This is a genomic window from Stenotrophomonas sp. SbOxS2, assembly GCF_013416715.1.
GTDB lineage: Bacteria > Pseudomonadota > Gammaproteobacteria > Xanthomonadales > Xanthomonadaceae > Stenotrophomonas > Stenotrophomonas lactitubi.
The window spans coordinates 56084-113754 of record NZ_JAAVXD010000007.1; the positions used below are offsets into that span (position 1 = coordinate 56084).

General features: G+C 64.1%; 46 protein-coding genes, 1 tRNA gene and 1 pseudogene (2 of these 48 running past the window's edge). 17 read left to right on the forward strand and 31 right to left on the reverse strand.

Annotation, left to right across the window (positions count from 1 at the left end):
- The 3 genes in view from HFK18_RS15070 to HFK18_RS15080 are tightly spaced (at most 18 nt apart) and all read left to right on the forward strand, a layout consistent with a single transcriptional unit that may run on beyond the window.
- Positions 1 to 212: the 3' end of a GNAT family N-acetyltransferase gene (locus HFK18_RS15070; protein WP_180166875.1), read on the forward strand. Its footprint begins 349 nt before the window's first position; 212 of the gene's 561 nt are visible here — the last part of the coding sequence; the start codon falls outside the window, past its left edge; it ends in the stop codon at positions 210 to 212.
- Positions 209 to 1951, forward strand: coding sequence for an amino acid ABC transporter permease/ATP-binding protein (locus HFK18_RS22045; RefSeq protein WP_108266028.1), 1743 nt, complete (start codon positions 209 to 211; stop codon positions 1949 to 1951). The genes HFK18_RS15070 and HFK18_RS22045 overlap by 4 nt, the downstream gene beginning before the upstream one ends.
- Positions 1952 to 1969: 18 nt before the next feature.
- Complete coding sequence (locus HFK18_RS15080; RefSeq protein WP_180166876.1) at positions 1970 to 2944, forward strand: ABC transporter substrate-binding protein; 975 nt, start codon at positions 1970 to 1972, stop codon at positions 2942 to 2944.
- 70 nt (positions 2945 to 3014) lie between these two features.
- Here HFK18_RS15080 and HFK18_RS15085 read toward each other — a convergent pair whose 3' ends face one another.
- The 3 genes from HFK18_RS15085 to HFK18_RS15095 all read right to left on the reverse strand — a co-directional run bounded on the left by HFK18_RS15085 (position 3015) and on the right by HFK18_RS15095 (position 7539).
- On the reverse strand, positions 3015 to 3386 hold the full coding sequence (locus HFK18_RS15085) for a hypothetical protein (protein ID WP_180166877.1): 372 nt from the start codon (positions 3384 to 3386) through the stop codon (positions 3015 to 3017).
- Between the two features lie 22 nt (positions 3387 to 3408).
- Positions 3409 to 6528 carry a discoidin domain-containing protein gene (locus HFK18_RS15090; protein ID WP_180166878.1) on the reverse strand — a complete coding sequence of 1040 codons (3120 nt, stop codon included), beginning with the start codon at positions 6526 to 6528 and terminating at the stop codon, positions 3409 to 3411.
- Positions 6529 to 6642: 114 nt separating this feature from the next.
- Positions 6643 to 7539 (reverse strand): LysR family transcriptional regulator, encoded by an 897-nt coding sequence (locus tag HFK18_RS15095; protein ID WP_180166879.1) that lies wholly within the window; start codon positions 7537 to 7539, stop codon positions 6643 to 6645.
- An 84-nt stretch (positions 7540 to 7623) separates the two neighbouring features.
- Between HFK18_RS15095 and HFK18_RS15100 the strand changes: the two genes are divergently transcribed.
- The gene (locus tag HFK18_RS15100; RefSeq protein ID WP_180166880.1) at positions 7624 to 8403 is read left to right on the forward strand and encodes an NAD(P)H-dependent oxidoreductase; all 780 of its coding nucleotides are present in this window, start codon (positions 7624 to 7626) and stop codon (positions 8401 to 8403) included.
- A 104-nt stretch (positions 8404 to 8507) separates the two neighbouring features.
- Positions 8508 to 9014, forward strand: a complete 507-nt coding sequence (locus HFK18_RS15105) for a DNA-binding protein (protein ID WP_180166881.1) — start codon at positions 8508 to 8510, stop codon at positions 9012 to 9014.
- A gap of 21 nt (positions 9015 to 9035) precedes the next feature.
- On the opposite strand, the gene HFK18_RS15110 is transcribed toward HFK18_RS15105, so the two are convergent.
- The gene (locus HFK18_RS15110; RefSeq protein WP_108266033.1) at positions 9036 to 10112 is read right to left on the reverse strand and encodes an MBL fold metallo-hydrolase; all 1077 of its coding nucleotides are present in this window, start codon (positions 10110 to 10112) and stop codon (positions 9036 to 9038) included.
- Between the two features lie 103 nt (positions 10113 to 10215).
- Here HFK18_RS15110 and HFK18_RS15115 point away from each other — a divergent pair, with 103 nt between their 5' ends.
- Positions 10216 to 10827: a TetR/AcrR family transcriptional regulator gene (locus HFK18_RS15115; protein WP_180166882.1), complete on the forward strand. Its 612-nt coding sequence runs from the start codon at positions 10216 to 10218 to the stop codon at positions 10825 to 10827.
- 16 nt (positions 10828 to 10843) lie between these two features.
- Here the strand turns inward: HFK18_RS15115 and HFK18_RS15120 are convergent, their stop codons facing one another.
- Positions 10844 to 11476: a TetR family transcriptional regulator gene (locus tag HFK18_RS15120; RefSeq protein ID WP_180166883.1), complete on the reverse strand. Its 633-nt coding sequence runs from the start codon at positions 11474 to 11476 to the stop codon at positions 10844 to 10846.
- A 103-nt stretch (positions 11477 to 11579) separates the two neighbouring features.
- Here HFK18_RS15120 and HFK18_RS15125 point away from each other — a divergent pair, with 103 nt between their 5' ends.
- Positions 11580 to 12239 (forward strand): O-methyltransferase, encoded by a 660-nt coding sequence (locus tag HFK18_RS15125; RefSeq protein ID WP_180166884.1) that lies wholly within the window; start codon positions 11580 to 11582, stop codon positions 12237 to 12239.
- Between the two features lie 7 nt (positions 12240 to 12246).
- Here the strand turns inward: HFK18_RS15125 and HFK18_RS15130 are convergent, their stop codons facing one another.
- On the reverse strand, positions 12247 to 14187 hold the full coding sequence (locus HFK18_RS15130) for a bifunctional diguanylate cyclase/phosphodiesterase (RefSeq protein WP_180167438.1): 1941 nt from the start codon (positions 14185 to 14187) through the stop codon (positions 12247 to 12249).
- Between the two features lie 99 nt (positions 14188 to 14286).
- Complete coding sequence (locus HFK18_RS15135; protein WP_180166885.1) at positions 14287 to 15003, reverse strand: SDR family NAD(P)-dependent oxidoreductase; 717 nt, start codon at positions 15001 to 15003, stop codon at positions 14287 to 14289.
- Positions 15004 to 15074: 71 nt separating this feature from the next.
- On the opposite strand from HFK18_RS15135, the gene HFK18_RS15140 reads away from it, so the two are divergent.
- The 4 genes from HFK18_RS15140 (at position 15075) to HFK18_RS15155 (ending at position 18754) form a co-directional block, all read left to right on the forward strand.
- Positions 15075 to 15878, forward strand: a complete 804-nt coding sequence (locus HFK18_RS15140; RefSeq protein WP_180166886.1) for an APH(3')-II family aminoglycoside O-phosphotransferase — start codon at positions 15075 to 15077, stop codon at positions 15876 to 15878.
- A 147-nt stretch (positions 15879 to 16025) separates the two neighbouring features.
- Complete coding sequence (locus HFK18_RS15145) at positions 16026 to 16616, forward strand: TetR/AcrR family transcriptional regulator (protein WP_180166887.1); 591 nt, start codon at positions 16026 to 16028, stop codon at positions 16614 to 16616.
- Positions 16613 to 17647: a DUF418 domain-containing protein gene (locus HFK18_RS15150; RefSeq protein WP_180166888.1), complete on the forward strand. Its 1035-nt coding sequence runs from the start codon at positions 16613 to 16615 to the stop codon at positions 17645 to 17647. The genes HFK18_RS15145 and HFK18_RS15150 overlap by 4 nt, the downstream gene beginning before the upstream one ends.
- A gap of 99 nt (positions 17648 to 17746) precedes the next feature.
- On the forward strand, positions 17747 to 18754 hold the full coding sequence (locus HFK18_RS15155; RefSeq protein WP_180166889.1) for an aminoglycoside phosphotransferase family protein: 1008 nt from the start codon (positions 17747 to 17749) through the stop codon (positions 18752 to 18754).
- Positions 18755 to 19300: 546 nt separating this feature from the next.
- Here HFK18_RS15155 and HFK18_RS15160 read toward each other — a convergent pair.
- The 16 genes from HFK18_RS15160 to HFK18_RS15235 all read right to left on the reverse strand — a co-directional run bounded on the left by HFK18_RS15160 (position 19301) and on the right by HFK18_RS15235 (position 36245).
- Positions 19301 to 20188 carry a DMT family transporter gene (locus tag HFK18_RS15160; protein ID WP_100465731.1) on the reverse strand — a complete coding sequence of 296 codons (888 nt, stop codon included), beginning with the start codon at positions 20186 to 20188 and terminating at the stop codon, positions 19301 to 19303.
- A 32-nt stretch (positions 20189 to 20220) separates the two neighbouring features.
- Positions 20221 to 21285, reverse strand: coding sequence for a UDP-N-acetylmuramate dehydrogenase (murB, locus tag HFK18_RS15165; protein WP_180166890.1), 1065 nt, complete (start codon positions 21283 to 21285; stop codon positions 20221 to 20223).
- A gap of 8 nt (positions 21286 to 21293) precedes the next feature.
- Positions 21294 to 22349 carry a quinone-dependent dihydroorotate dehydrogenase gene (locus tag HFK18_RS15170; RefSeq protein ID WP_180166891.1) on the reverse strand — a complete coding sequence of 352 codons (1056 nt, stop codon included), beginning with the start codon at positions 22347 to 22349 and terminating at the stop codon, positions 21294 to 21296.
- 9 nt (positions 22350 to 22358) lie between these two features.
- The gene (locus HFK18_RS15175; protein ID WP_180166892.1) at positions 22359 to 23129 is read right to left on the reverse strand and encodes a class I SAM-dependent methyltransferase; all 771 of its coding nucleotides are present in this window, start codon (positions 23127 to 23129) and stop codon (positions 22359 to 22361) included.
- A gap of 7 nt (positions 23130 to 23136) precedes the next feature.
- Positions 23137 to 23427 (reverse strand): DUF4190 domain-containing protein, encoded by a 291-nt coding sequence (locus HFK18_RS15180; RefSeq protein ID WP_180166893.1) that lies wholly within the window; start codon positions 23425 to 23427, stop codon positions 23137 to 23139.
- Positions 23428 to 23614: 187 nt separating this feature from the next.
- Positions 23615 to 24403 (reverse strand): SDR family NAD(P)-dependent oxidoreductase, encoded by a 789-nt coding sequence (locus HFK18_RS15185; protein WP_180166894.1) that lies wholly within the window; start codon positions 24401 to 24403, stop codon positions 23615 to 23617.
- Positions 24403 to 25935 carry an aldehyde dehydrogenase family protein gene (locus HFK18_RS15190; protein ID WP_025874884.1) on the reverse strand — a complete coding sequence of 511 codons (1533 nt, stop codon included), beginning with the start codon at positions 25933 to 25935 and terminating at the stop codon, positions 24403 to 24405. The genes HFK18_RS15185 and HFK18_RS15190 overlap by 1 nt, the downstream gene beginning before the upstream one ends.
- A 159-nt stretch (positions 25936 to 26094) precedes the next feature.
- Positions 26095 to 27129, reverse strand: coding sequence for a UDP-glucose 4-epimerase GalE (gene galE / locus HFK18_RS15195; protein WP_180166895.1), 1035 nt, complete (start codon positions 27127 to 27129; stop codon positions 26095 to 26097).
- Positions 27130 to 27153: 24 nt separating this feature from the next.
- Positions 27154 to 28263 (reverse strand): glycosyltransferase, encoded by a 1110-nt coding sequence (locus HFK18_RS15200; RefSeq protein WP_180166896.1) that lies wholly within the window; start codon positions 28261 to 28263, stop codon positions 27154 to 27156.
- Positions 28264 to 28309: 46 nt separating this feature from the next.
- Positions 28310 to 29326 carry a glycosyltransferase family 2 protein gene (locus tag HFK18_RS15205; protein ID WP_180166897.1) on the reverse strand — a complete coding sequence of 339 codons (1017 nt, stop codon included), beginning with the start codon at positions 29324 to 29326 and terminating at the stop codon, positions 28310 to 28312.
- Positions 29323 to 29766 carry a DapH/DapD/GlmU-related protein gene (locus HFK18_RS15210; RefSeq protein WP_218946780.1) on the reverse strand — a complete coding sequence of 148 codons (444 nt, stop codon included), beginning with the start codon at positions 29764 to 29766 and terminating at the stop codon, positions 29323 to 29325. The genes HFK18_RS15205 and HFK18_RS15210 overlap by 4 nt, the downstream gene beginning before the upstream one ends.
- A 122-nt stretch (positions 29767 to 29888) precedes the next feature.
- Positions 29889 to 31067, reverse strand: coding sequence for a glycosyltransferase family 4 protein (locus HFK18_RS15215; protein ID WP_180166899.1), 1179 nt, complete (start codon positions 31065 to 31067; stop codon positions 29889 to 29891).
- A complete protein-coding gene (locus tag HFK18_RS15220) occupies positions 31064 to 32320 on the reverse strand; it encodes an O-antigen ligase family protein (RefSeq protein ID WP_180166900.1) in 1257 nt (418 codons plus the stop codon). The genes HFK18_RS15215 and HFK18_RS15220 overlap by 4 nt, the downstream gene beginning before the upstream one ends.
- Before the next feature lie 66 nt (positions 32321 to 32386).
- Positions 32387 to 33691 carry an oligosaccharide flippase family protein gene (locus HFK18_RS15225; protein WP_180166901.1) on the reverse strand — a complete coding sequence of 435 codons (1305 nt, stop codon included), beginning with the start codon at positions 33689 to 33691 and terminating at the stop codon, positions 32387 to 32389.
- Positions 33692 to 33698: 7 nt separating this feature from the next.
- On the reverse strand, positions 33699 to 34805 hold the full coding sequence (locus tag HFK18_RS15230; RefSeq protein ID WP_180166902.1) for a glycosyltransferase: 1107 nt from the start codon (positions 34803 to 34805) through the stop codon (positions 33699 to 33701).
- A gap of 18 nt (positions 34806 to 34823) precedes the next feature.
- Positions 34824 to 36245 (reverse strand): undecaprenyl-phosphate glucose phosphotransferase, encoded by a 1422-nt coding sequence (locus tag HFK18_RS15235; protein WP_180166903.1) that lies wholly within the window; start codon positions 36243 to 36245, stop codon positions 34824 to 34826.
- Positions 36246 to 36545: 300 nt separating this feature from the next.
- On the opposite strand from HFK18_RS15235, the gene HFK18_RS15240 reads away from it, so the two are divergent.
- Positions 36546 to 36986, forward strand: a complete 441-nt coding sequence (locus tag HFK18_RS15240) for a low molecular weight protein-tyrosine-phosphatase (protein WP_100552378.1) — start codon at positions 36546 to 36548, stop codon at positions 36984 to 36986.
- A 38-nt stretch (positions 36987 to 37024) separates the two neighbouring features.
- Positions 37025 to 39253 (forward strand): polysaccharide biosynthesis tyrosine autokinase, encoded by a 2229-nt coding sequence (locus HFK18_RS15245; protein ID WP_180166904.1) that lies wholly within the window; start codon positions 37025 to 37027, stop codon positions 39251 to 39253.
- 181 nt (positions 39254 to 39434) lie between these two features.
- On the opposite strand, the gene HFK18_RS15250 is transcribed toward HFK18_RS15245, so the two are convergent.
- The 6 genes from HFK18_RS15250 to HFK18_RS15275 all read right to left on the reverse strand — a co-directional run bounded on the left by HFK18_RS15250 (position 39435) and on the right by HFK18_RS15275 (position 45233).
- On the reverse strand, positions 39435 to 41555 hold the full coding sequence (locus HFK18_RS15250) for a YjbH domain-containing protein (RefSeq protein WP_180166905.1): 2121 nt from the start codon (positions 41553 to 41555) through the stop codon (positions 39435 to 39437).
- Entirely contained in the window at positions 41555 to 42328 is a 774-nt protein-coding gene (locus tag HFK18_RS15255; RefSeq protein ID WP_180166906.1) for a capsule biosynthesis GfcC family protein, read from the reverse strand. Before HFK18_RS15255 ends, HFK18_RS15250 begins: the two co-directional genes overlap by 1 nt.
- Positions 42325 to 43017, reverse strand: coding sequence for a YjbF family lipoprotein (locus tag HFK18_RS15260; RefSeq protein ID WP_180166907.1), 693 nt, complete (start codon positions 43015 to 43017; stop codon positions 42325 to 42327). The genes HFK18_RS15255 and HFK18_RS15260 overlap by 4 nt, the downstream gene beginning before the upstream one ends.
- A 13-nt stretch (positions 43018 to 43030) precedes the next feature.
- Complete coding sequence (locus HFK18_RS15265; protein WP_100552382.1) at positions 43031 to 44137, reverse strand: polysaccharide biosynthesis/export family protein; 1107 nt, start codon at positions 44135 to 44137, stop codon at positions 43031 to 43033.
- Positions 44138 to 44224: 87 nt separating this feature from the next.
- The gene (locus tag HFK18_RS15270; RefSeq protein ID WP_165780977.1) at positions 44225 to 44533 is read right to left on the reverse strand and encodes a hypothetical protein; all 309 of its coding nucleotides are present in this window, start codon (positions 44531 to 44533) and stop codon (positions 44225 to 44227) included.
- A 109-nt stretch (positions 44534 to 44642) separates the two neighbouring features.
- Positions 44643 to 45233 (reverse strand): phosphatase PAP2 family protein, encoded by a 591-nt coding sequence (locus HFK18_RS15275; protein WP_180166908.1) that lies wholly within the window; start codon positions 45231 to 45233, stop codon positions 44643 to 44645.
- Between the two features lie 109 nt (positions 45234 to 45342).
- Here HFK18_RS15275 and HFK18_RS15280 point away from each other — a divergent pair.
- The 4 genes and pseudogenes from HFK18_RS15280 to HFK18_RS15300 all read left to right on the forward strand — a co-directional run bounded on the left by HFK18_RS15280 (position 45343) and on the right by HFK18_RS15300 (position 56398).
- Positions 45343 to 45419: transfer RNA gene (locus HFK18_RS15280), tRNA-Arg, on the forward strand.
- Between the two features lie 132 nt (positions 45420 to 45551).
- Positions 45552 to 46016: pseudogene (locus HFK18_RS21715) on the forward strand (GNAT family N-acetyltransferase).
- 507 nt (positions 46017 to 46523) lie between these two features.
- The gene (locus tag HFK18_RS15295; protein WP_257216267.1) at positions 46524 to 52700 is read left to right on the forward strand and encodes a CshA/CshB family fibrillar adhesin-related protein; all 6177 of its coding nucleotides are present in this window, start codon (positions 46524 to 46526) and stop codon (positions 52698 to 52700) included.
- Positions 52697 to 56398, forward strand: coding sequence for a TonB-dependent receptor (locus HFK18_RS15300; RefSeq protein ID WP_180166910.1), 3702 nt, complete (start codon positions 52697 to 52699; stop codon positions 56396 to 56398). The genes HFK18_RS15295 and HFK18_RS15300 overlap by 4 nt, the downstream gene beginning before the upstream one ends.
- Positions 56399 to 56485: 87 nt before the next feature.
- Here the strand turns inward: HFK18_RS15300 and HFK18_RS15305 are convergent, their stop codons facing one another.
- Complete coding sequence (locus tag HFK18_RS15305; RefSeq protein WP_089240789.1) at positions 56486 to 56845, reverse strand: response regulator; 360 nt, start codon at positions 56843 to 56845, stop codon at positions 56486 to 56488.
- On the reverse strand, positions 56835 to 57671 hold the 3' portion of the coding sequence (locus HFK18_RS15310; protein WP_100465734.1) for a PAS domain-containing sensor histidine kinase. It continues 297 nt past the right edge of the window; only the last 837 of its 1134 coding nucleotides appear in the window; its start codon lies beyond the right edge, outside the window — the gene reads right to left on this strand; it ends in the stop codon at positions 56835 to 56837. Before HFK18_RS15310 ends, HFK18_RS15305 begins: the two co-directional genes overlap by 11 nt.

The window sequence follows — 57671 nt, forward strand, 5'->3', positions numbered from 1 at the left end:
CTGCGCGGCAGGGCTATCGACGCGTGTTCCTGACCACCGGCTTCCGCCAGCCGGAGGCAGTCGGCCTGTACCTCAGCCACGGCTACACCGCGCTGTTCGACCTGGATGCAGACCCGGAAACCATCGCGCATCTGCCGTTCGAAAAACAGCTGGTGCCGCAGCCGCAGGTGGGTGTCGCGCCCGCCATCGCACTGCACGGAGCAGTGGCATGAGCACACCGTCCACCGCTATCGAGGGCATTCCCCGCCAGCCGGCCACGGCGCTGAAGATCGTGCCGGCGCGGCACCCGCTGCAGGTGATCGGTACGGTGCTGGCACTGGCGCTGATCCTGATCGGGTTGCAGTCGGTGCTGGGCAACCCGCGCTGGGGCTGGGGCACGTTCGCCGAATGGTTCTTCGCCCGCCCGGTACTGGAAGGGCTGGGGCGCACGTTGCTGCTGACCGCGCTCGGTACCGGCCTCGGCTTCGCGCTGGGCACACTGTTGGCCTTGGCCCGCGTCTCCGGCTCACCGCTGCTGTCGGCGGTGTCGTGGGGCTACGTGTGGCTGTTCCGTTCGATTCCGCTGCTGGTGCTGTTGCTGCTGCTGAACAACCTGGGCTACCTGTACAGCACCATCGAACTGGGCGTGCCGTTCACCGGCATCAGTCTGTTCTCGTACCCGACCACGCAGTTGATCGGCGTGTTCACTGCGGCGGTACTCGGCCTCACCTTGAACCAGGCGGCGTTCTCGGCGGAGGTGATCCGTGGCGGCATCCTGTCGGTCGACCACGGCCAGTACGAAGCGGCCGCAGCGTTGGGCCTGCCGCGCGGCCGACAGGTGCGCCGCATCATCCTGCCGCAGGCGATGCGTTCGATCCTGCCGGCGGCGTTCAACGATGTGATCGGGCTGGCCAAGAGCACCTCGGTGGTCTATGTGCTGGCGCTGCCGGAGCTGTTCTACACCGTCCAGGTGATCTACCGCCGCAACCTGGAGGTGGTGCCGCTGCTGATGGTGGCCACGGTCTGGTACCTGGTGATCCTGACGGTGCTGTCGCTGCTGCAACGGCGGGTGGAGCAGCGTTTCGCCCGCGGCCAGCTACAGCATGAGCGCAACGTGTCGCGGGTACCGTCGACGCCGCCGCGCCCGGTGGTGCCGGCCATTGCACGCGTACCCAGCCGAGCGGCTTTTGCAGTGCCGATCGAGGCGGGCACGGGCGCCGCCGTTTCACTGCAGGGTGTGGGCAAGGCCTTCGGCGAGCAGACGGTGCTGGATGACGTGCACCTGGAACTGAAGGCGGGCAGCGTGACCGTGCTGATCGGTCCGTCCGGTGCCGGCAAGTCCACGCTGCTGCGGCTGATCAATCATCTTGAACGCGCTGACAGTGGCTTCGTAACGGTGGGCGGCCAGCTGATCGGTTACCGCCGCGACGGCGACACCCTGTACGAGCTGCCGGAAAGCGAGATACGCCGTCGCCGCGCCGAAGTCGGCATGGTGTTCCAGGGCTTCAACCTGTTCCCGCACATGACCGCACTGGAGAACATCATCGAAGCGCCCATCGCCGTGCGTGGCATATCGCGCGCCCAGGCCGAGCAGCAGGCGCGCACGCTGCTGGAGCGGGTCGGGTTGGCCGACAAGGCCGATGCCTTCCCGCGGCAGCTGTCCGGTGGCCAACAGCAGCGCGTGGCCATTGCCCGCGCGCTGGCGCTGCAGCCGAAGGTGCTGCTGTTCGACGAGCCGACCTCCGCGCTGGACCCGGAGCTGGTGTCCGAGGTGCTGAGCGTGATCGAGGAGCTGGCCAGTTCCGGCACCACGCTGGTGATCGTCACCCACGAACTGGGCTTCGCCCGCCGCGTGGCCGACCACGTGGTGATGATGGACCAGGGCCGGGTGATCGAACAGGGCACGCCGGACGCGCTGTTTGAGCACCCGCGCCAGCAACGCACCGCCGATTTCCTGGCCAAGACCCTGTAACCCCTTTCGAGAAACCCCATGAGCCCAGCATCGCAGCGACGTCCCGCACGCAGCACCCTGTTGATCGTCGGTGTGCTGGTCATCGGCATCGCCGGCATCGTCTACTCACGCGTACGCCAGGGCCCCGATGGCGTACCGGTTGCGGCGACATCACTTGCAGCCAGCAACGCGGAGATACTGAAGGGCACGCCCGATCCGAAGGCGCAGGCGCTGATTCCGGCCGGCTACCGTTTCGTCACCCCGGGTGCCTTCACCATCGCCACCCATCCCGGCCAGCTGCCGTTGGCCGACTACGGTGCCGACAGCAAGGAAGTGGTGGGCGTGGAGCCTGATATCGCACGATTGATCGCCGATGGCCTCGGCCTGAAGCTGGTGGTGGTGCCGGTGGCCTGGGCCGACTGGCCGCTGGGGCTGGAATCGGGCAAGTACGATGCGGTGCTGTCGAACGTGACGGTCACCGAAGAGCGCAAGAAGAAGTTCGATTTCTCCAGCTACCGTTTTGACCTGCTGGGCATCTACACCCGCACCGATGGACCGATCCAGAAGATCGCCACGCCCGCCGACGTGGCCGGGCTGAAAGTGGTGGTGGGCGCCAGCACCAACCAGGACCAGATCCTGCGCCAATGGGACAAGCAGAACATCGCCGCTGGCCTGAAACCGGTGGAGTACCAGTACTTCGATGACGCAGTGATCGGGCGGCTGGCAGTGATCACCGGTCGCGCCGATGTGTCGTTCGAGCCGAATGCCACCGGCGCCTATTCGGCACGCGATGGCAAGGTGCGCCGGGTTGGCCTGTTCCCGGGCGGCTGGCCGGATGCGGCGGCGATCTCGGTGACCACCCGCAAGGGCAGCGGCCTGGCCGATGCGGTGACCCAGGCGCTGAACACGCAGATCGGCAGCGGTACCTATGCGAAGGTGCTGGCGCGCTGGAACGTGGCCGAAGAAGCGGTGCCGCAATCGCAGACCAATCCACCGGGGTTGCCGGGGTTCTAGCGATGCCGCCTGGTAGGCGTCGAGCTTGCTCGACGGACGGCGTGCCGACCAAGGTCGGCTTCAACCGGGGTCAGGACTGCCAATCGACGTGTTCCGGGCAGGCGCCTGCATTGCCGTGAAAGAAACTGATCGCAGCAAAGCATGCTTCGACGTCGATGCACCATGCCAGCGGATAGCCATCCACCTGGCCGTTGTCGAGCCGGAAATAGGCATTGCCGGCGCGATGTTCGTTTCCGCAGGAATGGAAGCCGCCGTCGCCCGGCTCGTGCAGGTACATCAGCCACGCGTGTTCCGCATTGCGCAGCATGCACAGCGTTGGCCCATCGGGCACCGATGCCCACAGCTCGAACTGGGGCATCGATGCGGCCAGCGCCAGTGCGCTGGCCAGCTGTTCGTCGGTAGTGGCGGCGACCTGGCCGCCATTGAGTAGAAGTTCGATCACTTCGGTTCCTGCAGGGGCGTCATTACCAGCGTGCCTCAAGCATACGGAACGGGCCATCGAGCAGCACCCCGTCCTTGTCGAAGTTCTGTACCGATCGCCCGTCGACACGCACATCCTTCGGCAGGGTGCGGCTCGGCCACCACACACGTACCGGCGTGCCCTTGCGCAGTCCCTTGCCGAGCGAGACCTGCAGCGTTCCATCGCGTTGGTGCGCCTGCATCTGCAGGGTGCCATAGGCAGTGGGCAGGCGGTCCACGGCCAGGCCTTCACCGGCCACCCAGGAAGGCGGCGTACCTGGCAGCAGCGACAGCGCATCATCGTCCTCGCGCATCAGCATGCCGAACAGGGTGCGGCCGTATTCGGCGCCGATCCAGGTGTGCGGCATGTCGCCCAGATAGCGTGGGAAACGCAACCGCGAATGCACGACCTCGGCCAGCACCTGCCACTCCAGCGGCCTGCGATCGTGCAGCAGGCCCTGCAGCAGTTCGTCGGCCGCTTCAGGCTGGCCCAGGTGCACGTAGCTCAGCACGTTGCGGATTTCATACGGTGTGTAGGCATACAGCGCCCCGGGCTGGTTGCGCCTGCGCACATCGTCCAGGTAACGGGCGAAGGTGGTGCGCAGTGCCTCGGCGGGCAGCACGCTCTGTGCGCCGGTCGGGTCCAGTGCGATCGACACACCGGTAGGGTCGCCGTCGCCGAGGTCGGCCGACGAGGGAATGAAATCGATGCCCTTCCATGCCATGGTCGCGCGGATCGAGGCATGCAGGGCGTCATACAACGCCTTGTACTGTTCGCGCGCCCACTTCGCGGTTTCGTGGTCGCCCAGTGATTCGGCCAGCCACGCGCCGTCATGCCAGCCCTTCAGGCCCCAGTAGTCGTCCCAGTAGCTGTGGGTGGGCGAGGGGTAGCCCTCGTGGCTGATCGACGGCGCAAGAATGCCGGCGAAGCGTTCCGGTGCGGGCTGGTCGGCCATGTAACCCGGCACCAGCGTGCGTTCGCGCAGTTCCTGCAGGAAGCGCAGCGCGGCCTTCACCTTGGGCAGATAGATGCGCACGCTTTCGGGCCCGCCATCCAGCCGTGCAACGTCGGCCACCAGGGTGACGTACTGGCCTTGGCTGTCGTACTCGATGTCCGAGCCGAAGCCGGTATTGACGCTGCCATCGTCGTTGAGGATGGGCGACACCAGGCCGTTGCCGTGCACGCCGTGTTCGCTGTACCAGGCCAGGTAGTCGCGCGCGACCTTGGCTTCGCCCATGCGCAGCAGCACGGCCGAGGTGGCCATGCCGTCGCGGATGAAGGAACGGTTGTAGTTGCGTGGGCCGGGCTGCATCGCCGGGCCGGTCTGGTTGATCAGCATGTACGCGGCCTGCGCGCGCAGCATGTCCACCAGCGAAGGATCGGGCAGGCGCAGGCCGACCTGGCCCAGGCGTGCTTGCCAATCGGCGGAGGCACGGCTGGCCAGCGTGTCGAAGGCCTTGTCGCCATCGCGCGGCAGCGATGCGAGGTCGAGGGTCGGTGCTTGCGGCAGCACGCCATTGGCATCGGCGGTGGCGGTGCCAAGTGGGAAGGCCACCACCACCGCATCGCTGGCACCGGGGGCCAGGCTGACGCGATAGCTCAACGCCGCCGCTGCCAGGCCTGCGCCGTCGCTTGCCTGCTGTGCGGCAGGCAGTTGCCCGCTGGCGATGGCCGACGTGATCTCGGTGTCGCCTTCGTTGCCGAAGGGCGCGGCGCCGGCGGCATCCACCGCAGTGACTGACTGCAGCAGCGTGCGGCCATTGACGCGCACGGCATTACCCTCGACGGCCACTTCGTGGATCGGCGACAGCCCGCCGTTCTGCCACGGCGGGTTCATCTGCATCGGTCGCACCGCCAGGGTCAGCGTGCCTTCGATCGCCGTGCTGCCGGTGTTGCGCAGGCGATGGCGCACGAAGGTGACCGGTTGCCCGTCGCGCTCGATGGCGAAGGCCTCGCTGCGCAGCTCCAGCCCCGGTTGCGGTGACCAAGTGGCCGATGGCATCGGCTTCCAGCCATCGCGAAGGGCGTGCTGCACCGGTTGTTCGGCGGCACCCGCCGCGCGGCCATCGGCACTGCGCCAGATCGGCTGCACCAGCGGTGCGCCCTTGTAGGCCTCGATGTTGCCGTATTCGTCGAAGATCGATTTCTGCCGGCCGGCATGCACACCCACCGCGGTCCAGTAGGTCTGCTGCATATGCAGCGACGCGGGGAACAAAGCGCGCTGCGCGCCGCTGGCGGCGATCTGGTAGCGCTTCATCGGCGTCATCACCGCCTTCGGGCCGAGCAGGCGGAGGCGCTTGATCTGCGGTGCATCGCCTTCCACGGTCAGCCGCAGTGCCTGCAGGTCGAGCGGTGCATCGGCCGCCAGCCAGCTCTGCTGCCGGCTCGCTGCCTGCGCATCGCGCGCCAGTTCGTGCCAGTGGCCCTTCGCATCCTGTGCCTGCAGGCGTGCAGCGCCGTGCACGTTGGCCCAGTCCACCGCCAGCCCGGTGCTCGGCTGCGCGCGGGGCAGGGTGATGTCGAGCGTATGCACGCCGGCTTTGCCCGCGGGGATGGCAACCGAGCCGCCACCCTGCCACAGCGCAGCGGACTGGGCGGCATCCAGACCGGTCACCCGTGCAGTGAGCGCGGTGTCGAGCGGTTCCATTTCGAAGATGGAGACGCCCCAGTCGGAGGTGCGCTGCGGGCTGGCCAGGCGCAGGTAGCGGGCCTGGCGCGGTGCGAAGTACAGGGTCTCGATGCCGCCCAGCGAATCGGCCATGACATAGGCCGTCTGCCACTGCTTGCCATCGAGCGAGGTCTGCAGCGAATAGCCTTCGGGGTTGGAGACATCCCAGGTGAGGCGGGTACCGGCCAGCATTGCCGGCTTGCCGAGATCGATCTGGAACCAGTGTCCCGGGCTGAACGCACCGCCGGTCACCGTCTTCGGATCGTTGTCGATCAGGTGGCTGATCGCCATCGCCGGAACCTGCTGCGATGACGCGCTGGCCTGCCATTGCGCACGAGGCGGCAGGTTCTGTGCGCTTACGGCTGCAGCCAGTGCGAGGGTCGGCAGCAGCAGGGCCAGGGCAAGGCGCCGGTTCGGCGGGCAGGGGGCGATCCAGCGGTCGGCGCACAACGTCATTGCGAAGGCCTCACATCAGCAGGGCCCGGGAACGGGCGGGCCTACGCTAGCAAGGGATGTAACCGGTTACATGACGCGTCGCAATATTTCCCGGACATGCTCCAGCCCGACGTTTCATGAATGCGCACAGATCCGCTCGCGTAACCATCGATGCGCCGGATCGCGATGCACGCGCTCATGCCAGAGCATCACCATCTCGAACCCCGGCACATCGAGGGGCGCTTCAACGGCCTTCAAGGCCGGGTCCTGTGCGACCAGGCGCGACGGCATCATCGCCACCAGATCCGTGCGCAGCAGCACGCTGCGCAGGAACAGGAAGTGCGGCACCGACAGCACCACGTTGCGACGCGCGCCGGCATGCGCCAACGCGCTGTCGGTGCCGCCATGGAAGCCGCCGCCATCCGGTGACACGATCACATGGTCCAGTGCGCAGAACTGCTTCAGCGTCGGCCGCCGCTTGAGTCGTGGATGATCGCGGCGCCCGGCCAGTACGTAGCGCTCCTGGAACAGCGGGCGATGATGCAGCGAGGGAGGCGCGTCGGAGGTGATGTGGAGCGCGAGATCGATCTCGCCGCGTTCGCTCTGCGCCACCATCTGCGCTGGTGCCAGGCTGACGACCGCAATGCGGGTGCCGGGTGCACGCTGGCGCAGGTCGGCCAACGCCGGCAGGACGATCGTGGTTTCGCCGAAGTCTGACGCCATGATCCGCCAGGTCTGCGTGGCCTGGGCAGGATCGAACGCCTGTACCGGCGCGACCGCGCGCTGCACTGCGGCCAGTGCCTCGGCCAGCGGCTCTCGCAGTGCATCGGCCCGCGCGGTGGCACGCATGCCGCGTGGCCCAGGCAGCAGCAGTGGATCATCGAACAGGTCGCGCAGGCGCGCCAGCTGCACGCTGACGGTGGGCTGGGCCAGATGCAGGCGCTCGGCCGCGCGGGTGACGTTCTGCTCTTCCAGCAAGGCCTGCAGGGTCACCAACAGGTTGAGGTCGATACGGCGCAGGGTATTGTCCATGGCAATGCCGGGGATTGCAGGAGTTCATTTCAACTATAGCGCGGCGACGCCTAACGTGGCCGGCAACCCCTCCCTGGTACCACCATGAACGTCCTGCTTGTCTACGCCCACCCCGAACCCACTTCGCTCAACGGCACCCTGAAGGCCTTCACGGTCGAGCGCCTGCAACGTGCCGGCCACACCGTGCAGGTGTCCGATCTGCATGCCATGCAATGGAAGGCGCAGATCGATGCCGACGATCACATCGGGCGGGATCCTTCGCTGCCGTTCCACGCTTCACTGGATTCTCGCGAAGCCTTCAGTACCGGCCGTCAGAGTGCAGACATCGCCGCCGAGCAGGAAAAACTGCGCTGGGCCGACGCGGTGATCCTGCAGTTCCCGCTGTGGTGGTTCTCGATGCCGGCCATCCTCAAGGGGTGGGTGGACCGCGTGTACGCCTATGGTTTTGCGTATGGCGTCGGCGAGCATTCCGATCGGCACTGGGGCGACCGCTATGGCGAGGGCGCGATGTCCGGCAAGCGCGCGATGCTGGTGGTGACCACCGGCGGCTGGGAGTCGCACTACGGTCCGCGCGGCATCAATGGGCCGATCGACGATGTGCTGTTCCCGATCCAGCACGGCATCCTGTTCTATCCCGGCTTTGACGTGCTGCCCGCGCATGTGATCTATCGCAGCAGTCGTATCGATGAGGCGTCGCTGCCTGCCGTGCTGGAGGGTCTGGGTGCGCGGCTGGATGGGCTGGCGAGCGATCCGGTGATTGCCTACCGGCGGCAGAACGGCGGTGATTACCTGATTCCGTCGCTGGAGCTGCGGCCGGATTTGGCTGAGGGTGAGGCAGGGGTGCGAGTTCACCTCGAACCGTGAGTGGCGCATTCGCCTCTGGAAACGCGACGGAGATTCTGTAGGTTCGGCAGGCGGGCAGTGACTGCTGCAACCGCTATTGGTGAACTCAGGGATACGCAGGTCCATTGAAGACTGAATTCAACTTCACCCTCAGATACCACTTGCCTGATACCTCGATTGATCAAGGTGTCCTCGAGCGTCGCCTGTTCGATGCTGGATGTGGAGATGCACTTCTGGGCGTAGGGAGCGTGGCAAGGCTGGCGCTGGAATTCTGTCGTGAAGCGAGCAGTGCCGCCGAGGCGATTCACTCCGCGCTGGCAGACGTCCAGCGTGCCGTACCCGATGCAGAGCTGATCGAAGTCAGTCCCGATCTGGTAGGGCTGACGGATGTCGCTGATCTGCTGGGCATGTCACGGCAGAACATGCGCAAGTTGCTGCTCGCGCACCCGCAGACGTTTCCGGCACCGGTGCACGAGGGCAGCGCGTCGATCTGGCACCTGGCCGATATTCTTTCGTGGATGCAGGCGCGCGGCAGCCAGAAGGTCAGCAGCGAGCTGGCGGAGCTCGCTGCTGCGGCGCTTCAGATCAATGTGGCGAAGGAGCAGGAACGACTGCTTCAGCATCCCGGCTGAGGGTCGCTGCGCGACTGGCCGTTACAGTTCCACCCGCTCCCACCAGCGCGTTCCCGCGGTCGGTGCCTGCATGTCCAGTGCCTCGCCCATCATCGGCGTGGCCACCGGCACGTTCTTCGCCGCAGCCAATGCGCTGATGCGTTCGAACGGCTGCTGCCATTCGTGCAGGGCCAGGTCGAAGGTGCCGTTGTGGATCGGCAGCAGCCACTTGCCGCGCAGGTCCAGGTGCGCCTGCAGCGTCTGTTCGGGCTGCATGTGTACGAACGCCCAGCGCTGATCGTAGGCGCCGGTTTCGATCATCGTCAGGTCGAACGGGCCGTACTTCTCGCCGATGGCCTTGAAGCCATCGAAGTAGCCGGTATCGCCGCTGAAGAAGATGCGGAAGTCACCGTCCTGGATCACCCACGAGGCCCACAGGCTGCGATCGCTGTCACCCAGGCCGCGGCCGGAGAAATGCTGGCCCGGCGTGGCGGTCAGGCGCAGGCCAGCGGCTTCGGTGGACTGCCACCAGTCGAGCTGTTCGACCTTGGCCGCATCCACGCCCCAGGCAATCAGCTGGTCGCCCACACCCAGCGGCGCGATGAAGCGCGCGGTCTTGCCGGCCAGCTTCATCACGGCCGCGTGGTCGAGGTGGTCGTAGTGATTGTGCGAGAGGATGACGCCGGCAATCGGCGGCAGTTCGTCGATGCTGATCGGCGGTGCATGGAAGCGCGCCGGGCCCATCCATTGCACCGGTGATGCGCGTTCGGAGAACACTGGATCGGTCAGCCAGTACTGGCCGCGCAGCTTCAGCAGGATCGTCGAATGGCCGAGCCGGAACAGGCTGCGGTCAGGCGCTGCGTCCAGCGTGGCGCGGTCCAGCGTCTGCACCGGAATGGGGTGGTTGGGCACGGTGCCCTTGGGCTTGTTGAACAGGAAGGTCCACCAGATCTCCAGGCCATCGCGCAGGCCCATTGCCGGCTTCGGCAGGGCATTGCGGAACTTGCCTTCGCGGTACTGCGGCGAATCGGGGAAGTCGGGGAGGGACCAGGATTTGCAGAAGGTATAGGCGGTCACGGCGAGGATTCCGAGCAGGAGGACAAGGAGCAGGCGCTTCATGGGTGACGTCCGCAGGGTACACTGCACAGTGTAGTTTCCGATTTCTGGAAAGTACACTGCCGGGTGTAAAATGGGGGCATCCGTTCAGCTGTCTGGTCCCGCCATGTCCCGTGCCCCGCAACGCCTTACCGACCGCAAACGCGAGGCCATCGTCCGCGCGGCGGTGGAGGAGTTCCGGTCGGCCGGCTACGAGGCGACCAGCATGGATCGCATCGCGGCGGTGGCTGGCGTCTCCAAGCGCACCGTCTACAACCACTTCCCGAGCAAGGAAGAACTGTTCGCGCTGATCCTGGAAGAGCTGTGGCAAAGCAGCGTGGCCAGCATCGAGCTGCCGTACCGCGCCGACCAGCCGCTGGACGTGCAGCTGCTGCAGCTGCTGCGGCAGAAACTGGACCTGCTGGGCGATGCCAACTTCATCGATCTGGCGCGGGTAGCGATGGCCGAGATCATCCATTCGCCCGAGCGTGCGCAGGCGATCGTCTGCCGCATGGGCGAGAAGGAGAGTGGCGTCAGCGCGTGGATCCGCGCGGCAATTGCCGATGGGCGGCTGCGCGAGGTCGATCCGGAATTTGCCGGCCATCAGCTGCAGGGGCTGGTGAAGAGCTTCGCGTTCTGGCCGCAGGTGACGATGGGTCAGGCGCCGCTGGCACCGGCCGAGCGCACGCGCGTGGCCGAGTCGGCGGTGGCCATGTTCCTCGGCTTCTACGCGGTGTAGAGCTCGGCCTGCGCGATCAGTGCGCGCCCAGATGCCGGAGGTAAGCGCAGAACATGTCGGCCACCGCATCGGAGTAAGTGCGTATCTGCGCTGCGGTGCGCGGTTCACTGGAGAATTCGCGGCCGGTGGCACCCAACGTGGTGTCGATCAGATCAACCGCCAGCTGGCGCGTGGCCACCGAGGCCTGCGGCAGCACTGCGGCCATGAACGCGAGCATCGCATCGTCGGACTCGCTGCGTGCTTCCTGCGCTTCCGGCGCATCGCGGTACAGCGGCGCGGCATCGTTCAACGCGCCACGGGTCTGCGCTTCCTCGCATTCCGACACGATGAAGGCATGCACCCACGTGCGCAGGCGCTGCAGGTGCGGTTGCCGTGTGTCCTGCAGGATGTTGCGCAGCATCGCGCCGGTCTGCTGCCACTCATCGCGCTGCAGACGGAACAGGATTGCTGCCTTGTTGGGAAAGTACTGGTACAGCGAGCCGACGCTGACGCCGGCGCGTTCGGCCACCCGCGCGGTGGTGAACCGAGGGGCGCCTTCATGCTTCAAAACCTGAGCAGCGGCTTCGAGGATGGCCGCGACCAGGTCGTTCGATCGTGACTGACGAGGCTGTTTTCTCGAGGAAATCTGCGGCGGGCGGCGCTCGGACATGGCGGTTTTCCAATGCGAATAGGCGGAACGGGGGATCGTCCGTATTCTTGATTGCGACGAATCATTCGCATTCTAACCCCGCCACCGAAAGGAACACCCGTCCATGTCCACCCTGATCTCCGCCCCGGTTGCGCCCCTGCTGGCGCGCCTGTTCACCGAAGCCGACAGCGCGCTCAGCCCGGCCTTGACCGCTGTTTCCGCCGAAGAGCGGCAGCGACTGCTCGGCAGCCGTACCGAATACCGGCGCCTGTACGGCGAGCTGCTGAAGGACCTGTGGCTGCCGGTGTCGCCGGAAACCGGCAACCTGCTGTACCTGCTGGCGCGCAGCAGCGGTGCCCGTACCATCGTCGAGTTCGGTACGTCGTTCGGCATCTCCAGCATCCATCTGGCCGCTGCGTTGCGTGACAACGGCGGCGGCCGCCTGATCACCACCGAATTCGAGCCGGAGAAGGCACGGCGTGCCGCCGGCCACCTGCGTGAAGCGGGTCTGGACGACCTGGTGGAGATCCGTGTGGGCGATGCACTGGAGACCCTGGCAGTGGACTTGCCCGATACCATCGATCTGGTGCTGCTCGATGGCGCCAAGGTGCTGTACGACGATGTGCTGGACCTGCTGCAGGAGCGGCTGCGTCCGGGCGCGCTGGTGGTGGCCGACAATGCAGACGACAGCCCGCGCTACCAGCAGCGCATGCGCTCGGGCAGCGCCGGCTATCTGTCGGTGCCGTTCGCCGAGGATGTGGAAGTGTCGGTGCGCCTCGCCTGAAAGATGCTCATGCCAGCTGCCGGAACTGTTCCGGCGGCAGGGCGTGTGCATACAGATAGCCTTGGCCGACATCCACTCCCAGCGCACGCAGCAGTTGTTCCTGTGCCGTGGTTTCGGTGCCTTCGGCGACGACGATGGCACCGCAGCGGTGCGCCACCTCCACGATGAAACGGACGATGGACTGCGACTTGGCATCGGCCAACGTGGCGATCAGCGCCCGTTCGATCTTGACCTCGGCCACCGACAGCTGCGACAGCAGGATTAGGGTCGAGTAGCCGGCGCCGAAGTCATCCAGTGACAGGCTCATGCCGGCTGCCAATAGAACCACGACGTTGGCGTCGACGACGTCGCGCTCGACGATCTCGGTCCACTCGACGATTTCCAGCCGCAACATCGCGCCGGGTATGCGCTGCTGCTCCAGCAAGCTGCACAGGCGCGCGCCGAAGCCGGGTTGGCGCAACGATTCGGCGGACACGTTTACCGCGATTGTCAGCGTGTGCCCGTCATCCCTGCAGTGGCCAAGGAAAGCGGCGGCCGCCTGCAGCGTGGCCCATTCCAGTTCGGCCAGGCGGCCGCGGCGGCGCAGCAGCGAAACCACCCGCATCGGCGCAATCAGGTGGCCGTCGTCATCGCGCATCCGCAACAGCGCTTCGGCGCCGACCAGGTGGCGGTCATGCAGGCGGAACTTCGGCTGGTAGTACAGCGGTGCGTCGGCGTGCTGCAGCCAGTGGTCCAGTGCGGTCTCGATCAGTGCATCCACTTCGCTGTCGCGCTGGATCGGATCGTCGAAGAACACCACGCCGGAGTCGATCGTGTTCAAGGCCAGGGTGACGGCGCGGAATGGGATGGAGCTGTCGTCCTGCGTGGGTGGCTTCAACTCGACCACTGCGCAGCGGAACACCGGGCGGAAGCCCGGCCAGTCATCGCCGATCACCGTGGACAACCGATCGGCCAACGCAGGCAGTTCGGTATCCGCGCGGAGATCGGCAAGGCTGGCGTCCAGCAGCAGGATCGCCAGCGCGTTGTCTCCGAACTGATAGACCTCCATCGTGCCGGTCGGCCTTGCATGCAGCAGGGTACGGCGCACGGCTTCGGCGGTGTGCGGATTCCACAGGCCGCTGTCATTCAGGGAGCCATAGCGCAGCAGCAGATCCTGCAGGTTGCCCATCTCGGTCACGATCAGGCACGCATTGCCGCGATCTTCGCTGCTGCGCCAGTGGCGTTGCAGACGCTCGTCGAGGGCGCGCAGGTTGGGCAGGCCACTGATCGGATCGATGCGCATCCAGGCATGTTCACGTTGGCGCTGGGCATCGATCTGCGCGTCGTTGTAGACCAGTGCGAATACCGCTGCCAGCACCAGCAGCGACACCGGCAGGGCCAGTACCCGCTGGGTGGCCAGCTCCAGCAAGGGCAGCTGCGCGCTGCCGATGATCGCCACGCCCAGCGCCAGTCCCAGCAGGGTCACGGCAATGCGCACCCCCCAGGCCTGCAGGATCAACCGCAGCGAGAGGTGGGTGAGCATATGCGGATACATCCGCCCACGCAGCCAGATGCCTGCAAGCACCTGCAGCGCCGCTTCCAGGCCGGCCGGCAGGAAATACTGGGTGCCGGAGAACTGATAGCGCGCCAGCAGGCTGGCCAGCAGGCAGGTCACGCCGCCGCGCCAGCCGCCCAGCAGGCCGCTGATCAGCAGGATGTCGATGCCGAGGTTGAGCTTGACCACGCCTTGCGCGTAGCCGGCCACGAACCAGGAGTTGAACAGATAGATCAGGCCAAGAATCGCGCCGATGTAGACCCGGCGCCCTTCGATGGCTTGACCTTGGCGGCGGGTGGCGATCAGGAACACGCCGATCATGCCGATCACTGCGGTGGCCTGCAGCAGGTACAGCGGCAGGCTGGGCAGGGCGCTGTCCAGGATCCGGGTCGAAACCCTTGATAGCGCATCCATAGCCATAGCCGGTCCTGTGTGCGGCCAACTGCCAGTAGCCGCAGGGTAAACCACGGCCGCGTGTGCGGCCAAACCGGGGATGCCAGCGCGTGCTGAGCGTTAGTAACGTGGATCGGCGATCGCAGGCAGTACCAGCTCGCGAACGAAACTGGAGGGCGAGAGCTGCAGCAGGGCGCGCACCATCACCACCACGTCGTGCACCGGCACGTACTCGCCATTGCCGCGTGCGGCGGCCTGCTGCAGGGGCACCGACAGTGCATCGTCGGTATTAAGGTAGCCCAGCTGCAGCGTCGTCACGGCCAGCCGCTGCTGGCGGAAGCCTTCGCGCAGGGCATCGGCGATGCCGTTGAGCGCGAACTTGGACGCGCCAAAGGCCACCTCGGGGCGGCCACTGCGCGGTAGCGCCGAGGTTGAGCCGGTCAACACCAGCTGCGGGCGGCGTCCGCCGAGCACGCGCGGCAGCAGCTGCTTGAGCAGCAACAGGGTGGCGGTGATGTTGACGTCCACCAGTTGCGCCAGCGCGCTGTCACTTTCGTTGAGGAAATCGTAGTCGTCACTGAATGCGGTCTCCTCCCAAATGCCGAGATTGTGGATGAGCACATCGAGATCCGGCGGCGCCTGGGCTGCGATGCTGGCGGCCGCCCGTGCCGGCTGGCTCAGGTCTGCTTCTATCCAGTGCAGGTCGACGCCCTCGTCGCAGTCCAGCTGCGTGGGGCGTGTACGCGACACACCGATGACGGTATCGCCGGGCTGGCAGAGGCCTTCCACGAAGGCGCGGCCGAGGCCTTTGCTGGCACCAATGACCATGAGTTTCATGCGATGTCCTTTGCTGTGAAGTGTCCGCTTCGGAGAGAATCAAGGCTGTGACCGGGGCCGGAGCGGTGGAGATGGAAGCAGGATCGAGCGATGGCGATGTCATGCCCTTGCCGTCGCAGTGGTGCATCGCGCTGCGCGATGCGGATATCGAGATGCAGAGCATCGGCGTGTCGCGCGCTGATGTAGCGCGGGTGCGACGCCCGGGGTTGCCGGATGCGTTCCTGAAATCGGAAGTGATCGATGCCTTCAGCGAGCTGGAGGGCGAGATCCTGCGTCTGCACTGGCTGCGGACACAGGGACAGCCGGTGCCCACGGTGCTGGATACGGCTGAGGAGGGGGGGCGGCGCTGGCTGCTGATGAGCGCGTTGCCCGGCCATGACCTGGCATCGTCGCCGACGCTGCAGCCCACCCAGGTGGTTGTGCTGCTGGCCGACGCGCTGCGCGATCTGCATGCGCTGCCGGTCGCCGCTTGCCCGTTCGATCATCGCCTCGCTTCGCGCCTGCCAGCGGTAGCCGCGCGCGTTGCCGCGGGGCAGATCGATGCGGATGATTTCGACGATGAGCGCCTGGGCAATAGCGCGGAACAGGTCTATGCCGAACTGCTGGCAACCCGTCCGGCGGATGAGGATCTGGTGGTAGCGCACGGCGATGCGTGCCTGCCGAATCTGATCGCGGTCGACGGGCGCTTCAGTGGTTTCATCGATTGCGGCCGGCTGGGCGTGGCTGATCGTTGCCAGGACCTGGCGTTGGCCGCGCGCAGCCTGGTCCACAACTACGGCGACACCCGCTGGGTCGCACCACTGCTGACCCGCTATGGCATGCGTGCCGATGAAGATCGACTGGCGTTCTACCGCCTGTTGGACGAATTCTTCTAGGAGCACGCGCAGTCCGCTGGTGTTGCATGGCGCATCAGGATCGGCCCTCAACAGCGGTTGAGGTCAAGCGCAGCGGCCTGAACGGCGACTGGCCGATAGCCTCGGCCGATCTTTTAAATGGACGAACGTTCGTTCATTGTTTGCGGCATGAACCGAACCGACCGCAATGAGCAGCGTGCATCTCAGATCCTGCAGGCTGCCCTGCAGTGTTTTCTGGCCAAGGGCTTCCATCAGACCAGCATGCGCGACATCGCGCAGGCGGCCGGCGTCAGTCTGGGCAATCTCTACAACCACTTTCCCGGCAAGGATGCGCTGATCCTGGCCACGGCCGAAGTCGAACAGGATGAGCTGCAGCCCCTGTTGCAACGGTTGACGGACTGCAACGGCGAACGTGCGCAGGTGCAGATGTTCCTGCAGGATTTCCATGCCCTGTGCCGGCAGCCGGAATGGGCGCTGCTGAGCGTGGAAGTGCTGGCCGAGAGCGCGCGCAACCCGGCGGTGGCGGCGGCATTTGCGGGCAACCGCGCGCAGTTGCAGCGCGGTCTGGCCGGGGCGCTGCAACAGGTCGTACGGCGTGAGCGCCGCCGTCCTGCGCTGCCGGCGGCGCTGCAGGCGCAGGTATTGCTGGATGCGATCGAAAGCGATGCGCTGCGGCAGGGGTTGGGCGAGGCGCGCGCTGCGGATGCCGACGTGCTTGATCCTGGCCTGCTGGCGGCGCTGCTCGGAGGGCGTTCGTGAGCAGCGACGATCGACGGTTGCATGGGCTGGACCTCGCGCGCTATCTCGCGCTGGCCGGCATGGTGCTGGTCAACTTCCGTCTAGCGATGGCCGTGGAAGCCGACGGCGGCGGGTGGCTTGCTGGATTCTTCCATCTGCTGGAAGGGAAAGCCTCGGCAACCTTCGTGACGCTGGCCGGGGCGGGGTTGATGCTGGCTACGCAGCGGCAAGCGTGGTGGCAGGCGAGCATGCAGACCTGGCGGCGGGCAGTGTTCCTGGCCGTACTCGGCCTGCTCAACCTGACCGTGTTTCCCGCCGATATCCTGCACTACTACGCGGTGTACTTCGCGGTGGCGGTGCTGTGGCTGCGCGCCTCGCCTCGTGTTCTGCTGGGCAGCATGATTGCCCTGGCGATGGTCTCGTTCTGGGCCCTGCTGCGCTGGGACTACAGCCAGGGATGGAACTGGCAGACGCTGGCTTACGAAGGTCTGTGGCAATGGCCGGGTGCGATGCGCAACCTGCTGTTCAACGGTTTCCATCCCGTGTTGCCGTGGCTGTGCTTCTTCCTGCTGGGCATGCTGCTGGCGCGGCTGCCGCTGTCGCAGCCACGGGTGCAGCGCGCCCTGCTGCTGCTCGGCCTGTTGTTGATGGGCGCCGGCCAGGCGTTGCAGCAGTGGGGCCATGGCACGGCATGGCAGCTGTGGCTGGCGACGCAGCCGATGCCGCCCGGTCCGGCGTATCTGCTGACCGGCGCAGGCGCGGCGTGCACACTGATCGCCGCGTGCCTGTGGCTGGTGCGGCTGCATCCCGGCGATTGGCTGGAACCGTTCACTGCGGCCGGACGGATGACGCTGAGCCTGTACCTGGCGCACATCCTGATTGGCATGGGCGTGCTGGAATCGCTCGGCCTGCTGGACGGAAGCGCCAGCCTGTCGTGGGTGTTGATGGCCGCGCTGCTGTTCGTGATGCTGGCTACCGCAGCAGCGTGGTTGTGGTCATGGCAGTTCGCGCGCGGTCCGTTGGAAGCGGTGATGCGACGCGTCGCCGGCTAGTTATTTCGTCGCAGGACACCGATGTTGTGACCCGTTAGCCTGTGCGGATGCAGGGTCATCTGCGATAGTAGGTGTCGTCACCAAAGCACGCCTGCCTCCATGTCATTCGCTTCGGCGCAGCAGATCGTTGAGGTCCTGCAGCAGTCCTACGACATCAACGCGACAGCGGTGGTGCCGCGTCCGGTGGGTGCCGACGCCAACGCGTGCGTCTTCCGCATCGATGCCCGCCACGACCACTGGTGGTTGAAGTGCCGCAACTTCCAGGTTGCGCCAGCGGTCTGGGACAGCCTGCACTGGCTGCGCGGCACATTGGGCATCGAAGAGATCGTGGCGCCCTGGCCGGCATTGGCCGGCGGTGCCTCGGTGCAGCGCTGGGGCCTGCAGTTCACGTTGTTCCCCTATATCGAAGGGCAATCGGGCTTCGAGGCCCCGCTGAGCCGTGCGCAATGGCGCCGGCTGGGCGAAGTGCTGCGGCGCCTGCATGAGGCCGAGGTTCCGCCGGCGCTGCGCCAGGCATTGCCGACGCTGCGGCTTGAAACCGCGGCGGTCGATACGGTGGGTGCGTGGTTGCAGGATCCCTCGACGCTGGCGCAGGCGCAGGATCGATCCGGCAATGCGTTCCTGGCGCTGTGGCAGCAGCAGCGGCCGCGCATCGCCGAACTTCACCAGCGTGCTGAAGCACTGCGTCGTGCATTGCAGGACGAAGCACCCGCACTTTGTCTGTGCCACACCGATCTGCACGCCGGCAATCTGCTGATGGGGCAGGACGACGCGCTGCACCTGATCGACTGGGACGGCCTGGCGCTGGCCCCGCGCGAGCGCGACCTGATGTTTGTTGGCGCTGCGGTGGGTGGCCGCTGGGGGCGTGAGCATCCGCTGGGCTTCGCCGAGGGATATGGCGACGACCTCGGCGATCCGCGCTGGATCGCATGGTATCGGCACTGGCGCATCCTGCAGGACCTGATCGAGTTCGAGCAGATGCTGCTGGGGCCCAGCGCGGCACAGCGCTCGCTGCAGCAGCACCGGCAATCACTGCATTACCTGGGCGAGCAGTTCGCGCCGGGCAATGTATTCGATGCGGCCGAGCGCGCGTATCGGGTGCTGTAGGGGGTGCGGCCGGGCTGCGCCCGGCACCCGCAGAGGCCGAAGCAACAGCAACAGCAACTGCTGCTTCCCGTGGGATGACGGGGTGGGTCCGGTTGTGGGGGACGCCGTAAATACGTCCCTGTAGGCTTGGGCGCGCCATCCATGGCGCTTACACCCCCACAACCGGACCCACCCCGCCTTCGACAGATCTCCGCAATCTGTTGGGATGGCATGACTTGCTCTTGGTGGGTGTCGACCTTGGTCGACACGTAGATCCACGCCATGCGTGGATGCTCTTCGATCATTTGATCAATTGTCGAAATGTTCGATTTCGATGGAGATTCATCCACGCATGGCGTGGATCTACCAGACACCCGGAAACTGTCAGAGGTGGGGTGGTGTCGGATTGCGGGGTGTCAGCCGCATGGATGCGGCTGCCAAGCCTACAGGGACGTATTTACGGCGTCCCCGCAATCCGACACCACCCCGCCATCCCGCGGAATGTCGCTGTTGAAGTTGCTTCGGCTCCGGCCTCTGCGGGTGCCGGGCGCAGCCCGGCCAGACCCCTTACTCAGCCGGCTTGGCTGCCGCGCTCGCGGCGACGCTCGCTGCACGCCGTGACAGCACGGCTTCGCGATGCGCGATGTAGGCGTTGGCGGCGAGGATGATGCCGGCGCCAATGATCGTCCAGCGATCAACCGTCTCGGCGAACAGCAGCCAGCCGCACAAGGTCACCAGCGGCAACTGCAGGAAGCTGATCGGGGTCAGCGCGGAGACTTCGCCCAGTCGTAACGCACGCGTCCACAGCAGCTGGCCGATGGTGCCCAGCACGCCGGTGGCCAGCAGCCAGACCCAGGCGATGCCGGCGGGCCAGACCCAGACGAACAACGCCGGTATCAGTGACAGCGGCACCCAGAACACGTAGGTGTAGAGCACCACGGTGTCGGCGCTGTCGATGCGGGTGAGCTGCTTGATCTGGATCGCCACCAGCGAGCTGAGCACGGCGGCAGCCACGGCGATCAGGCTGCCGGACGTGAAGCCGGCAGTGCCCGGCCGTACGATCACCAGCACTCCGATGAAGCCGACCACCACTGCCGCCCAGCGTCGTACGCGGACCTTTTCGCCCAGCCACAGCACGGCGGCGATGGTGACGAACAACGGCGTGGAGTACGACAGCGAAACGGCCTGTGCCAGTGGCAGGTGGCCCAGCGCCCAGAACGCGCACAGCATCGACCCCAGGCCGATCGCGCTGCGCACGAAATAGCGCGGCAGCTGCTGGGTCTTCAACGGCGCGTGGCCCGGGCGCAGCAGCATCGGTAGCAGCGCAAGCAGGCCGAAAGCATTGCGGAAAAACGCTACTTCCTGGGTGGGCACGTAGCGGGTGGCATAACGGATCGCCACCGCCATCAGGCCGAAGGCCATGGTGCTGCCGAGCATCAGCAGCGCCGCCCGCAACGGGGTGGCGCTGGCGGGTAAGGCCGGCGTGCTCACCACTGTGCGCCGAGCAGGCGGGGCTCCGGTTCGATCGGTACGCCGAACTTCTCCAGCACCGAGGCGGAGATCCGACGTGCCAGCGCCAGCAGTTCAGTGCCGGTGGCGTTGCCGTGGTTGACCAGTACCAGCGCGTGGCTGGGCGCAACGCCGGCATCACCCTCGCGGAAGCCCTTCCAGCCACAGGATTCGATCATCCATGCGGCCGAGACCTTGCGGCGGTCGTCACGGTCTGCGGGGAACACCGGCAGCTCGGGGAAGTGCTGCAGCAGTACTTCCACCTGTTCCAGCGGCAGCACCGGGTTCTTGAAGAAGCTGCCTGCATTGCCCAGCACATCCGGGTCGGGCAACTTGCGGCGACGGATCGCGATCACCGCATTGGCGACGTCCACAGCGCTGGGCAGTTCCACGCCCTGTGCCTGCAGTTCTTCGCGGATGCCGGCGTAGCCCATGCGCAGGTCATGCAGCAGAGGCAGCTTCAGTTCAATGGCGGTGATCAGGTAGCGGTCCGGCTGCTGCTTGAACACGCTGTCGCGGTAGGCGAAGCCGCACTGTTCGTTGTCCAGCCGTACCCAGGTCTTTTCCAGGCAGTCCCAAGCCTCTACGGTCTGGATGAACTCGCCGACCTGGGCGCCATAGGCGCCGATGTTCTGGATCGGCGACGCACCGGCCGTGCCGGGAATCAGCGCCAGGTTTTCCAGCCCGGACAGGCCTTCCTGCAGCGACCACATCACCAGCCCGTGCCAGGACACGCCGGCTCCGGCGCGGATCACGGCGTGGTCCGCACGGTGTTCAAGGAAAGTGATTTCGCGGTTGCCGAACACCAGCACGGTGCCTGGCAGGTCGTCGGCGATCAGCACGTTGCTGCCGCTGCCGAGCACCAGCAGCGGGCCATCGGCCACGTCCGGCAGGGCCAGGACCTCCGGCAGCAGCGCGGCATCGTGCAGTTCCAGCAACTGTGCGGCGCTGGCCTGCACGTGGAAGGTGTTCAGGGCCTGCAGCGGTGCGTTGCGGGTCAGGGTCCAGCGCAGCGGGGCTGCAGCGTTGTTGGTGTCGTCCATGGGGGTACTCACAGCGGTGCCACCGCGCCACGGCTGGGCGCTTCGCGTCGGCGTCGGATCGCCTCCACACAATCGGCGACCAGCGCCGGGCCCTTGAAGATCAGACCGCTGTAGCACTGCACCAGCGCCGCACCGGCGGCCATCTTGGCCACGGCGTCGGCACCGGACAGGATGCCGCCGACACCGACCAGCGGCACCGATTCGGGCAGGCGTGCGCGCAGGCGGCGCAGCACTAGGGTGGACTGCTCCAGCACCGGTGCACCGGAAAGCCCGCCGGCTTCATTGGCCAGCGGATCGCCGGCAACCCGGCTGTGGTCGACGGTGGTGTTGGTGGCGATCACACCGTCCACCTGCAGTTCGCCCAGCACGCGCGCGGCGGCGTCGATGTCGCGCTCGTTGAGGTCCGGGGCCACCTTGACCAGCATCGGTACGCGCCGGCCATGCTGCGCGGCCAGCGCTTCCTGGCGCTCACGCAGCTGGCTGACCAGCTGCCGCAGTGCGGTCTCTTCCTGCAGTTCGCGCAGGCCGGCGGTATTGGGCGAGGAAATGTTGACGGTGATGTAGTCGGCCAGCGGGTACACCTTGTCCATGCAGGCGATGTAGTCATCGGCCGCCTGTTCGTTGGGGGTGTCCTTGTTCTTGCCGATGTTGATGCCGAGCAGGCCGCGCCGGTTGCGCGCGCGTTCGACGTTGCGCACCAGCGCATCCACGCCTGCATTGTTGAAGCCCATGCGGTTGATGATCGCGTTGTGCGCCGGCAGCCGGAACAGGCGCGGCTTCGGGTTGCCGGCCTGCGGCCGCGGCGTGATTGTGCCGATCTCCACGAAGCCGAAACCCAGCGCGAACAGCGCATCGATGTGCTCGCCATTCTTGTCCAGGCCAGCAGCAAGGCCGACCGGATTGGGGAACGTCAGCCCGAACACCGTGCTGGGCATCGGCGCGATGCGTGCGGCCACCAGCGGCGTGGTGCCGGTGCGATAGGCCAGGTCCAGAGCGGACAGGCCGAGACCGTGGGCGCGTTCGGCGTCGAGCGAGAACAGGAAGGGGCGGGCAAGCGAATACATGCGTAGGTTTCAGTCCAGCGTGCCGAGGAAGGCTCGGGTTCGATATTCAAAAGCGACCTGGCCGTCGACCGCGTGGGCGGCGAACAGGTCCTGCAGCGCAGCCAGCATCGGCGCGTGGCGCGGATGGCCGGGCTGCGGCGCGTAGGAAGAGGACAGCAGGCGTCCGCTCAGGGCGTCCAGGTCCAGGTGCTGCACGTTCGGCAGTTGCACCATGCCGCGCAGGCCGGAGCCGAACCAGGCCTGCATGGTGGCGTCGTCCTGGTAGCGTTCGGCCACCGCGGTGTAGTCGGTGCCGTAGTCCAGCAGCAGTTGTTCGTAGCCGACCAGGAACGGGCTGGCATCGAGCAGGCGCGAGTTCCAGTAGATCAGTGCCAGGCCGCCGGGGCGCAGGATGCGCTGCCACTCGGCGCGCACGGCCACGGTGTCGAACCAGTGAAAGGCCTGCGCGGCACTGACCAGATCAACGCTGGCATCGGCCAGGCCGGTGGCCTCGGCGCGGCCATCGACGGCGGAGAAGTGCGGATACTGCGGCGCCAGCCAGTGTTCGGCGGCGGCGCGCATCGCCGCGTTGGGTTCGACGGCGACCAGTGGATGGCCGGCGGCCAGGAACTGCCGGCTGGAGATGCCGGTGCCTGCGCCGATGTCAGCAACCAGCGCGCTGGTTGCCACGGCCATGGGGCCATGCAGCCAGTCCATCAGCGCGACCGGATAGTCGGGGCGGTAGCGGACATAGTCCGCGACGCGGCTGCTGAAGCGTTCAGTGCTGTCCGGGGAGGTCATCGTGCTTTCACCAGCGCAGTCCAGGTTTGGCGTCGCCACCAGCCGCCACCATCGCGAAGATCAGGATGGCCACCAGGCCCACCGCAGCGAGGATGTTGAGCCAGCCCATGATGAGCCCGGCCAGGGCCATGCCATCGCCATCCTGTTCGCCAGCACGGCGGCGGATCTCGGCGCGGGCCAGGTGCCCGGTGATGATCGCAACGAGGGCGGCGACACCCGGCAGCACGGTCCAGCTGCAGATGCCCGCGATCAGGCTGACCACGGCCAGGGCGTTGCTCTGTCGGGGTGGCACGCTCATCGAGTCCTCCGTGGCGGTGCCTACATGATAGTGCCTCTGCTCCGGCAATCCCATGGTCCGGCCAATGCCAGGCTGCCAGGCAAGGTTGGCAACCCTCGGAGCCGGGAGCGGGGTGGCGTTGGTAGGCGTCGACCTTGGTCGACGAAGGCACCGCCAACCAAGGTGGGCGGCTACCGAGGTATCGGCGCTAGCCCATCAACACCTGGCCGCCATCGACGTTGAGCACGTGGCCGGTGATCCAGCGCGCCAGCGGCGAGCACAGGAACAGCGCGGCATCGGCGATCTCGCGCGGCTGCCCGAAGCGGCCGAACGGAATCTTCGCCAGGGTGCCGTGGTACAGGGCGGGATCTTCGACGCGACGTCGATCCCAGAGACCATCGGCAAATTCGATCGAACCCGGGGCAATGGCATTGACCCGGATCCGGTCCGGGGCCAGAGCCAGCGCCTGCGAGGTGGTGTAGTGCGAGAGCGCGGCCTTGGCCGCCGCATACGGTGCACCGCCGGGACGCGGCTGCTGCGCGGCGATCGAGGACAGATTGAGGATGCAGGCATCGGACGAGGCGCGCAGCCACGGCAACGCAAGGCGCGATGCGCGGACAGCGGCCATCAGGTCGATCTGCAGGCTGGCGGCCCAGCCGTCTTCGTCATCGGCCATGCCATAGCCGGTGGCGTTGTTGACCAGCACATCGATGCCGCCGAGCGTGTCGGCAGCGGCCTGTAGCCAGGCGCTGATCCGGGCAGGATCACCCAGATCGGCTGCGTAGGTGTGCAGCTCGGTGCCCTGCGTCCGCGCATCGGCCTGCAGGGCGTCAAGCCCGGCCTGGCCGCGCGCGCAGACCGAAACCTGCGCACCGGCGCGGGCAAACGCCAGCGCCAGTTCGCGGCCGATGCCCTTGCTGCCACCTGCGATCAACACCCGGCGGCCGGTGAAATCGATCACCGGCCGGCCGTCGCGCAGAGGCGCGGTCTCTGCCATCACAGGTCGAACTTGATGCCCTGGGCCAGCGGCAGCGAATCCGAATAGTTGATGGTGTTGGTCTGGCGGCGCATGTAGACCTTCCATGCATCCGAGCCAGATTCGCGACCACCGCCGGTGTCCTTCTCGCCACCGAAGGCACCACCGATTTCCGCGCCCGAGGTACCGATGTTGACGTTGGCGATGCCGCAATCCGAACCGGCCGCCGACAGGAAGCGCTCGGCGGTCTTCAGGTTGGTGGTGAAGATCGAGGACGACAGGCCCTGCGGCACGCCGTTCTGCATGTCGATGGCTTCGTCCAGCGTGCTGTACTTCATCACGTACAGGATCGGCGCGAAGGTCTCGTGCTGCACCACTTCATCGCTGTTCTTGAGGCCGGTGACAATGGCCGGCAGCACGAAGTTGCCGGCGCGGTCGATGCGCGTACCGCCGGTTTCGATGGTGCCGCCGCTGGCCTTGGCCTTTTCGATGGACGCCAGGAACTGCTGCACGGCACCGTCGCTGTTCAGCGGGCCCATCAGGTTGGCCGGGTCGGTCGGATCGCCGATCTTGCCTTCCACCTGCTTGTACGCCTTGACCAGCGTGGCCAGCACGTCGTCATGGATGGATTCGTGCACGATCAGGCGACGGGTAGTGGTGCAGCGCTGGCCGGCGGTGCCGACCGCACCGAACACGATGCCGGGGATCGCCAGCTTCAGGTCGGCGGTTTCGTCGAGGATGATCGCGTTGTTGCCGCCCAGTTCCAGCAGGCAGCGGCCGAGGCGGTGCGCGACCTTCTCGGCAACGGTGCGGCCAACCTGGGTCGAACCGGTGAAGCTGATCAGCGGCACGCGCTTGTCGGCCACCATCTTTTCCGACAGTGCGGTGCCGGCGTCGTTGATCAGGAAGAACAGGTCCGGGAAACCGGCATCGCGCAGCGCTTCATTGCAGATGCGCATCGAGGCGATGGCGGTCAGCGGGGTTTTGTTGGACGGCTTCCACAGGCAGATGTCGCCGCAGATGGTGGCCAGGAACGAGTTCCATGCCCACACCGCGACCGGGAAGTTGAACGCGCTGATGATGCCGACCAGGCCGAGCGGCTGGTACTGCTCGTACATGCGGTGGCCGGGGCGCTCGGAATGCATGGTGTAGCCGTACAGCATGCGGCTCTGGCCCACGGCGAAGTCGGCGATGTCGATCATCTCCTGCACTTCACCGTCGCCTTCGGGCTTGCTCTTGCCCATTTCCAGCGCGACCAGCGAACCGAGGGCGTCCTTGTGCTTGCGCAGCGCTTCGCCGCACAGGCGCACGGCTTCACCGCGACGCGGGGCCGGGGTGGTGCGCCAGACCTTGAAGGCTTCCTGCGCACGCGCGATGACGGTCTCGTACTCGGCTTCGGTAGTGGCGCGGACCTGCGCGATCGGCTCGCCGGTGGTCGGGTTGATCGGGGTGATCAGCTCACCGCCGGTAGCGCTCGACCACTCCCCGTTGCCCAGGTAGGTGCCAGCGTTGATCGCGTCCAGACCAAGGGACTTGAGCAGCTCGGAAGACATGCAGACTCCTGTGTTTCGTTACGTTGTGTTTGGTGCCGTCGCGGGCAGGTGGGGGCGCGACGAACTGAGCCGACGATGGTAGCAGAGGGGCAAGGACGGGCTTTGATGCGCTGCGGGGTTGACTGTCGCCGTGCAGTGGGTCAAGCGCGAAGCGCCTGTTCAGGCTGGCAGGGCTTCGTCCATCGCGCGGGCAGCTTTGCGGGCGACCGGTTGCGGCGACCATGCGGGCGGGCTGCGATGCCACTGCCAGGCGCTTTCGATGATGGGCGCCAGTTCGGTCCACTTGGGTTGCCAGCCCAGGATCTCGCGGGCGCGGGTGGAAGAGGCAACCAGACTGGCTGGATCGCCCGGACGGCGCTCGGCCATTTCAAATGGAATCTCGCGCCCGGTCACCGTTGCGGCAGCGGTGATCACCTCGCGAACCGAGAATCCGTGGCCGTTGCCGAGATTGAAGGCGTGCGCGCCGGGGGTGTGTTCCATGTACTCAAGGGCAAGCGCATGGGCCTGGGCCAGGTCCTGCACATGCACGTAGTCGCGCACGCAGGTTCCATCGGGCGTTGCATAGTCTTCACCGAACACTTTCATGGCTGCGCCAATGCCCAGCGCGGCACGCAGGACATTGGGAATCAGGTGGGTTTCGCAGGCATGCGCCTCGCCGATGCCGTGGTCGGGCAGAGCGCCAGCAGCATTGAAGTAGCGCAGGCAGGTCGAGCGGAGGCCGTAGGCCGTCGCTGCATCCGCGAGGATCCGCTCTGCCATCAGCTTGCTGGCGCCGTAGGGGTTGATGGGCGCCTTGGGATGGTCCTCATCGATCACATCGGCCTGCGGATTGCCGAAGACGGCGGCCGTGGACGAGAACACGATCCGGTCGACGCCATGGCGGCGCATGGCCTCCAGCAGGTTCAGGGTGCCGGTGACGTTGTTGGCGTAGTACGCGTAAGGATCGGTAACAGATTCGCCCACCAGCGAGCGCGCGGCGAAGTGCATCACAGCGTCGAAGTGGCGGCCCTGGAACGCGCGCTTCAGTGCTTCGGCATCCAACAGGTCTGCCTCAAGCAGGTCGCCCCAGCGGACGGCACCGCGGTGGCCGGTGGCGAGGTTGTCGAGCACGGTTACGGAGTGGCCGGTTTCGGCGAGGTATTGGGCCATGTGGCTGCCGATGTAGCCGGCGCCGCCGCAGATGAGGATGTTCATGCGCTTACCTATGAGCTAGGTGGTTCAGGCTTCTCTGCGGAGTTTTGCCTGGATGAAGGACGAGAGTTCTTCCCTGAATCGATCGGGTGCGAACTGTTCAGCCCTTGCACGACATGCCTCTGCCGAGATGGGCTCTGAAAGCGACTCAAATCGAGCAACAGCCTCATTGATTGCATCAATGGATTGTTCGTGGAAGAACAATCCAGTTGCTGCGCTGGGATCGTCACTCTCGACCACAGTCTCAAGCGCGCCACCCTTGGCATATGCGATGACCGGAGTTCCGGAAGCCATCGCCTCAAGTGGAACAATGCCGAAGTCTTCCACGCCTGGGAAAACAAGGGCTTTCGCATTGGCCAGATGTTCTTTCAACGCGGAGAACGGTTGCCGCCCAAGTACGACAACCCTTTCCGTCGCGCGCGCGCGCATGGCAGCGAGTTGTTCGCCCTCGCCAATGATGACCAATCGCTTGCCGCTGCGCAGAAATGCGTCCATCACAAGGTCTGCCTTCTTGTACGCGGTCAACTGACCGAGAAGAAGGTAGTAGTCCTGTTTCTCAGCGCGCGCTTCAAAGTCATCCACTTCCACAGGAGGGTGAATGACTTCTGCCTGCCGGCGATAGCACTTGTCTATCCTGCGCGCGATGAACTTCGAATTCGCGATGAAATGATCGACACGCGAGGCGGAGACAGAGTCGGTGAGGCGCATGTAATGCATCAACGGCCGCATCAGAAGCCGGGTAAGCCATCCAGCATCCGCAAGGTAGAGTGGATACATATCCCAGACATACCGCATTGGGCTATGGCAGTAACAGATGTGTAGTGCATCAGGATGCGTGATGACGTTCTTCGCCGGTCCAGACTCGCTCGAGATGACGAGGTCGTATCCGGTGAGGTCCAGTTGCTCCAAGGCGACGGGCATGAGCGGGAGATATTTCTGATAGCGCTTCTGGGCACCCGGCAGCTTGGACACAAATGTGCGCTGCACGCGATGGCCTGCAAGCTTCGTGCGCTCTATCTCTGGTGTTGCAACATGCGTGAAGACATCGGCCTCTGGGTAGAGCCTGAGAAGTTGCTCAATGACCTTTTCGCCACCACGCCAGGTGACGAACCAGTAGTGGATGATCGCTACTTTCATTTCTATTATAACTCTGACCCTGGGTGATAATCTGGCAGCTCAAAGATCAGCGCTGTAGAAGCTTGCGACACATCCGGTACAGCGGCGTCGCCTTGCGTCCAAGCAGGTAGTCAAGCCAGAAAAGTGTTCTCGGTAGCGGGTGAGAAAACAGGTCCAGTTGGATCAAGGCGGTTCTCAGCGCCCTAAGCTCCTGGCGGGAGCTCGCGGCATTCATCTCGAATACGTGGAAGGATTGCCTGACCTCGAGCTCCCTACGAATATCAGAAATAAGGTCGCGCCGATGCTTGTCGCCCACACTCCTCGCGATCTTCAACACTCCCTCCCACATTCTTGCCCGCCCCTGCGCGGTATAGCTGCCGGGGACGTGGACGCCGCCGTCATCTTCTGCGCCACCAAACATAGGAGGGTTGTCGGCACGTCCACCTATGATTGGAGTGGCGATGTACCCAATTCCCTTTCCGCAGTATGCATTCGCTGCCAGGTAGATCTGGTAATAGAGGCTGCCATCGAAATCCGAACAGCTGATGCTCCTGGCAAAGCTCGTCCGAACGACCAGTCCGCCCACAAAGCCGGCCGATCTGAAAATCATCCCCGAGGACGTATTGTCAGCCGTGAACAATGAATCCGATTTGGATAGTGAAGACGTCCCGATGGTAGTTTCAATCGAGTCATTGAAACGCATGAACGTGCGTGATGCAAAATCAACGTCGTTGTTGGAGACGTATCTGATGACTTCCTGTACTGCGTTGGGTAGCAGGAGGTCGTCATTGCCCATGACGATTGCCCATTCGGAATCGGCAAGCTCAATGCTCTTGCGCAGGTTCTTGTCGTACCCAAGGTTCGTGTCATTCTCGACATAAAGCAGTTCAATGCCCTTGGTCAAGAGGGCTGCTCGATATGAATCGCAGACGGCTCTTATCTCGACCCTCAGCGGCGAATGGTCTTCGCATACAATGACTGTGCAGGGGGCGCAGGTCTGGACAAGCGCGGATTGCAGTAGTTCGCCCAGCTCATCCGGACGATTGTAGGCGGGAATGACTATCGCGACGGTCGGTGCTTTCACAGCAATTCCTTGATCACTCGTGCAGGTGCGCCTGCAATTACTGCGGCGTTTTCGAATTTTCCCTTTACTACGCTGTTGGCACCTATGATGCAGCCATCGGCGATCGTTGAGCCAGCGAGGATCACGGCGCCGTCGCCAACCCAGACTCGTTCTCCGATGACTATGTCGCACGCATCGCCCAGAGCCCGCTGCGCCGGCGGGATATCAAGATCAATGCAACCTTGCCTCGTGCTGCCGTGGGAGTGATCGCCGATATAAATGTTTGAGCCCAACAGGCAGTCCTTGCCGATCGTGATCGACTTGATTGCCGAGATGTGGACATTATTTCCAAACATGCTCGCTGCCCCGATAGTGATGCGAGGCTGGTATATCGATCCCTTGTAGCTGTCCACGGCTTGGAACCAGCAGTTATCACCAACGGCCAGATCGATGCCGTTCATGTGCTTGGAGCCATACAGTCTGAAGTTCCTTCCGGATCGTCTAAAGCGAATGCTCTTGCCAATCGAATGAAGGCGCCCCCTGATTGTCTCCAGTACGAGGTCGATGGTCTGGCTCAGTTCCCTCATTTTATCAATCCGTCCTGAGTATCGAATCCGCCTTGGCTGCCCAGGCCGGCGTAGACCTCAAGGACTTTTGCTCCATACAATTCAGTGCTGTAGCGCGCGATAGCCTTGCGCTGTGCGTGGCGTACTTTTGTTTCATACATTTCGGGGATCATTTCGGCAGCGAAATCCAGCTGTGATGCAAGCTCACTCGATGTACTGAACAGTAATCCAAGTGGCTCTGCCTGATGCGCATCCAGGATGTCTGCAGTTCCGCCGGTTGCCTTTCCGATTACAAGGCAGCCGTTGAACATCGCTTCGGCGGTGATACGCCCGAAGCCTTCATTGTCCGATGCAACAATAATGGCTCTCGCGTTCTGCATCAAAGAGTCGGTGTCGTCCCTGAAGCCCAGGAACTCAATTCGAGCCGTTGACGGCGCACTGGCTGCGATACTCTTGAGGTCGGCAATGTAAGCGAGATCCCCATCACCTGCGATTAGAAGCCTGAGTGGATTGGACGCGGCTTTCACATAGTTCAGGTAGGCCTCTATTACCTGCGCAGCCTGCTTTGCAGGCTCCAATCGCCCGACAAACAGGAAATAGTCTGCCTTGGGCATGGTCAGGACGGCAGCATTGCCGGACGCGACGCCATTGCTGATGACGGTTGCGTTGGTTGGAAGACCAAAGTGTTCGGCGATTGCTTGAGTCACGCAGATGACGCGTGCAGATCTGGCTAAGAGTCTCTCGAAGGCCGACTTTGAGGGAAAGAATTTCATCCCAAAGTCGAGGTCCTGATATTCACGCAGGTGCCAGACGTGTCGTATGCCCATCAGTCTCGCTGCGAGGTAGCCAATGGCGATGGGGCCGATATTGGTATGGATCACATCTGGTCGAAAGCTCCTGCATATCAGCACAAGCCTCAGAAGTGCAATGGCGTTGATTATTCGGAAGGCTGTAAAGATAGGGGCAAAGAAAACTTTTCGGACAAGGGTATTCGTCCGTGGGTAGATCGAGAATCTGTGTCCGATCGCCTTGAAAGAGACGCCGCGGGCTTGAAGCCATTCCGAGAAAGGGCCGTGCCTGGAGCCGACGACCATTGGTTGGATTCCGTGGGAAAGCCCGTACTCAATCAGCGACAACAGGCTACGATTAGCACCATAAGGTGCCGGACCCTCTACCAGGTACAGAATACGGGTCATGCCGCGGCCCGTGAATTGATGGTCTGGTCGGTGCGATCTGGCCGCTCGGGATCGATGCACAAAGGATTCTTTTCAATCATGAATATGAGGATGATTAGCGAAAAGTAGAATGAATTCGGCGAGAAAAGCCTTTCTTCGAAGGTGTTCAGGACGATGGTTGCGATCAAGGCGGAGATCAGCATGAACGCAGCGGTGCTCCTTATATTCATGCGCCAAAGCGGCCGCTGAAGCACGACCAGCACTGCCGTTGCTCCTATCATGCCGAAGTCATAGATCAGAGCCAGCATGCCGTTGTGATGGCTGGCGAGAACCTGTCCGGTTGCGTTGAAGAACCCCGCTGAATTATGGCTTACCTGGTATGCCAGCGAGTTCATTCCTTGCCCAATCATGGGATGCTGGATAAACCCGAAGAGAGAGTAGCTCCAGATCATGTTGCGGCCAGAGAAAGTGAAATCTTTCTCGAATAGCTCCATGCTGAAGCTGCTGAGTGACAGAAAGACGATCGCGGCGGACGCAGAAATTCCGAATGCGAGAATTGGGTATCGAAGTCGAATAATGGTTCGTCTTAGCCAGGTTGGGCTGAGGCTTAGCAATGCCGCGATGGAAAATGCTGCGATCGAGGCGTACGATTTTGATCCGAGCAGGAGCGCTGCTGCGAGCGCTATGTTTGCCGTCGTGAGCAGCCGTGATGTTCTCCAGCATCCGACTGCAACAAGGCCGTAGGACGCGCAGAAGATGCCTAGGTTGTTCTTGTGGGCAAACATGCCCTGCCAATCCTCATCGATGTTCAGGGAAATGCCGTAGTTAGGGACGAACGCTACCAGGATTACGGAAAGAAGCAGGCAGGAGAAATATGTGAGGTTCAACGTGGAGAATATTTCCTCCGCGCTGAGTATTTGCGTGGCGAACCCGATGATGAGGGACAGTGCGACGAAGCTCAGAAGGGTACCAATCATTGCGTTGCTGATTGGCAGGCCTGCTGCCCATTGCAGTGCGCACATGAATACAAAGATTGCGGCTATCTTTACGCCGGTGCTCTTGAATATTTCACGCAGGTGCGAGTACCTGCCTTGGGACAGCATCGTGTGGGCTATGATCAGAAGCGAGATGGGAATGTATGCGATCTCGGCATATTTCCACAGGCCCGTACGTTCAACGGCATTCATCAAGCCTTGGGGGCGGGCACCGCCGTCAAGGAATAGTGCAAAGCCACCTGCGACGGTGATCAGTGTGAGCGCGAGCATGATTCTCATCAACCATGCATCAATGCTTCTGTTGGTGAATCGGATTGCTATTGTCTTCATGGTTAGGCCGGGTTCCTAGTGCAGTGCGTGCCAAGTCGCAAGTGCTCCAACGCCGATGCCGGCTGGAATCATCCTGTGCAGGAACTGGCGAAATCCCCCGTCGAGGATATGTTTGTGTAGCAAGTAATACGCTTGGAAGAAGTTGATGTGGAAAGAGACGAGTAGGGCCCAACAGAGGTGTTCGAGCGATCCTAGCGAGATGCCAATTATAATGGCGGTGACGTTTGTCGCAGCTGAGAAAAGTCCGCAACGGAAGAGCAGATCGGTTCGCTGGAAGGTCTGGAAGAAGCTGCCGCTGGTCGAGAGCACTACCTGAACCGGAATTGTCAATGAGAGAAGTTTTATTACGGGAACTGCCGGGAGCCACTGCTCTCCAAAGGCGACAAGAATTATCGGGGCTGCGAGGACATAAATTCCCAGAGCGCAAGCGAGACCCAGCAGGGAAAGTTTGAATGTCAAATCCTGATGTATCTTCAGTACGAGGCCAGGGCTGTTCGCATGGCCGCGTAGCGCCGGCTGGATTGCTGGCGTCATTGCGAATGTCAAAAGCTGCAGCGGATACCGCATCAACTGATAGGATCGGTCATAGATGCCCAGCAGTGGCGCCCCTAGGTACTTGCCGACAAGTACGTTGTCGAGATTGCGCGAGAAGAAGTTAAGCACATTGAATGCGAGCTGGTAGCCAGACACTTTGAGCAAGGGGGCCACAGCAGAGAAGTGCATTCCAGGCCTTGGCCGTCCAAAATCGGTTCTTCTGGAAAAATGGTAGGCGAATGTGAAATTCACGAGTGCCACAGTCGGAATGCGTATCGAGATCGCGCACAGGGGACTGACATATTTGCGAGCAAGCAACACAAGCGCGAGTGCCACGAGCTCCGCGATGATTGCTGCGGTTGCCAATTGCAGAAACGATTGCTGCCGTTGAAGCTGGGCCATTGGAAGGATCGCCCATGCGTTGAGCATGAGGCCCGCCGCGACAAACGGGATCGCAACGGGAAGATCCGGCATCTTATAGAAATCGACCAGCAATGATCCCAGCGCCACGAAGGTCGCGGCGAGGCCCACGCCTATCAGGATGGTCAAGCCAAATATCCCGTCGCGATCCTTTGCATTCAATTTATGAAGACCAATGATCGCCGGGCCAAAGCCCCCTTCGCCAACGAGTTGGAAGAAAAGGTAGAAGACTTGAATTGCGGCAATGGTTCCGAATACTTCCGGCGTAAATGCTCGTGCAAGTATCATAAGCGCCGCGAACTGCATCGCATACGCCAGATACTTGCTGCCCATGCTCTTGGCAATTGCGCGGTACAGGTTGCTCATCTGCTACTTACTCGGCTGCGGCCAGTGCGCGTGCCCAGCCTTTGGCTACGGCAGAGTTGCCGAACGCTTCTTCGATTTTTTCCGGGTCGGGATTGTTTGCGGTGCCGGCATCGAGTAGAGAGCGTGCTAGCGAGGAGATGCACGGGTACTGATGAAGGCCGCCGGGGTTCTTGCTTTCCATCAGCCAGTTGGTGAATGGCGTCTGGACAGTGAAGATGGGGACGCCATAGCTGAAGGAGAAAAAGTAGTTCCCACTCACAACCATGTCTTCATCCGAGTTTGGGACAACCATCCCTCGGGCATGAGTCACAAGGTTTGCGGCTTCGCTGTCGGGCAGATAGCCGGTAATGAAAGTCACTTGCTTGCCCTCCGCCAACTCCTTGCACTTGGCGAGGTAGGTTGGATCAGGAGCCTTCCCGGCAATCACCAGGTGAACGTCAGGACTCAGGTGGGTAATCAGTTTGTCGATTGCCTTGTAGGGGAGAATTCGACCGAGAATGAAGAAATAGTCGCCATCAATCAGTCGACCAGACGTTGCTGCCTTGGTGTACAGGGGATGGGGGACGTAGATGTAGCCTGAGTCCGCATTGTGCCCGGAGTGGGTAACAACGACATCGAAGTACTTTTCGTACGACTTCATCAGATGTTTGATCCGGGGGATCTGCTCATGATCCGAGTCGTGGGGATAATTATTGTGTCTGACCATGATCAGTCGTTTGCTGATCAGTCTGAGCAGTCTGATATAGAAGTAAAGTCGAATCGTACGCAGCCTGGATATGCGGCCACGCCCGTCGAGCATCGTGTTCTCGACCCAGTGCAGTATCGCGATGTCGCATTTGGCTGCGTAAAGGGAGAGTGGATTCATGAATGCTCGCTTGACCCCGGGGAGGGCGCAAGTGCTCGCCATCCCGGCGAGGATTTCATTGGTTCTGGAGATGTATTCGTTTTCGCTCGACGCAAATGGGTTGATTGATATTTTCATTATGTCTAACCCGTCGTGTGAATCGCTGGGCGGAAGACGGCTTTCCTGCGCCGCAGCTGCATCGTTGCTTTCATGATGCACTTTTTCACAGCAGGAGCTGCCTTCCGGCCCCAGGTCTCCTGGTTCCTGCATGAGCTGTTCAAGGTCGGGCTAGTAAGCGTGCTTGTTTATGAAACCCTTGAAAACTGTCATGACGACAATCTTCAGGTCAAACGAAAGTGACCAGTTCTCGATATAGAAGAGATCGCATTCAATGCGTTTGTGAAGATCGGTAGAACCCCGCCAGCCGTTGACCTGCGCCCAGCCGGTGATGCCTGCCTTGACCATGTGCTTCTTCATGTAGGACGGAATCTCGTGCTTGAACTTGTGCACGAATACCGGCCGTTCCGGCCTCGGGCCAACAATCGACATGTCGCCCAGCAGGACGTTGATGAACTGCGGTAGCTCATCAAGGCTGGTCCTGCGCAGGAAGCTTCCTACGCGAGTGGCGCGATTCTCGCCGGCCTTGGCCCAAACCGCCCCAGACGCGCCTTCTGCGTCAACTGGCATCGAGCGGAACTTCAGCATCCAGAACGTCTTGTTGTTCCAGCTCATCCGTTCCTGCCGATAGAAGACTGGACCTGGGGAGCTGAGCTTCACTGCGACGGCAATCGCCAGCATGATCGGGGAGATCATGAGCAGGATGAGGCCGGCAAGGATGCGGTCTTCCAGTGCCTTGATCAGACGGGCGCCGCCTTGAAGCGGGGTCTGCTGAAGATTGATGACGGGAAGGCCGGCAACTTGTTCGACGGAGTGATTCAGCAGGTGCAGTCCGAACATGTCGGGCACGAATTTGATGTCGGCCGTTGAGTGCTGCAGCTGATTCAGGGCAATCGCAATGTTGTCTTCATCGCGCATCGGGAGTGCAATCCATACCTGATCAATGTGATTGGCCTCAACATAGGCGCCGAGTCCGTCCAGCTCTCCCAGTTTGCTTGCGTGCTGAACACTGCCGCGATCAGACGGTGTCGCAAACCAGCCGCGCACGTCGATGCCTGCCCAGGTCGCCGACCTCAGGGAGCTGACGATGTGCTGCGAATCGGGGGTGGCACCCACGATGACCGCGCTGCGCAGGTCCGTGCCCCGGGCTCGGATCCAGCCAGCTATGGTGCGAACGCCAATTCGGAGGGCAAATGCACCAGCCAGGCTCAATCCAAACCAGGCAGCAAGCCAGATCCGTGAAAGCTCATCGGTCACCTGGATGGCAGTGGAGTAGGCGAGAAGGCCGCCGAAGATCACGGCAAGCTTCATCAGGACCTGGCCAAACTCCGCGAGCAAGCTGCGCCCGCGCCAGCTCTCGTACAATGATGACGATCCAAGGACGAGAAGTGCGAAAAGCAGCGTGATGGCGACCAGCCGGACATAGTTCATCGGCATCTGCAGTTCGCCGAATCTCAGTGCATGGGCCGCCAGTGCGGCTGCTACCAGAACGACGGGATCTCCGATCCTCAGGGCGAGGCCCAGTGCGGGTCCAAACCTGCTTCCTGAAGCGTTCCAAAGTCCGGCATGGTGCCGGGCGGGCACGTAAGACATGTCGATTTCTTCCTTGTTGAGGATCTGTGCATCCAGCAATCGCCTCGCTGCCCGGGGGCTGGCGGCGCCGATCCGGCGGTCAGTCCAACCAGTTAGCTGTTACAATCGATCACACAATGATAACAGAACCTTCACCCTGTCGTGACCCAGGTCCGGTTTTGGGAGTGTCAGGAGCTGGGGTGCGTCGCTCGGTTGAGCTGGGTGGCACGTTGATGCAGGTATACTGGTTGGCTAATTTTCGTATGCGAAGCGTGGGTGGCTGGCGTACGTACTTCATGTCGACCGCCAGAGGATTGGCTCATGTTCAACAAGGTGCTGTTGGTCTGCATCGGAAACATCTGCCGAAGCCCAACCGCAGAGATTCTCATGCGGCACCAGCTTCGGGATCGCGCTGGGGTGCACGTCTCCTCCGCAGGGCTTCAGGCATTGGTCGGTCGGCCGATAGATGAGACCGCAGGAGAGTTGCTTCGGGAGAAGGGGCATGACCCTGGCTCCCATCGAGGGCGTCTGGCGACACCGTCTGTGTTGTCGGCGGCCGACCTGGTGCTGGTGATGGAGCAGTCCCATGTGGCGAGAATTGCCCGTGAGGTTCCCCAGGTGAGCGGCAAGACATTCCTGCTGGGCCATTGGGATGGGAAGGCAGAGATCCCCGACCCCTATCGCCAGCAGCGGATCGCGTTTGAGCACGTCTACGGTTTGATCGAGCAGGGCGTCGCCCGCTGGGCAAGCCATATCAAGTAATTGCCGCGCTGGTGCGGTGTTTTCAAGAAACGGATGCTATGACCAAGGAAACCAGTGCGCGGCCCACCCGCGAAGACGACGAGATTGACCTGCGGGATCTGCTGGGCGTACTCATTGATCGCAAATGGTGGATTCTGGGCACGACCTTCCTGTTCGTGCTGGTTGGTGCTGCCTACGCCATCTTGACGCCACCGGTGTATCGGGCCGAGGCCACGGTGCAGGTCGAGTCGAAGATGCCCACCATTCCGGGTCTTTCGGATCTGACCTCTTTGGGGGGCGGTGGCAGCACTGCGTCCACCACGGAAGTTGCGCTGCTGACGTCGCGTACGATTGTCGGTACCGCGGTTGACAAGATGCAGCTCGAGACGGTGGTCGAGCCCGTGCGTTTCCCGTTGGTGGGTGGGCTGATTGCGCGCCGCTTCTCGGGTGAAGCTGAAAACGAGGTGGCGGCTCCCGTTCTGGGGCTTTCCCGCTATGGCTGGGGTGGTGATGAGCTGAAGATTCATCGCCTGGACGTTCCTGCTCGGTTGCTCGACGAACCGATGACTCTTATCGCAGGTGACAATGCCGGGGAGTACTCGCTTCTCGATGACGAGGGCGAGGTGATCCTTGCCGGTAAGGTCGGCATGCCTTTCGAGGCGCGCGGGATCAAGATTGAAGTGGCGAGCCTGAGCGCCAATCCGGGAATGCGCTTCAAGCTGGCCAAGCAGCGCCGCCTTGACGTCATCGCAGGGTTGCAGGAAGACATCCGTGCATCCGAACAGGGCAAGGACTCCGGCATCCTGCGCGTCAGCTATGAAGACACCGATGCGGATCGAGCCCAGGCGCTGGTGCAGAACATTGCCGAAGCGTACGTTCGGCAGAATGTCGACCGTGGCTCTGCTGAGGCGGCAACGCAGCTTGCCTTTGTGAAGGATCAGCTGCCAACCGTTCGCAAGCAGGTTGAGGATGCGCAGGCGGCCATGGCGGCCTACCAGTCCCGTTCAAATTCCGTCGATATCACGATGCAGACCAAGGGGCTGCTCGAGCAGGAGGTTGCCGTTGAGGCAAGCATCCAGCAGCTGCGCCTGAAGCAGGCGGAGATGGATCGCAGTTTCACGCGTGAGCACCCCGCCTACCGTGCGATGCTCAACCAGATCGGCGAGCTTGAGGCGCGCAAGAGTGGTTTCCGTCGTGAGGTCAGCGCTCTGCCTGATACGCAGCAGGAGCTGCTGCGACATACCCGGGATCTCCAGGTCAGCAACGAGCTTTACACTGCGCTGTTGAACCAGGCGCAGCAGTTGGACGTTGCGCGGGCTGGCACGGTGGGCAACGTCCGGATCGTGGACGACGCGATCGTCGATATCAGCAAGCCGGTGAAGCCTCGCAAGTCGTTGATCGTTCTTGTGTCGTTCCTGCTGGGTGCATTCCTGTCCACGGCTGCGGTCTTCCTGCTGCGCATGCTCAATCCTGGCGTGGAAGATCCGGCACAGATCGAAGAGCTGGGCCTGCCGGTGTATGCAGCCATTCCGCTCAGCAACTCACGCAATCTGCTGAGGGTTCAGAAGGGCAAGGGTGGCAAGAAGCGCGTGGTGGCAGATGGGCGCTCCCACCTTCTGGCTGCCGCCGAGCCTGCAGACCTGGCAGTGGAAGCATTGCGCAGCCTCCGCACAAGCCTGCACTTTGCGATGCTCGAGGCCAAGAACAATATTCTGGCCATCTCGGGGCCGCGGCCCGGTGTTGGCAAGACCTTCATTTCGGCGAATCTGGCGGCCGTGGTCGCCCAAGCGGGCCAGAAGGTTCTTGTCATCGACGTTGATATGCGAAAGGGCACCCTGCACAAGGTGCTGGGCGTATCGCATACGGGTGGTCTGTCTGACGTGCTGGCCGGTAAGGTGACTCTGCAGGATGCCATCCATACCGTCGCGGGCTTGGAGGGCATGCATTACATCACCCGGGGTGATATCCCGCCGAACCCGTCCGAGCTGCTGATGCACCCGCGATTCCTGCAGCTGCTGGAAGACCTGGCCAAGGAATACGACCTGGTGATCGTCGATACGCCGCCGATTCTTGCTGTCACCGACGCTGCCATTGTGGCCAATCATGCGGGCTCAACCTTGATGGTGACCCGATTCGGCGTGAACCAGCCGAAGGAGATCGAGCTCTCGATGAAGCGCTTCGAGCAGAATGGCGTAAAGGTGAAGGGCGCGATCTTCAACGCCGTCGAGAAGCGTGCGACGGGCTACTACAGCTACGGCTATTACGAGTACGCCTCAAACGAGAAGTGATTGCTGCAGGGCGGGGTTGGGCGAAGAGCCTTCTCCCGCAAGACAGAAAGGGCTGGTTGCACGCGCAACCGGCCCTTTCTTTTGGCTGCAGGGTGCTTGGTCAACGCAGGCAAACGAGAAGGGCCGGCTGCGCTGGCAACCGGCCCTTTCTGGGTTCTCTGTCGAACGGGGCGGGTTCCCTTCAGTCGTCGATTCTGTCCAGATTGTCGAAGAAGAAGTCCGGATCCCGCTCCGACGTCAGCTGGTACAGCGCATAGTTTCGGCTCAGGCGTGCACCGCCATCCCGATACAGCGGATTCCAGGCGAACGTCGCACGCGCGCGTGTCGAACGAGGCAGCAGGAAGTCGAAGGGGATCGAGATGAAGATGCCCTTGTCGAAACTGCCTTCGCCAAAGTCCTTGGAGGAAACGTCGGTCTTGGTGGCGTATGCCCCCATGTTCACGCCGTTGTCGAAGGCGCGTGCGACCGAAACCGTGGCGCCCCAGTCCTTGGCCAGGTAGCGGCCGGCACTGATCATGCTGGTGATCTTGTGCTCATCGCCCCACTGATAATAGAAGCTGGCGTGGCCGGTGGTCGTGCTGTAGTCACGGAAGCTGAAGCGCTGATCGAAATCGCGTTGCTTCACCCAGTTCAACTCGGCACCCACCGCCCAGCGTTCGTTGAGCGGGCGGTAGAGGATCTCACCGCCCACACCGCCATACATGGCCTCGAACAGGCCGGCATAGGCGGAGCCGTACAGGTCCTTGCCCAGCTGATGATTGCTGGTCAACTGCAGGTTGGTCAGGGTCAGGTCTTCGGTGGTCAGGTAGCGACGGATGTTGGTGCGGACGCGGGGCAGGTTGCTCGGCGCGTCGTAGCGGAAGCGGTCGTAGTTGTTGTACGCGTTGTAGCTGGCGGTTCCGCTAAGCCAGGTGTTGCGCGTGAAGTGGAAATTGGCCGAGTACGTGCCTGCAACCTGGAACAGGAAGAAGCCATCCGGACCGCCCAGTTGCTGCTGGTATCCGATGTTGAAGGCGCCGTCATAGCGCCGAAGTGGCGCTGTATACAGGCTTTCACGGCGCTGCTGTGCAGGCGATGCCTGTTCGATATGGCCCGCCAACTCGTTCAGTGGGGTGCGATTGTCGAGGTAGCTGTTGAAGGTGCTGCGCTCGATGCTGCTTTCGACAACGGGTACACCCAAGCGGGTGTTCTGGATCGTGAACCACGTCGTATCTGAAGGCAGTTCTGCATCAAGAATGCGTGCCGCGCGGCCGATGCCCTGTGCCGGGTAGTAGAACCGGCGCTGTTCTCCACTGACGATGACTTCCGACCCGCGTCGGCTGATGCCCGTGACGCGAAGACCGGCGTTGTCTTCCAGGGTGCGGCTCAACGTGGGCCAGTCGATGTCATCCATTGACTGTGCCGGCGGCGTCGCTGATGCGCGCGCGACCGGGGGAGGATCCAACAACTTGGGCGTGGACTTCGCCTGCGCCACATTCCCACGCAGGGTGATGCCGAACATGGCCGTGTCACCACGCTCCCAGCCAAGATGCAGCTGCACGTTGTGATTCAGTGCATAGCTTGCGCCCAGGTTGATCGGGCTCTTCTGCGTTTGATTGTTGTTCTGCGGTTCGTGCTTGTAGTCGTTGCCGTCGTACTCAAGCTTCAGCTGAAGGGGCTCCCAAGGTGTCTGGTAGGCGATGCCGCCGAAGATGCCGACGGGGCCGCGGAACATGCCCTTGCTGTTGAAGTTGCCGGTGCCCTGCGCGCGCGGGCGCTCTTCAAAGCGGTCGCTGATCACCCGAAGCGGGTTTGAGAAATCGCCTCGATTGCCGATGTAGCCGGTGGCGAGGCCGAGGCTTGCATCGATAGGTCCGAACCGCTTGCTTGCAACCAGGTATTCGCTGGAGAACAGGCCGGTGCCGCCGATATCGCGGAAACCTGCGGAAAGCTCAGGTGCCCATCGGCTTTCCTGCCACAGCCGGACCTTCAGATCGATCGATTTGTCCTTGTAGTTCTGTTGTCCGCTCAGCCATTCCGGGCCGTAGCGTCGGTTGGCCACCGAAACGTACCGGAATGCACCTTCAATCCACGGAAGGGGCTGCATCACCACGTTGTAGCGACTGTAGGGCGAGGTGTGGCTTGCGGTGAAGCTCACATCGCCGTCGTCGGCCATGCGCGCGGTCGGTGTCTGCAGCAGGCCAACGCCGCCCCAATCGCTCGCGGTGGGCGCAGGGGCGGTCTGTGCCTGCAATGCGGTGCTGACGCCCAGGCTGAGAAGGGCAACACTGGCGCGTGCCAGTGGGATGGAGCGATGGCGCATCAGTATGAAACTCCGGGTGCATCCAGCACCTGGGTGGCAAGGAAGCGCACGGCGTCCTCGTTGACATCGGGGGCGATGGCGCGGATCTTCGTCGCGCTCAATGGCACGTAGATCACGGCGCCAGGCGCCAGGTGCATGGGCGCGCTGCGGTTCCACAGCGCCACGCCGAGCTGCTCTACCTTGCCGTCGGGCTGGATGATGTAGAGATCATCCCGGCTTGCGGCGGGCAGGATCGGGCAGGCGCTGCGGTAGCTCTGCGCGTCGAGCGTGAATTGATGCTTGAGCCTGCACGGCTGAACTACCGCGCCAACAACCTGCACGGTATCGGGTCGGCCGGGATAGACAAGGCGGTCGCCCTCAAGCGAGGGCCGGTTTTCCGCGGAACTGGCTTCCAGTCGACGCGGATCAAGCAGCTGCGACTCGCGCCCGGTCACTGGCAGGTCGCCGAGTTCGCGCGCCAACTGTGCAGCCGCGTCGGCAAGCTCCGGTGCATCCTCCTGAGAGGCGAGCGTTTCGAGGTCGAAGAGCAGGCCCGCTTTCAGACGGGTCTGGGGCAGCAGTGAGCGTTGCCGAAGCAGCGCCGCGCCCAGCATGTAGGCCTCCGCATCCGGAGCTGCTGCGAGTGCGGCCGCGCTGAGGCGAGCCCCCGCAGGGAGAGTGTGCGCGCCGGGATTGCGGACATGGCCAGCCGTCTCGACGCCGATCGGCGATGAGGCGTGCGCATGGAAGGTCAGGGCCAGTGCCAGCGCAAGGAGAGTCGATCGCACTGTCATCGGTTCTGTAGGTCCTGCGAGTAGGGCTTGAGCTGGACAACTTCCAGGCTGGTGTCGGGCGCGATGGCCTGGATGCTCTTCCAGATGAATCCGTTGGCAGGATCGACCCAGTAGTGGTTGTCCCGTTTCCATCCGTTGCCTGAAAGCCGTTCGCGGACATGCAGCAGGTCGCGATCGCTCTCCAGTATCCGGACCTGTTCCCTGCCCAGGGTGGCCAAGGTGCCGGTGACGTTCATTCCGTACCTGTAACCAGGCATGACGTCGTAGCGCCGCTGCACGGTCGTGCCGTCTGCTATCCGATGCAGGGCATGGAAGGGAGACTCCCCTTCAATGGTCATGTCCTGCAGTTCGGGGGTGCTGCGGTGGGTCCCCACGACGATGCCATCTCTGAGAAAGACGATGCTTCGCTCGGAGCTGTACCAGGCTTGGCGCCCGGAATCGATGTTGCCGAGTACCAGCACCGCGCCGCCCGCCGGGCCGACGACCTTGATCTGCGGGTAGCGATTGGCCGCAACCTGCGCTGCCGTGGGCTCTACGTCAGGCTTGCCCTGCAGTGCGATCTGGACCGACTTGACGCTGGTCTTGCCCACAACGCCGCAACTGGTTGCGGCGACGAGGGCAAGCAGGGCCAACGCCACATGGCGCTGGCGGATTGCGTGTCGGGTAGCCGCCTGAGCGATCCTGCTCATGGTGCGGGCCACCTTACTTGTCCAGGTCGCTGCGCGCGCTGGCGGCGTTGCTGATGATGGAGGTGAACGGCAGCAGCTGGTTCACGAACCTGCTCCACCGGGTCACGCCAGCGGCACCGACAAACACGACGTCGCCTGGCTGCAGGTCAAACTGGCTGGCAACGGCAAATGCGGTCGGGGACTTGGCCTCCAGGTGGAACACCTGCGACGGGGTGCTCTGCAGGTCGTTCGATCCGCGGATCACGTAGACAGCGTTGCCGTTGGAGGTGGTCTGCAGCAGGCCGCGCGCGCGCCCAAGTGCCTGGCTCAGGGAAATTTCGCCGGTCTTGAAATTCATTGCGCCGGGCTGGTTCACTTCACCGACCACGAAGACTTCCTTGTGGTCGAGGTAGGGCACATAGATGTGGTCCCCGGCCTTGAGGAACACGTTGGTGTCACCGCCGCCATTGCGACCGAGCCGATCGAGGTCGATGGTGTAGGTGGTGCCATCCCGCGTCAGGCGGATGCCCGACAGATCGGCCTGTGCCGGGTCCAGGCCCGCCTGGCTGATGGCATCGCCCATCGTCAGCGGAGTTACCGTCAGCGGAACGGTGGCGGCCTGGCGCGAGGCGCCGGTCACCCATACGCGCTGGCTGGCGTAGGTCAGCATGGAAACGTCGACCTGCGGCGCTTCGATGTAGCGAGCCAGTTTGCTGGAGATTTCTTCGCGAAGTTCGCCGGGCGTCTTGCCCGTGGCGGCGATCTTGCCGATATAGGGATAGAACAGCGTGCCGTCGGACTGCACGAGGCGACCGGCGGCGTTGAGCTGTTGCTGGGGGCCTGCCGGCACCGTCAGTTCTGGATGATCCCAGACCGTGATGTAGAGGATGTCGCCGGCGCCAATGCGATATGGGCCCGGTTGATACTGGACCAGGGCGGCGGGGAGGGCCGCGATATCACGGCTGGCACGCTCCATGGCGATCAACTTCGGCGTGATTGGAATCAGATCGATCTGGTCATTGCCGATGGGCTGATCATCGCGAGCGAAGGTGCTCGAGCGAAGGTGCTGGCCTGGAGCCCACATGCAGCCGGTCAGGGTGAGTGCCACCGTCATTGTGGCTACGAAACGCTTGCAGTCCATCGAAATCTGTTCCTGGCCCGAACGGGCATGAAAAAACCCTCGCCGAACGTCGCCCGGCGAGGGCGGGGTACTGCTTCGGCGGACCGATCAGTTCGTGCCGGTGGTGCCGGTGGTGCCGGTCGTACCGGTGGTGCCGGTCGGCGGGTTGGTGGTGCCGGTACCGCCATTGTTGCCCGCGTCATCCTTGCTGCTGTCCGCAGCAACGCTGTACAGCACGCCGGCGGCGGCAATACCGAGGCCCACGGTCGCTGCAGTGGTCAGGGTGCCGGTGGCGGCAGCGCCAGCAGCTTCAGCACCAGCAACTTCGGCGCTGGTTTCAGCGGCGACCGGAGCTTCCTGAGCGAACACCGGCGAGGACAGGCCCAGCAGGGCCAGGGCGGCAATCATCTTCTTCATCTACGGGGTCTCCTACTCCGTGAGGGAAATTTTTCCACCGCTATGTTGGCTGCTATTCATTTGCTCTGTCAAGGAATGTGAAGCGATTGTGAAGCCTGGTTCGCGGAATTCAGAAGTGTTCGAAGATTTCCACCCTGCCCGAGACGAACTTCGCCAGTGCGATGACCAACTGATGCGTGTGGATGTCCGGCAGGCTGAGGGGCAGGATCACTCCGGCGACCATGGCGGCCACTACAACAATGGCCCTGGGCCGGCCCGATGGCGGTGTGATGCGCATTGCCCATGCACCGCAGCCCAGGCCGAGCGTCAGCCCGGCAACGATCTCGGACAAACTGTGGGCATGCAATGGAATCCTTGACCAGGCAATCGCCGCTGCAAGAGCGCATCCCGCCGCCAGGCCGATTCGTCGGTGGGCGCGGTTGGGGCCTGCCAGAATCGCACCCACAACAGGATAGACAACGCTGGACATGGCCGCATGTCCTGAAAAACCGGTGAAATGCAGGCTCTTGATGCCCACCCCCCAACCCATGAAAGCCAGCTTGGAAGCGAGCGTCACGGTCGCAGTAAGCGCGATGGCGATCAGCCACCGGCATTTCAAAGCCCTGTCGGTGGGTGGCAGGGTAAACAGCAGCACCAAAGCCATCGGCAGCAGCCAGCGGCTGTCGCCCAGGGTGGAGAGCGTTCGCCAGACGTCGGACATCCAGTTCACAACGGGTCGCGGCGGGCCAGCATATCTACTCTGAATCCCGTGCAGAACATCCTCCGCTTGGTCCATTCAGCTGGACACGGTATCCTTTGCCGCTGCCGATGGCCCCGTAGCTCAGCTGGATAGAGCGTCCCCCTCCTAAGGGGAAGGTCGCCCGTTCGAATCGGGCCGGGGTCACCACAGTCGATCGTGAAAGTCCTCATGGTTCCGGCTTGCAGGTGGCAGCGCGGATCGGGGCGGGTCACGGCCTGCCGTCTTTGCTGGTAGCTGCCCTGGGCTAGAGTGCGGAGTGACATCCCCTCGCCAATGATCATGTCCGAGCACCTGCAGCCTGTGCAGTCATTGCACTACGCCACCATCGTCAGCTGGCTTGATTCGGCCGCGGCCACCCAGCGTTGGGCAGGGCCCGGCGTCGCGTTTCCGCTGGCGCCGGATCGCCTGGCCCACGCCCTGGAACTGGAAGTCCGCCCTGGCTGGGTATTGCTGGACCCGCAGGACAACTGCCTTGGCTTCGGCCAGTACTGACTGACCAGAGCCGATACCGCCCATCTCGGTCGCATCATTGTTTCTCCGCAGGCGCGCGGGCGTGGCCTTGGGCGTGTACTGATGCAATCCTTGAGCAGGCAGGCGCTGAAGGCGGATGGCGTCCGGCGGCTGACGCTGCGCGTGTATCGCGACAACGTGGCCGCGGTGGCTTTGTATCGCAACCTGGGATTCGTCGCGATTGAACAGGAATCTACGGCGGAGCTGATGTTCATGGCCTGTCCCGCCGACTGAGCGGAGGGTGGCGGGCTCTGCACTCCCGGTGCACATCACCTGCACGCGCTGCTGCAGCCGGACTCGGCAGTCTGGTGGCGTCCCCAACGGTTGCCTAGGAGCGCCCCCATGAATACCCCCGGCACCCCCAAGCCTTCCTGGCGCCAGCGCAACGTGCTGCTGACCGTCGCCGCAGTGCTGCTGGTGATCGTGCTGATCCTGCTCTTTGTGCCCTGGTAGCAGCGCGGCGGCCGCCAGGCGCGGCGCGATTCCCCTTCCCCTTCAATGCCGCCGGTAGCCCATGGCCCGGCGGCATTTTTGTTGTGCACGTCCACCAGGCGTCTCGTCCGCGCTCCGAAAATGCGTGACGAATTGCCGGAAAGGGCGGTCGGGCTGCCGGATCCGTGCACGATGGCCCAGGGGGCGGTTGCTACAACTGTGCATGTGAGGCCGGGACGGAAATCGAAAGATCCCCGGGCTATCCACTGAGCAGCGGCCCTCGGCGGGCCGACGACGGGGAAAACAGACATGTGGCAGTCGACGACGTCGCGCATCAGCGCGGGCGGTGAATCCGTTCATCCTGGAAAAAGTGCACGCCCCGGCCGGGCCGGACGATGCCTGGCCGCGGGCCTGCTGTTGCTGCTGTCGGCGATGCTGCCATCGCTGGCCTGGGCTGCAGCCTACGCGACCGGCGGCAGCAGCCCGTATCGCAACACCGTGCTGTGGCTGACCTGGGGTGGCGGCACCGACCTGGGTACGCACGGGGTGACGCTGAACAACGGGGACACGTCGTCGATTTCCATGCCGATCGCCTCCGGCATCGACCTCAACGTCACCTGCAGCCTGGCCAACATCAGCGGTGGTGGCCTCCTGCAGAGCTATCGTCCAGGCAATTTCAGCGGTGACAGTCTGGATGACCTGTACAACGTCGGTGGTACCGGCGGCGCCAATCAGCTGATCGCGGGTATATCGCGCAGCAGCGGTACATCGTCTTTCGAGATCAACTGCGTCTCGACACTGGGCGGCACGCCCTACCGCCTGCGCGGCGTGGTGATGGCCGATGCCGAGTCGATCAACAACAGCGGCGAGTTCGTCGAGGCTACCGCGCGCGGTACCTGGAACGTGGTCGAAGTGCGCAAGAACGTAGGTGCTGGCCCATACAACGTCACCAAGTCGATGATCGGTGCGAACAGCGTGGTCCGCTTTGGACCAGGCAACGACAACAACACCGCTGCGGTCACCTTCCTCAATTTCGACAATGCCGCGCATGCGCCGGGCAACTTTGCGGTGAACATGGGCTTTTCGATGCGCGGCAGCGGCACCACCGCCATCGCCATCGGCCTGCTGGTGCCGTACGCCGACTTCGGCGACGCGCCGCAGAGCTATGGCGATGCCATGCACGTGGTGGACGACCTGCAGTTCCGGCCAGATGGCCTGCCGGTCAACGCCACGCCCACCAACATCAATACCGCCGGCTATACACCGGGTGGTCTGGCACCGCCGCTGACCGACTTCCTGGGTACCGTCGGGCCCGATACCGAACAGCGCAGCAGCTACAGCGTCGATGCGAAGGGCGACGACAACTTCCCCGCGGGCAATCCCAACGAAGAGAACGCCTGGCCGGCGAGCTACGTGCTGACGGTGATGCAGGCCGGTACCCAGATCAGCCAACCGGTGGCGTGCGTGGGCAACGGCAGCGTGGCCGGCTGGATCGACTTCAACCGCAACGGCACCTTCGACCCGGGCGAGCGCAGCAACATCGCTGCCTGTAGTGGCGGCGGGGCCAATCTGAGCTGGACCGTCCCCGCGCAGGTAAGCGCCGGTACCAGTTACGTGCGCCTGCGCTATGCGACCAATGCGGCGCAGATCCAGCAACCGACCGGCGTGGCCGATGACGGTGAAGTGGAAGACCACCTGATCACCATCACTGCTCCCGCACTGAAGGTGGTGAAGGGCAACAATGCCACCGGCGGCATCTGGAACTACGGCCAGACCGGTACCCAGTACACGCTGACGATCAGCAACACCACCAGCGTGCCGACCGGCAATCCGCCGAACGTGCCGGCGGGTGTGATCACCGTGCGCGACCAGTTGCCGGCGGGTATCGTGCCGAACTGGACCGGAACCCTCAGCAGCGGCAGCTGGAGCTGTACGGCGAGCGGCCAGGCGGTGACCTGCACCAGCAGCCAGGTGCTGTCGGCAGCCGGCACCGCGGGTGACAGCAGCAGCTTCACCCTGCCGGTGATCGTGTCCGCATCGGCAAGCGGCCTGCTGCGCAACCACGCCAGCGTTGGTGGCGGCTACGATCCGTTCAATGGTGGCAATCCGCCTGCACCGGGCGAGGCGTGCACCGACGCCAACCACTGCACCCGCAGCGATGTGACCGTGCCGGTCACCCGGGTGAGCTATGCGAAACGCTCCAACACCACCGGACCGGTGACGGTCGGAGCGACGGTGAGCTACACGGTCGATGTCACCATTGCCGACGGCAACAGCCGCGACGTGCTGACCCTGACCGATACCCTCGGCACCGGCCTGGACTTCGCCAGCGTGACCAATGCCGGCGCCTTCACCTGCAATGCCGCCAATCCGTTGGTGTGCACGCTGCCAGCGGGTACCGTACCAGGCACCTACAGCCTGACCTACGCGGCCACCGTCAACGCACAGGCCAGTGGCCAGGTGGTCAACACGGTGGTGGGTACCGGCACCGACACTCCCACCTGCAGCAGCAACTGCACCACCACCACACCGGTGGCGGCGCCGCGCGTCTCGGTATCCAAGGCCAGCGCTACGGCCGGCCCGGTCGCGGTGGGCGACAGCGTTGCCTACACGGTGAGCGTGGTCGTGGCCGATGCGCGCACCACCGCTGTGACCACGCTGACCGACACCCTGGGCACCGGCCTGGACTTCGGCAGCCTGACCAATGCGGGCGGCTTCAGCTGCGTGCCCGGCAATCCGCTGGTGTGCACGCTGCCTGTCGGCACCGTGCCAGGAACCTACGCGTTCTCGTATACCGGCATCGTCAACGCACAGGCGGTTGGCCAGGTGCGCAATGCCGTCGTGCCGAGCGGTCCCGACAATCCGTCGTGTGTCGGCAGCTGTGATACCACCACGCCACTGGCCAGCCCGCAGGTGAGCTACGCCAAGCAGGCGTCCACCGGTGGACCGGTGCGGGTGGGCGACAGCATCGGCTATACGCTCAGCGTGACCGTTGCGCGTTCGCGCACCACCGATGTGGTCACCCTGACCGATACGCTGGGCAGCGGCCTGGATTTCAGCAGCGTGACCAGCGCCGGCATCTTCACCTGCAATGCCGCCAATCCGCTGGTGTGCACGTTGCCCGCCGGGACCGTGCCGGGCACCTACAGCCTGAGCTACACCGCCACCGTGAATGCGCAGGCCAGTGGCACGGTACGCAATGCCGTGCTCGGCACCGGCACCGACACGCCTTCGTGCACGACCAACTGCGTTACCACTACGCCGGTGGCGACGCCGGGCGTGAGCTACGCCAAGTCGGTGAACAGCGCCGGCCCCGTGTCGGTGGGTGACAGCCTGACCTACACCTTGACCACGGTGGTGACCAACTCGCGCACCACCGACGTGGTGACGTTGACCGATACGCTGGGCAGCGGCCTGGATTTCGGCAGCGTGACCAGCGCTGGTGCCTACACCTGCAATGCGGCCAACCCGCTGGTATGCACGCTGCCGGCCGCTACCGCACCGGGCAGCTACAGCCTGTCGTACACCGCAGTGGTCAACGCCCAGGCCACCGGCCAGGTGACCAATGCGGTGCTGGGCAGCGGCGGTGACAACCCGAACTGCACCGTCAACTGCGATACCACCACGCCGGTGGCAGGCAGCCAGATCGACTACCGCAAGACCTCGGCCGCCGCCGGCCCGGTCAAGGTGGGCGACAGCATCGCCTACACCCTGACCGCGGTGGTCAGCCGCTCGCGCACCACTGCTGTGTTCAGCCTGACCGACACGATGGGGCAGGGCCTGGACTTCGGTTCGGTCACCGCCAGCACCGGCTTCACCTGCAACGCCGCCAATCCGTTGGTGTGCACGTTGCCGGCCGCCACCGCACCGGGGACCTACACGGTCGACTACACCGCGACGGTGAATGCGCAGGCCAAGGGCAGCGTCAGCAACGCCGTGCTTGGCAGTGGCACAGGAACCAACACCTGCACCACCGACTGCACCACCACCACCCCGGTGCTGGCGGCGACGGTCACTTACCGCAAGTCCTCCAGCACCGCATCGCCGGTCAACATCGGCGATGCGGTGGACTACAGCGTCGAGGTGGTGGTCGCCAACTCGCAGACCACCGATGTGCTCACCCTGACCGATACCCTGGGCACAGGCCTGGACCTGCAGTCGGTGACCCAGCCGGGCGCTTTCACCTGCAACGCCAGCAATCCGCTGGTATGCACGCTGCCGGCGGGCACCGCACCGGGGACCTACACGCTGGGCTACCGCGCGCAGGTCAACGCGCAGGCCAGTGGCAGCGTCCGCAATGCGGTGCTGGGCAGTGGCGGCGACACCCCCACCTGCACCGGCACCTGCAGTACCGAACACGTGCTGGCCGAGCCGCGCGTGGTACTGGAGAAGCTGTCCGGCCCGGCCAGTGGCAGTGAAGTGCGTCCGGGTGACCGCTTGCGCTATACCCTGCGGGCCACGGTGGAGCGCGCTTCGCTGCGGCAGCCGCTGCAGCTGCTGGATACGCCCGATGCCGGCCTGAGCGTGGACACGCTGCCGGCTGGCTGCGTGCAGCAGGGCACCGACATCGTCTGCACGCTGCCGACCGGTACGCCGGTGGGGCAGCATGAATTCGTCTACCAGGCCATCGTCAACCAGGAAGCGCGCACGGAAGTGCTCAACCGCCTGCGCGGCCAGTACCCGGATGGTTCGCCGCCGCCGGAGTGCACCACCTGCGAGACGCGGCACAAGGTGATCTCGGACTTCGCGCTGCGCATCACCAAGACCGCCAACCCGCGCCTGGTGAAGGTCGGCGACCTGGTGCGCTACCAGCTGGTGGTCGAGAACGTCGGCAGCAGTCATTGGCGCGACGGCGTGGTGGTCGATACACCGCCGCCGGGCTTCAGCTATGTGGATGGCTCGATGCGCGTGGCCGACGACGACGGCGCGTTCTCGCTGGGCGGCAGCCAGACCCCGCTGCGCATCGGCGCGGTCGACATTGCCGTGGGCCGCAGTGCCACCATCACCTACCTGCTGCGTGTGGGTGCGGGCGTGCGCGCCGGCAACCACATCAACCAGGCCGTGGCCACTGCCGACGACGGCACCCCGCTGTCGAACGTGGCGACTGCTGAAGTGCGCATGGATGCCGATCCGCTGCTGGAAGACAGCCTGGTATTCGGCACCGTGTTCGATGATCGCGATGGCGACGGCTGGCAGGACAGTGCGGAACTGACGGGCGTGCGCGTGCAGGGTGGTTTCGCACCGGCTGCCTACGTGCCGGGTTCGACCACGCTGGATCGTGGCGATGGCCCGCAGCCGTTGGCCGATGCCAGCGCGCCGCTGCTGCATGGCGTGCAGGTGGGCGTGGTGCATGGGCTTGCGTCTACCTCGGACACGGTCGAGAGCCACCAGGTGGTGATCCGCCAGCGCCTGCGCGAACTGTCCTTCACCGATGATTTCGTGCTGGAAAGCGCACAGGGCCATCGCCTGCAGCTGGATGCGCAGGGTGTCACAACCGTGCAGCGCAGCGGCGAGGCGGCCAAGGGCCTGACCGCGGCCGAGCCGGTCGTGCATCGCGAGATCGCGCGGGTGGCCGAGGGCTATGAGGTTGCCTACGTGATCGGCAACCACGGCATCCAGGAGCAGGGCATTCCCGGCGTGCGCCTGGCCACGGTGGAGGGCCTGCTGATCGAGACCGATCCGTTCGGTCGTTACCACCTGGCCGATGTGCACGGTGGCGATGCGCGGTTGGGCCGCAACTTCATCGTCAAGCTGGATCCGGCAACGGTACCGGGTGGTTCCGAGCTGACCACCGAGAATCCGTTGCTGCGTCGGGTCACCCAGGGCGTGCCGACCCGCTTCAGCTTCGGCGTGCGCCTGCCGCCGTCGCCGCAGGCGGCTGCCGAGCGCGCCGAGCTGGCCTTGGGCGAGGTGTTGTTCGCCCCAGGCAGCAGCGAACTGCGCGCCAGCTATCGCCCGGTGTTGGCGAAGATGGCCGAGGTGGTCGATCGCTACCAGGGCGGTGACGTGGTGATTGCTGCCAACGGCGAAAGCCAGGCATTGGCCTTCGCCCGTGCGGTAGCCGTGCGTGATGCGCTGCAGGCCGAGGTGGCCGAAGGGTCGCGTGCTGGCCTGAGCGTGCAGCTGCGTACCGATGTGCGCGATCCGCACTCGCTGGTCGCTGGTGTCGATGCCGGTGGTGCGTTGCTGGGCAACGTGCTGTTCGACACCGACAAGGCGGTGATCCGCGAGGAATTCAAGCCGCTGCTGGCTGCGATCGCCGCGCGCCTCGAGAACATGGGGGGCGGTCAGGTCAGCCTGGTCGGCCATACCGATGTGCGTGGCAGCCACGTCTACAACCAGGCGTTGGGCCTGCGTCGTGCCAACGCCGTGTTCGAAGCGCTGCGCGTCCAGCTCAGCCCCGCCGTGCAGCAACGTCTGCGCGTGCGCAACGAGGAGACCGCCGCCACCCGCGCGGCGGCCCGCCAACAGGAGGCCCGCCGATGAGCGCCCATCTCTCTGTTGCCCGGCGTTCTGCCCGCCTGCGCCGCGCTGTGTTGTACCAGGCGCTGCTGTTGGGCCTGGCAGCAACCGCGCAGGCGGCGCCGCCGCCGGTCAACGCCGCGGCCAGCGACGCCGCGCCCATCCATTGCGAAGGCAACCAGTGCAGCGCCGAGGGCGACCTGCTGTTCACCCTGCGCTCGCGCAGCTTCGATGAGCCGGTGACCGAAGGTACGTCGACGCGTTCGTCGTCGCAGGTACTGCAGCCGGACCGCCGCGTCAGCATCGCGCTGGACGAGCCGGGCAAGGCAACCGTGCGCGGTGAGTTCATGATCCGCCTGCCGGAAGGCGGCGCGATCTGGGCCACCGAAGACCCTGCGATGGGCCAGCCCGAGCTGTCGATCTCGGCGCCGGGCCTGGTGGCGTTCGACCAGGGCCGCATCGTGCGGCCGGTCGAATTCTTCGTGCGTGGCAACTACACCGCGTTCATCAAACGCCTGGAAGTGAGCATCTACCGCGGCAGCGACAGCGACCGGGTCGCGCCCCTGGCGACGTTTGAACTGCCGGTGGCTGCGGTCGGGCAGGGCAGTTGGGACGGCACGCTGCCGGCGTCCACGCCGCTGCGTCGTGGCGACCGCCTGCTCTATGTACTGCGCGCGTACGATGCCGAAGGCAATGTCGATGAGACCTCGGCGCAGTCCATGCAGCTGGTGACGCTGGCCGAAGTGGAGCGTGGCAACCAGCAGCTGCGTGACGCCCTGGAAGATCGCCGCGGTACTTCCGTTGATGCCAACCAGGCCGCTTCGTTGTCGCTGCTGGAGCAGGTGTTCGACAGCAACGGCCTGCGTCAGCAGAACATCCCGGTGTACGGCTCGCGCGTGCGCCTGCGCGGCCGTGACCTGCCGCTTGGCGCGGCACTGAAGATCAACGGCGAAAGCTATCCGCTGGACCAGGATCGCAAATTCGCCGCGGAATACCTGATGCCGATCGGCCATCACGCGTTCGATGTGCGGGTCGAGCGACCCGACGCCCCGGCGATCGCGCGTACGCTGGAGGTGGATGTCAGCGGCCGCTATCTGTTCGGTGTCGGCCTGGCCGATGTCACGGTGTACCAGAACAAGGCCAGTGGTGCGGGCCGCGATGTCGCCCGTGGCGAGCGCGATGATGACGTGCTCAGTGACGGGCGGCTGGCGTTCTACCTGAAGGCCAAGACGCGCGGCCGCTATCTGCTGACTGCACAGGCCGATACGCAGAACCGGCCGTTGGACGAACTGTTCACCGGCTTCACCACCGCCGATCCGCAGGACCTGTTCCGCAGCCTGGACCCGGACCTGTATTACCCCACCTATGGCGACGATTCGCTGACCCAGCGTGACGTCGACAGCATGGGCCGCTTCTACCTGCGCATGGACTGGGACAAGAACCAGGCGCTGTGGGGCAACTACAACACCGGCCTGAGCGGTACCGAATACGCCCAGTACGTGCGTTCGCTGTACGGTGCTGCGCTGTCGTGGCGTTCGCGCGGCGCCAATGCATGGGGCGATGCGCAGACCGAACTGCGCCTGTTCGGCTCGCAGGCCGAGACCGCGCCGGGCCACAGCGAGTTCATCGGCACCGGTGGCAGCCTGTATTACCTGCGCCACGCCAGCATCCTGCGCGGCTCGGACCAGGTGGTACTGGAAATCCGTGACCGCACCACCGGCCGTGTCGAGCAGCGGGTGTCGCTGGTGCGCGGTGCCGACTACGAGATCGACGCACTGCAAGGACGCATCCTGCTGACCCGGCCACTGGCCCAGGTCAGCCGCGAGAACCTGCGCCGGATCAGCCGCGACGTGCCGCTGGACGGCTACGAGCAGCGCCTGATCGTCGACTACGAATGGGTACCGACCGGCTTCGACAATGACGACATCACCGCCGGCGTGCGTGGCAAGCACTGGTTCGGCGATCACGTGGCGGTGGGGGCTACCTATGTGGACGAACAGCGCGCCGGGCAGGACTATTCGCTGCGCGGTGCGGACCTGACCCTGCAGGCCGGGCGTGGCACCTACCTGAAGGTCGAACACAGCCGCAGCGAGGCGACCAGTGCACCGGTGTTCTTCTCCGACAACGGTGGCCTGAGCTTCACCCGGCTCAACCCCGAAGGGCCGCGCGAAGGCGAGGCGACCGCGGTGGAGGCCCGGGTGAACCTGCGCGAGCTGGGCTGGACCCAGCGCGACTGGAGTGCCGGTGCCTGGTGGCGGCAGGTCGACGGTGGTTACTCGGTGGGCCGCTTCGACACCGGCCAGCGCGTGCGTGAGCAGGGCGCCGAGCTGCTGGGCTACGTGACCGACGATTTCAGCCTGTATGCGCGATACAGCGAAGCGCGGCGCGGCAATGAATCGTTGATCCAGGCCCAGGCCACCGTCGAGTGGCGGATCGGCGACAACGACCGCGTGTCGGCCGAGCTGCGCCGGGTGCAGGAAGACCGCGGCATCGGCAGCAATGCCGGTGTGCTGGCGGCAGCGCGCTACACCCATCGCATCGGTACCGCGCTGGACCTCTATGGTGGCGGCCAGCTGACCGTCGATGACGATCATGGCCGCTACGCGGACAATGATGCGGTGGTCGCCGGTGGCACCTACACCTTCGCCAACCTGTCCACGATCGGTGCCGAGGTCAGTGATGGTGATCGCGGCAGTGCCGCGCAGGTCAATGCCGAGTACAAGCTGACCCCGCAGCACAGCTTCTATGGTGCGTTCACCCAGTCCACCGACCGCAGCGAGTACGACCCGCTGTTCAGCCCGAACGCGCAGGATGGCTGGACGCTGGGCCAGCGCTGGCGCCTGTCTGACCAGGTCAACGTGTTCAATGAGAGCCAGTTCCTGAAATCCGGCGAGGAATCGGGCCTGGCCAACACCTTCGGCATGGATTTCTATCCGGCGGTGGGCTGGAACGCGGGCTTCACCCTCAGCGATGGCAAGCTGGATGCGAGCAGTGGCGAGGTCGACCGCAAGGCCATCAGCCTGTCCGGTGGCCGTTCGTCGCCGGGTACCGAGTGGCAGAGCAAGGTGGAGTGGCGTCGTGACACCGGTGCGGAGCGGCGCACGCAATGGGTCAGCACCAATCGCCTCAGCCATCGTCTCAATGACAGCTGGCGGATCGCCGCGCGATTCAACTACGCCGACACCGACGATGCGATCAACCCGGTGGCCGGTGCACGCTTCATCGAAGGCAATCTCGGCTTCGCCTACCGCCCCTGGGATAATGATCGCTGGGCATTGTTCGGCCGATACAGTTATCTGTACGACCTGTCGACGATGGGCCAGGTCAACGGCGTGGACTACGATCAGCGTACCCAGGTGCTGTCGCTGGAAGGCGTGCACCGCATCGACCACCGCTGGGAAGTAGCGGCCAAGCTGGCCCGCCGCGAAGGCGAGGTGCGCTATGGTCGCGGCACCGGCCCGTGGTTCGATTCAGCAACGAACTTCGGTGCCGCGCAGCTGCGCTATGACCTGTACTACCAATGGCATGGCCTGCTGGAGTACCGCCTGCTGGACGTGCGCGATGGCGGTCGCCGGCAAGGTTGGCTGGCAGGTGTGGACCGTGATGTCGGCCGCAACTTCCGGGTCGGCGTGGGCTACAACTTCACCGACTTCAGTGACGACCTGACCAAGTTCGACTACACGCACCGCGGCTGGTACCTGAACCTGGTGGGTCGCTATTGAGGACAGGGCAATGCCAGGCCATGCCTGGCAAAACAGCAACGTCGCTACCCAGTAGTGCCAGGCCATGCCTGGCAAAACAGCAACGCCTCACTCCTGCTTGAGCAGCTCCACCAGCTGCCGCAACCGGTAAGGCTTGGGCAGGAATTCCACCTGCTCGGGCAGCGGCGGCAACTGCGAGCGCGCGTAGCCGGAGGAAAGAATCATCCGCGCCTGCGGCTGGTCCCGCGCCACATGCTCGCTCAGCTCGATGCCCGACATGCCGTTGGGCATGCTGATGTCACTGAACACCACATCGAAACGCGCGCCGCCCTGCAGCAGGGCGACCGCTTCCTGCGCATCCGCCGTGGTCGCCACGTCGATGCCGAAGTCGCGCAGGGCCAGCCCGATCATCTCGCGCAGATCGGTCTGGTCCTCCACCATCAATACGCGGATCGGATCATCGGTCATGTGCGGGGTCCTCGGTAGCAGGGAGCAGCAGGCTGACCGTGGTGCCGACACCGGGCGTGGTGGACACATCAACGAAACCGCCGCTCTGGGTGGTGAATCCGAACACCTGGCTCAGGCCCAGACCGCTGCCCTTGCCGATGTCCTTGGTGGTGAAGAAAGGTTCGGTCGCGCGCTCGGCGATGTCCGGGGCCATGCCATGGCCCTCATCGCAGACGCTCAACGTCACATAGGTCCGTTGCCGGGATGTTTCGGCGTCGGGGTCCATGCGGTGTTCCAGCGCGGTGGCGATCAGTACCCGACCGCCCCCCACCGTGGCGTCCGCAGCGTTGCCGACCAGATTGGCGAGCGCTGTCTGCAGCTGCACGGTGTCACTGAGTATCGCAGGCAGGCCGGCCGCCAGCGCGGTTTCCAGGGTGACGCCGGCAGGGCAGGTGGCCTGCAGGGCGGGCAGCCAGTCGTGGATACGCGCATTGATGTCCAGCGTTTCGCGGATCAGGGTCTGCCCGGTACTGAAGGCCAGCAGCTGCCGGGTCAACAGGGCACCCCGATCGCTGGCCGCCTGCGCGGTGGTGAGCAGGGCATTGGCACGCTCATCATCACCCATGCGTGCCGACAGCAGGTCCAGCGCATTGACGATGGTGGTCAGCAGGTTGTTGAACTCGTGGGCAAGGCCGCGGCTGAGCTGGCCGACCGTCTCGAACTGCTGGGTCTGGCGCAGCGCCCGCTGCGCGTCGCGCAGGAGCCGTTGCGCCTGCCACTGCTCGGTGATGTCGCGGGTGATCTTGACGAAGCCCACCAGCTCGCCGTTCTCGACCACCGACTCGAT

Coding starts and splice junctions, on each gene's coding strand:
- HFK18_RS15215 (WP_180166899.1), bottom strand. CDS start 31,067: ATGACCCGTATTCTGTACCTGGTAGAGGGTCCGGCACCTTATGGTGCT.
- HFK18_RS15120 (WP_180166883.1), bottom strand. CDS start 11,476: ATGTCCGAGCGCCGCCCGCCGCAGATTTCCTCGAGAAAACAGCCTCGT.
- HFK18_RS15300 (WP_180166910.1), top strand. CDS start 52,697: ATGAGCGCCCATCTCTCTGTTGCCCGGCGTTCTGCCCGCCTGCGCCGC.
- HFK18_RS15125 (WP_180166884.1), top strand. CDS start 11,580: ATGTCCACCCTGATCTCCGCCCCGGTTGCGCCCCTGCTGGCGCGCCTG.
- HFK18_RS15180 (WP_180166893.1), bottom strand. CDS start 23,427: ATGAGCGTGCCACCCCGACAGAGCAACGCCCTGGCCGTGGTCAGCCTG.
- HFK18_RS15245 (WP_180166904.1), top strand. CDS start 37,025: ATGACCAAGGAAACCAGTGCGCGGCCCACCCGCGAAGACGACGAGATT.
- HFK18_RS15240 (WP_100552378.1), top strand. CDS start 36,546: ATGTTCAACAAGGTGCTGTTGGTCTGCATCGGAAACATCTGCCGAAGC.
- HFK18_RS15100 (WP_180166880.1), top strand. CDS start 7,624: ATGAACGTCCTGCTTGTCTACGCCCACCCCGAACCCACTTCGCTCAAC.
- HFK18_RS15235 (WP_180166903.1), bottom strand. CDS start 36,245: ATGTCTTACGTGCCCGCCCGGCACCATGCCGGACTTTGGAACGCTTCA.
- HFK18_RS15130 (WP_180167438.1), bottom strand. CDS start 14,187: ATGGATGCGCTATCAAGGGTTTCGACCCGGATCCTGGACAGCGCCCTG.
- HFK18_RS15190 (WP_025874884.1), bottom strand. CDS start 25,935: ATGTCTTCCGAGCTGCTCAAGTCCCTTGGTCTGGACGCGATCAACGCT.
- HFK18_RS15270 (WP_165780977.1), bottom strand. CDS start 44,533: ATGAAGAAGATGATTGCCGCCCTGGCCCTGCTGGGCCTGTCCTCGCCG.
- HFK18_RS15140 (WP_180166886.1), top strand. CDS start 15,075: ATGGAAGCAGGATCGAGCGATGGCGATGTCATGCCCTTGCCGTCGCAG.
- HFK18_RS15305 (WP_089240789.1), bottom strand. CDS start 56,845: ATGACCGATGATCCGATCCGCGTATTGATGGTGGAGGACCAGACCGAT.
- HFK18_RS15260 (WP_180166907.1), bottom strand. CDS start 43,017: ATGAGCAGGATCGCTCAGGCGGCTACCCGACACGCAATCCGCCAGCGC.
- HFK18_RS15220 (WP_180166900.1), bottom strand. CDS start 32,320: ATGAGAATCATGCTCGCGCTCACACTGATCACCGTCGCAGGTGGCTTT.
- HFK18_RS15170 (WP_180166891.1), bottom strand. CDS start 22,349: ATGTATTCGCTTGCCCGCCCCTTCCTGTTCTCGCTCGACGCCGAACGC.
- HFK18_RS15145 (WP_180166887.1), top strand. CDS start 16,026: ATGAACCGAACCGACCGCAATGAGCAGCGTGCATCTCAGATCCTGCAG.
- HFK18_RS15210 (WP_218946780.1), bottom strand. CDS start 29,766: ATGAACGGCATCGATCTGGCCGTTGGTGATAACTGCTGGTTCCAAGCC.
- HFK18_RS15135 (WP_180166885.1), bottom strand. CDS start 15,003: ATGAAACTCATGGTCATTGGTGCCAGCAAAGGCCTCGGCCGCGCCTTC.
- HFK18_RS15185 (WP_180166894.1), bottom strand. CDS start 24,403: ATGGCAGAGACCGCGCCTCTGCGCGACGGCCGGCCGGTGATCGATTTC.
- HFK18_RS15080 (WP_180166876.1), top strand. CDS start 1,970: ATGAGCCCAGCATCGCAGCGACGTCCCGCACGCAGCACCCTGTTGATC.
- HFK18_RS15115 (WP_180166882.1), top strand. CDS start 10,216: ATGTCCCGTGCCCCGCAACGCCTTACCGACCGCAAACGCGAGGCCATC.
- HFK18_RS15155 (WP_180166889.1), top strand. CDS start 17,747: ATGTCATTCGCTTCGGCGCAGCAGATCGTTGAGGTCCTGCAGCAGTCC.
- galE (WP_180166895.1), bottom strand. CDS start 27,129: ATGAACATCCTCATCTGCGGCGGCGCCGGCTACATCGGCAGCCACATG.
- HFK18_RS15110 (WP_108266033.1), bottom strand. CDS start 10,112: ATGAAGCGCCTGCTCCTTGTCCTCCTGCTCGGAATCCTCGCCGTGACC.
- HFK18_RS15095 (WP_180166879.1), bottom strand. CDS start 7,539: ATGGACAATACCCTGCGCCGTATCGACCTCAACCTGTTGGTGACCCTG.
- HFK18_RS15265 (WP_100552382.1), bottom strand. CDS start 44,137: ATGGACTGCAAGCGTTTCGTAGCCACAATGACGGTGGCACTCACCCTG.
- HFK18_RS15275 (WP_180166908.1), bottom strand. CDS start 45,233: ATGTCCGACGTCTGGCGAACGCTCTCCACCCTGGGCGACAGCCGCTGG.
- HFK18_RS15230 (WP_180166902.1), bottom strand. CDS start 34,805: ATGCAGGAACCAGGAGACCTGGGGCCGGAAGGCAGCTCCTGCTGTGAA.
- HFK18_RS15255 (WP_180166906.1), bottom strand. CDS start 42,328: ATGACAGTGCGATCGACTCTCCTTGCGCTGGCACTGGCCCTGACCTTC.
- HFK18_RS15295 (WP_257216267.1), top strand. CDS start 46,524: ATGTGGCAGTCGACGACGTCGCGCATCAGCGCGGGCGGTGAATCCGTT.
- HFK18_RS15175 (WP_180166892.1), bottom strand. CDS start 23,129: ATGACCTCCCCGGACAGCACTGAACGCTTCAGCAGCCGCGTCGCGGAC.
- HFK18_RS15250 (WP_180166905.1), bottom strand. CDS start 41,555: ATGCGCCATCGCTCCATCCCACTGGCACGCGCCAGTGTTGCCCTTCTC.
- HFK18_RS15200 (WP_180166896.1), bottom strand. CDS start 28,263: ATGAAAGTAGCGATCATCCACTACTGGTTCGTCACCTGGCGTGGTGGC.
- HFK18_RS15090 (WP_180166878.1), bottom strand. CDS start 6,528: ATGACGTTGTGCGCCGACCGCTGGATCGCCCCCTGCCCGCCGAACCGG.
- HFK18_RS15225 (WP_180166901.1), bottom strand. CDS start 33,691: ATGAGCAACCTGTACCGCGCAATTGCCAAGAGCATGGGCAGCAAGTAT.
- HFK18_RS22045 (WP_108266028.1), top strand. CDS start 209: ATGAGCACACCGTCCACCGCTATCGAGGGCATTCCCCGCCAGCCGGCC.
- murB (WP_180166890.1), bottom strand. CDS start 21,285: ATGGACGACACCAACAACGCTGCAGCCCCGCTGCGCTGGACCCTGACC.